Annotated in this window: 57 protein-coding genes and 2 riboswitches (2 of these 59 running past the window's edge); of the genes, 36 read left to right on the top strand and 21 right to left on the bottom strand. The window is 65.2% G+C overall.

The window, feature by feature from the left end; translation table 11 throughout:
• The 7 genes from rfaE2 to J5251_RS00540 all read left to right on the top strand — a co-directional run.
• A protein-coding gene (rfaE2, locus tag J5251_RS00570; RefSeq protein ID WP_244250743.1) for a D-glycero-beta-D-manno-heptose 1-phosphate adenylyltransferase crosses the window boundary here: on the top strand, positions 1-1251 show its 3' portion. Its footprint begins 366 nt before the window's first position; only the last 1251 of its 1617 coding nucleotides appear in the window; its start codon lies beyond the left edge, outside the window; the stop codon is at positions 1249-1251.
• Positions 1248-2108, top strand: coding sequence for a glycosyltransferase family 2 protein (locus tag J5251_RS00565; RefSeq protein WP_208574940.1), 861 nt, complete (start codon positions 1248-1250; stop codon positions 2106-2108). The genes rfaE2 and J5251_RS00565 overlap by 4 nt, the downstream gene beginning before the upstream one ends.
• A 169-nt stretch (positions 2109-2277) precedes the next feature.
• Complete coding sequence (locus J5251_RS00560) at positions 2278-2484, top strand: hypothetical protein (protein ID WP_208574939.1); 207 nt, start codon at positions 2278-2280, stop codon at positions 2482-2484.
• A 343-nt stretch (positions 2485-2827) separates the two neighbouring features.
• Positions 2828-4012 (top strand): TerC family protein, encoded by a 1185-nt coding sequence (locus J5251_RS00555; RefSeq protein ID WP_139004438.1) that lies wholly within the window; start codon positions 2828-2830, stop codon positions 4010-4012.
• A 62-nt stretch (positions 4013-4074) separates the two neighbouring features.
• Positions 4075-5097 (top strand): LLM class flavin-dependent oxidoreductase, encoded by a 1023-nt coding sequence (locus tag J5251_RS00550; protein ID WP_208574938.1) that lies wholly within the window; start codon positions 4075-4077, stop codon positions 5095-5097.
• Between the two features lie 280 nt (positions 5098-5377).
• On the top strand, positions 5378-5617 hold the full coding sequence (locus J5251_RS00545) for a hypothetical protein (protein WP_139004440.1): 240 nt from the start codon (positions 5378-5380) through the stop codon (positions 5615-5617).
• Entirely contained in the window at positions 5617-6747 is a 1131-nt protein-coding gene (locus J5251_RS00540) for a Vms1/Ankzf1 family peptidyl-tRNA hydrolase (protein ID WP_208574937.1), read from the top strand. Before J5251_RS00545 ends, J5251_RS00540 begins: the two co-directional genes overlap by 1 nt.
• Positions 6748-6846: 99 nt before the next feature.
• Here the strand turns inward: J5251_RS00540 and J5251_RS00535 are convergent, their stop codons facing one another.
• Positions 6847-8733, bottom strand: coding sequence for a glycogen debranching N-terminal domain-containing protein (locus tag J5251_RS00535; RefSeq protein ID WP_208574936.1), 1887 nt, complete (start codon positions 8731-8733; stop codon positions 6847-6849).
• 246 nt (positions 8734-8979) lie between these two features.
• On the opposite strand from J5251_RS00535, the gene J5251_RS00530 reads away from it, so the two are divergent.
• Positions 8980-10044, top strand: a complete 1065-nt coding sequence (locus J5251_RS00530) for a LacI family DNA-binding transcriptional regulator (RefSeq protein WP_208574935.1) — start codon at positions 8980-8982, stop codon at positions 10042-10044.
• Here the strand turns inward: J5251_RS00530 and J5251_RS00525 are convergent.
• On the bottom strand, positions 10041-10292 hold the full coding sequence (locus J5251_RS00525; protein ID WP_139004444.1) for a hypothetical protein: 252 nt from the start codon (positions 10290-10292) through the stop codon (positions 10041-10043). The two genes, J5251_RS00530 and J5251_RS00525, sit on opposite strands and share 4 nt — an antisense overlap.
• 209 nt (positions 10293-10501) lie before the next feature.
• Between J5251_RS00525 and J5251_RS00520 the strand changes: the two genes are divergently transcribed.
• Complete coding sequence (locus J5251_RS00520) at positions 10502-11146, top strand: GntR family transcriptional regulator (RefSeq protein ID WP_208574934.1); 645 nt, start codon at positions 10502-10504, stop codon at positions 11144-11146.
• Between the two features lie 30 nt (positions 11147-11176).
• Here J5251_RS00520 and J5251_RS00515 read toward each other — a convergent pair whose 3' ends face one another.
• Positions 11177-13165: an MFS transporter gene (locus tag J5251_RS00515; RefSeq protein ID WP_208574933.1), complete on the bottom strand. Its 1989-nt coding sequence runs from the start codon at positions 13163-13165 to the stop codon at positions 11177-11179.
• A gap of 121 nt (positions 13166-13286) precedes the next feature.
• Between J5251_RS00515 and J5251_RS00510 the strand changes: the two genes are divergently transcribed.
• From J5251_RS00510 to J5251_RS00475, 8 genes are all read left to right on the top strand, one after another.
• On the top strand, positions 13287-14351 hold the full coding sequence (locus J5251_RS00510; RefSeq protein ID WP_139004446.1) for a M4 family metallopeptidase: 1065 nt from the start codon (positions 13287-13289) through the stop codon (positions 14349-14351).
• A complete protein-coding gene (locus tag J5251_RS00505) occupies positions 14348-14689 on the top strand; it encodes a protealysin inhibitor emfourin (RefSeq protein ID WP_208574932.1) in 342 nt (113 codons plus the stop codon). The genes J5251_RS00510 and J5251_RS00505 overlap by 4 nt, the downstream gene beginning before the upstream one ends.
• A gap of 98 nt (positions 14690-14787) precedes the next feature.
• Positions 14788-16053, top strand: coding sequence for an MFS transporter (locus J5251_RS00500; protein ID WP_208574931.1), 1266 nt, complete (start codon positions 14788-14790; stop codon positions 16051-16053).
• 45 nt (positions 16054-16098) lie between these two features.
• Positions 16099-16620, top strand: coding sequence for a mycothiol transferase (locus tag J5251_RS00495; RefSeq protein ID WP_139004448.1), 522 nt, complete (start codon positions 16099-16101; stop codon positions 16618-16620).
• Between the two features lie 91 nt (positions 16621-16711).
• Positions 16712-16811, top strand: a riboswitch (glycine riboswitch).
• Positions 16812-16918: riboswitch (glycine riboswitch) on the top strand. It begins immediately after the preceding riboswitch.
• A 50-nt stretch (positions 16919-16968) separates the two neighbouring features.
• Positions 16969-19836, top strand: coding sequence for an aminomethyl-transferring glycine dehydrogenase (gene gcvP / locus J5251_RS00490; RefSeq protein WP_208574930.1), 2868 nt, complete (start codon positions 16969-16971; stop codon positions 19834-19836).
• A gap of 16 nt (positions 19837-19852) precedes the next feature.
• Positions 19853-20989 (top strand): glycine cleavage system aminomethyltransferase GcvT, encoded by a 1137-nt coding sequence (gene gcvT / locus J5251_RS00485; protein ID WP_208574929.1) that lies wholly within the window; start codon positions 19853-19855, stop codon positions 20987-20989.
• A gap of 137 nt (positions 20990-21126) precedes the next feature.
• Positions 21127-21507, top strand: a complete 381-nt coding sequence (gene gcvH, locus J5251_RS00480; protein WP_139004451.1) for a glycine cleavage system protein GcvH — start codon at positions 21127-21129, stop codon at positions 21505-21507.
• Between the two features lie 82 nt (positions 21508-21589).
• On the top strand, positions 21590-23005 hold the full coding sequence (locus J5251_RS00475; RefSeq protein WP_208574928.1) for an L-serine ammonia-lyase: 1416 nt from the start codon (positions 21590-21592) through the stop codon (positions 23003-23005).
• A 55-nt stretch (positions 23006-23060) separates the two neighbouring features.
• Here the strand turns inward: J5251_RS00475 and J5251_RS00470 are convergent, their stop codons facing one another.
• The gene (locus tag J5251_RS00470) at positions 23061-23744 is read right to left on the bottom strand and encodes an NADPH-dependent F420 reductase (protein WP_208574927.1); all 684 of its coding nucleotides are present in this window, start codon (positions 23742-23744) and stop codon (positions 23061-23063) included.
• A 181-nt stretch (positions 23745-23925) separates the two neighbouring features.
• Between J5251_RS00470 and J5251_RS00465 the strand changes: the two genes are divergently transcribed.
• Positions 23926-24822, top strand: coding sequence for a glucose 1-dehydrogenase (locus J5251_RS00465; protein WP_139004454.1), 897 nt, complete (start codon positions 23926-23928; stop codon positions 24820-24822).
• A gap of 15 nt (positions 24823-24837) precedes the next feature.
• On the opposite strand, the gene J5251_RS00460 is transcribed toward J5251_RS00465, so the two are convergent.
• Complete coding sequence (locus J5251_RS00460; RefSeq protein WP_139004455.1) at positions 24838-25170, bottom strand: hypothetical protein; 333 nt, start codon at positions 25168-25170, stop codon at positions 24838-24840.
• 243 nt (positions 25171-25413) lie between these two features.
• Positions 25414-26163, bottom strand: a complete 750-nt coding sequence (locus J5251_RS00455; RefSeq protein ID WP_208574926.1) for a hypothetical protein — start codon at positions 26161-26163, stop codon at positions 25414-25416.
• Positions 26164-26401: 238 nt separating this feature from the next.
• Here J5251_RS00455 and J5251_RS00450 point away from each other — a divergent pair, with 238 nt between their 5' ends.
• The 5 genes from J5251_RS00450 (at position 26402) to J5251_RS00430 (ending at position 29904) form a co-directional block, all read left to right on the top strand.
• Positions 26402-27049 (top strand): dTMP kinase, encoded by a 648-nt coding sequence (locus J5251_RS00450; protein ID WP_208574925.1) that lies wholly within the window; start codon positions 26402-26404, stop codon positions 27047-27049.
• Positions 27050-27148: 99 nt separating this feature from the next.
• Positions 27149-28357, top strand: coding sequence for an MFS transporter (locus J5251_RS00445; RefSeq protein ID WP_208574924.1), 1209 nt, complete (start codon positions 27149-27151; stop codon positions 28355-28357).
• A gap of 133 nt (positions 28358-28490) precedes the next feature.
• Positions 28491-28805 (top strand): PRC-barrel domain containing protein, encoded by a 315-nt coding sequence (locus J5251_RS00440; protein ID WP_139004459.1) that lies wholly within the window; start codon positions 28491-28493, stop codon positions 28803-28805.
• 29 nt (positions 28806-28834) lie between these two features.
• Positions 28835-28960: a hypothetical protein gene (locus J5251_RS20435; protein ID WP_279633605.1), complete on the top strand. Its 126-nt coding sequence runs from the start codon at positions 28835-28837 to the stop codon at positions 28958-28960.
• 80 nt (positions 28961-29040) lie between these two features.
• Positions 29041-29904: an aldo/keto reductase gene (locus J5251_RS00430; protein ID WP_208574923.1), complete on the top strand. Its 864-nt coding sequence runs from the start codon at positions 29041-29043 to the stop codon at positions 29902-29904.
• A gap of 39 nt (positions 29905-29943) precedes the next feature.
• On the opposite strand, the gene J5251_RS00425 is transcribed toward J5251_RS00430, so the two are convergent.
• The 7 genes from J5251_RS00425 to J5251_RS00395 form a co-directional block, all read right to left on the bottom strand.
• Entirely contained in the window at positions 29944-30795 is an 852-nt protein-coding gene (locus J5251_RS00425; RefSeq protein ID WP_244250742.1) for a DNA-3-methyladenine glycosylase family protein, read from the bottom strand.
• Complete coding sequence (locus J5251_RS00420; protein WP_074701012.1) at positions 30796-31188, bottom strand: universal stress protein; 393 nt, start codon at positions 31186-31188, stop codon at positions 30796-30798. It abuts the gene before it with no gap.
• A 211-nt stretch (positions 31189-31399) separates the two neighbouring features.
• Positions 31400-32002: a DNA-3-methyladenine glycosylase I gene (locus J5251_RS00415; protein WP_139004462.1), complete on the bottom strand. Its 603-nt coding sequence runs from the start codon at positions 32000-32002 to the stop codon at positions 31400-31402.
• 34 nt (positions 32003-32036) lie between these two features.
• Positions 32037-32711, bottom strand: a complete 675-nt coding sequence (locus J5251_RS00410; RefSeq protein ID WP_208574922.1) for an alpha-ketoglutarate-dependent dioxygenase AlkB family protein — start codon at positions 32709-32711, stop codon at positions 32037-32039.
• Entirely contained in the window at positions 32708-33325 is a 618-nt protein-coding gene (locus tag J5251_RS00405; RefSeq protein WP_139004464.1) for a methylated-DNA--[protein]-cysteine S-methyltransferase, read from the bottom strand. Before J5251_RS00405 ends, J5251_RS00410 begins: the two co-directional genes overlap by 4 nt.
• Complete coding sequence (locus J5251_RS00400; protein WP_208574921.1) at positions 33322-33870, bottom strand: RNA polymerase sigma factor; 549 nt, start codon at positions 33868-33870, stop codon at positions 33322-33324. Before J5251_RS00400 ends, J5251_RS00405 begins: the two co-directional genes overlap by 4 nt.
• Before the next feature lie 42 nt (positions 33871-33912).
• Entirely contained in the window at positions 33913-34413 is a 501-nt protein-coding gene (locus J5251_RS00395; protein ID WP_139004466.1) for a methylated-DNA--[protein]-cysteine S-methyltransferase, read from the bottom strand.
• Between the two features lie 197 nt (positions 34414-34610).
• Between J5251_RS00395 and J5251_RS00390 the strand changes: the two genes are divergently transcribed.
• Together J5251_RS00390 and J5251_RS00385 are read left to right on the top strand one after the other, a co-directional pair.
• Positions 34611-35651 carry an iron-siderophore ABC transporter substrate-binding protein gene (locus J5251_RS00390; protein WP_139004635.1) on the top strand — a complete coding sequence of 347 codons (1041 nt, stop codon included), beginning with the start codon at positions 34611-34613 and terminating at the stop codon, positions 35649-35651.
• A 134-nt stretch (positions 35652-35785) separates the two neighbouring features.
• Positions 35786-37009 (top strand): CynX/NimT family MFS transporter, encoded by a 1224-nt coding sequence (locus J5251_RS00385; RefSeq protein WP_208574920.1) that lies wholly within the window; start codon positions 35786-35788, stop codon positions 37007-37009.
• Positions 37010-37076: 67 nt separating this feature from the next.
• Here the strand turns inward: J5251_RS00385 and J5251_RS00380 are convergent, their stop codons facing one another.
• A complete protein-coding gene (locus J5251_RS00380; RefSeq protein WP_244250741.1) occupies positions 37077-38444 on the bottom strand; it encodes a short-chain fatty acid transporter in 1368 nt (455 codons plus the stop codon).
• Between the two features lie 192 nt (positions 38445-38636).
• Here J5251_RS00380 and J5251_RS00375 point away from each other — a divergent pair, with 192 nt between their 5' ends.
• Positions 38637-39722 (top strand): glutathione S-transferase family protein, encoded by a 1086-nt coding sequence (locus tag J5251_RS00375; RefSeq protein ID WP_208574919.1) that lies wholly within the window; start codon positions 38637-38639, stop codon positions 39720-39722.
• Entirely contained in the window at positions 39719-40495 is a 777-nt protein-coding gene (locus tag J5251_RS00370; RefSeq protein WP_208574918.1) for a gamma-glutamyl-gamma-aminobutyrate hydrolase family protein, read from the top strand. The genes J5251_RS00375 and J5251_RS00370 overlap by 4 nt, the downstream gene beginning before the upstream one ends.
• A gap of 23 nt (positions 40496-40518) precedes the next feature.
• Here the strand turns inward: J5251_RS00370 and J5251_RS00365 are convergent, their stop codons facing one another.
• Positions 40519-41268: a MerR family transcriptional regulator gene (locus tag J5251_RS00365; protein WP_208574917.1), complete on the bottom strand. Its 750-nt coding sequence runs from the start codon at positions 41266-41268 to the stop codon at positions 40519-40521.
• A gap of 157 nt (positions 41269-41425) precedes the next feature.
• On the opposite strand from J5251_RS00365, the gene J5251_RS00360 reads away from it, so the two are divergent.
• Positions 41426-42442 carry a DMT family transporter gene (locus J5251_RS00360; RefSeq protein WP_171059298.1) on the top strand — a complete coding sequence of 339 codons (1017 nt, stop codon included), beginning with the start codon at positions 41426-41428 and terminating at the stop codon, positions 42440-42442.
• A 45-nt stretch (positions 42443-42487) separates the two neighbouring features.
• Here J5251_RS00360 and J5251_RS00355 read toward each other — a convergent pair whose 3' ends face one another.
• Together J5251_RS00355 and J5251_RS00350 are read right to left on the bottom strand one after the other, a co-directional pair.
• Positions 42488-43579, bottom strand: coding sequence for a GTP pyrophosphokinase (locus J5251_RS00355; protein ID WP_208574916.1), 1092 nt, complete (start codon positions 43577-43579; stop codon positions 42488-42490).
• 70 nt (positions 43580-43649) lie between these two features.
• Entirely contained in the window at positions 43650-45602 is a 1953-nt protein-coding gene (locus J5251_RS00350; RefSeq protein WP_208574915.1) for an acyl-CoA dehydrogenase family protein, read from the bottom strand.
• A gap of 215 nt (positions 45603-45817) precedes the next feature.
• Here J5251_RS00350 and J5251_RS00345 point away from each other — a divergent pair, with 215 nt between their 5' ends.
• Positions 45818-46858 carry an LLM class flavin-dependent oxidoreductase gene (locus J5251_RS00345; protein ID WP_208574914.1) on the top strand — a complete coding sequence of 347 codons (1041 nt, stop codon included), beginning with the start codon at positions 45818-45820 and terminating at the stop codon, positions 46856-46858.
• Between the two features lie 38 nt (positions 46859-46896).
• Here J5251_RS00345 and J5251_RS00340 read toward each other — a convergent pair whose 3' ends face one another.
• Positions 46897-47628, bottom strand: coding sequence for an alpha/beta fold hydrolase (locus tag J5251_RS00340; protein ID WP_139004475.1), 732 nt, complete (start codon positions 47626-47628; stop codon positions 46897-46899).
• Positions 47629-47958: 330 nt separating this feature from the next.
• Here J5251_RS00340 and J5251_RS00335 point away from each other — a divergent pair, with 330 nt between their 5' ends.
• The 5 genes from J5251_RS00335 to J5251_RS00315 all read left to right on the top strand — a co-directional run bounded on the left by J5251_RS00335 (position 47959) and on the right by J5251_RS00315 (position 52385).
• Positions 47959-48930, top strand: coding sequence for a FecCD family ABC transporter permease (locus tag J5251_RS00335; RefSeq protein WP_432264416.1), 972 nt, complete (start codon positions 47959-47961; stop codon positions 48928-48930).
• Between the two features lie 221 nt (positions 48931-49151).
• Positions 49152-50144, top strand: coding sequence for a FecCD family ABC transporter permease (locus J5251_RS00330; RefSeq protein ID WP_208575999.1), 993 nt, complete (start codon positions 49152-49154; stop codon positions 50142-50144).
• A 1-nt stretch (position 50145) separates the two neighbouring features.
• Positions 50146-50961, top strand: a complete 816-nt coding sequence (locus tag J5251_RS00325) for an ABC transporter ATP-binding protein (RefSeq protein ID WP_139004476.1) — start codon at positions 50146-50148, stop codon at positions 50959-50961.
• A 37-nt stretch (positions 50962-50998) separates the two neighbouring features.
• Positions 50999-51997, top strand: coding sequence for a siderophore-interacting protein (locus J5251_RS00320; protein ID WP_139004477.1), 999 nt, complete (start codon positions 50999-51001; stop codon positions 51995-51997).
• A gap of 49 nt (positions 51998-52046) precedes the next feature.
• A complete protein-coding gene (locus J5251_RS00315; RefSeq protein ID WP_139004478.1) occupies positions 52047-52385 on the top strand; it encodes a YnfA family protein in 339 nt (112 codons plus the stop codon).
• 21 nt (positions 52386-52406) lie between these two features.
• Here the strand turns inward: J5251_RS00315 and J5251_RS00310 are convergent, their stop codons facing one another.
• From J5251_RS00310 to J5251_RS00300, 3 genes are all read right to left on the bottom strand, one after another.
• A complete protein-coding gene (locus J5251_RS00310) occupies positions 52407-52571 on the bottom strand; it encodes a hypothetical protein (protein WP_208574913.1) in 165 nt (54 codons plus the stop codon).
• Complete coding sequence (locus tag J5251_RS00305; protein WP_208574912.1) at positions 52571-53533, bottom strand: FG-GAP repeat domain-containing protein; 963 nt, start codon at positions 53531-53533, stop codon at positions 52571-52573. The genes J5251_RS00310 and J5251_RS00305 overlap by 1 nt, the downstream gene beginning before the upstream one ends.
• 197 nt (positions 53534-53730) lie before the next feature.
• Positions 53731-55017 carry an MFS transporter gene (locus tag J5251_RS00300; protein WP_208574911.1) on the bottom strand — a complete coding sequence of 429 codons (1287 nt, stop codon included), beginning with the start codon at positions 55015-55017 and terminating at the stop codon, positions 53731-53733.
• Between the two features lie 18 nt (positions 55018-55035).
• On the opposite strand from J5251_RS00300, the gene J5251_RS20220 reads away from it, so the two are divergent.
• Positions 55036-56076, top strand: coding sequence for a LysR family transcriptional regulator (locus tag J5251_RS20220; protein WP_208574910.1), 1041 nt, complete (start codon positions 55036-55038; stop codon positions 56074-56076).
• Positions 56073-56548, top strand: partial view of an SGNH/GDSL hydrolase family protein gene (locus J5251_RS00290; RefSeq protein WP_208574909.1) — the 5' portion only. The gene runs 298 nt beyond the window's last position; 476 of the gene's 774 nt are visible here — the first part of the coding sequence; the start codon lies at positions 56073-56075; its stop codon lies beyond the right edge, outside the window. The genes J5251_RS20220 and J5251_RS00290 overlap by 4 nt, the downstream gene beginning before the upstream one ends.

Here is a 56548-nt window from a genome sequence, read left to right as displayed (position 1 = left end):
ATCGGCGGGGACCAGATCATGCTGCGGATGGACGAACAGACCCCGCGGATGCCGGCGGACGCGGTGGAGCAGTTGGCCGCCGCGGTGCCGCAGGCGCTGCTGGCAAGCGCCGCCGTGGTGGTCTGCGACTACGGCTCCGGCGCCCTTGGCGGCGCCGTGCGTGAAACCCTGGCGGCTCACCGCGGCGACCGGCTGACGGTGGTGGACGCGCACGATCCGCGGCCCTGGGCGCAGGTTCAACCGGACCTGGTCACGCCCAACGCGGGCGAGGCCGCCGGGCTCCTGGGCATCGCCTTCGCACCGGACTCGGACCGGGCGGGACTGGTCGCCGCGAGCGGCGCGCAGCTGCTGGAAGCGGCAGGCGCCCGCTCCGCCGTCGTTACCCTGGACCGGGACGGCACGATTTTGCTCAACAACGACGGCGGCACGCACCGCACGTGGGCCCGTCCGGTTACCGAGAAGCAGGCTTCCGGTGCGGGGGACACTTTCGTCGCTTGCCTGACGCTCGCGCGGGCTGCCGGGCTGCAGCTGACCACCTGCCTGGATCTTGCGCAGGCCGCTGCCGACGTCGTCGTCCACCGTCCGGGCACGTCGGTCTGCAGCACGGCGGACCTGGCCGGACACCTGGGCAGCTTCAGCGACACCGCGCTGGATGCGGCGGAGCTTGCCCGGCGGCTCGGCGACGAACGGGCTGCCGGACGGCGGATCGTGCTGACCAACGGCTGTTTCGACGTACTGCACCGCGGGCACACGCGCTACCTGAACCAGGCCAAACAGTTGGGCGACGTGCTCGTGGTCGCGCTGAACAGCGATGAATCCGCCCGCCGGCTCAAGGGCCCGGACCGGCCGATCAATCCGGTGGGGGACCGCGCCGGCATCATCGCCGCGCTGAGCTGCGTGGACTATGTGACCGTGTTCGACACAGACACCCCCATCCCGCTGATCGAGGCCGTCAAACCGGACATCTATGCCAAGGGCGGGGACTATTCGCCGCAGATGCTCGAGGAAACGGCCAGCGTGGAAGCGTACGGGGGACAGGTGAGCATCCTGGACTACGTCTCCGAACATTCGACGACGGCGGTAGTGCGCCGCATCCGCGGCACCGGCACCGGCACCGGCACGGTCGAACCTGCTTCGGGTGCAGGAGCTGTCCCGGCAAGCGATGCGGCCACGGCAGGCGGCGCGGCAACAGGCGCCGCTACTGGCACAGCCGCGGCCGGACCCGTAGCCGAAGAAGCGGAACGGGCATGACGCGCAGGCACTCGGGGCAGTGGGCGCTCCCGGTGCCCGAGGAGCCGCCGGCCGAGGTCGACGTACTGATCCCTACCTACGGGCGCGAGGCGGAACTGGCCGTGACACTGTCCGGACTTGCCGCCCAGGACGGGCCCGCGTTCTCGGTGACCATCAGCGACCAGACCAACGGCGATCCACCTTCGGACCACCCGGCGGTCGCCGCCATGGTCCGGGTGCTCCGGGCCCAGGGCCGCAAGGTCCGGCTGGAGCGGCATCTGCCCCGGCAGGGCATGGCGGAGCAGCGCGATTTCCTGCTTGGCCTCGCCAACGCCCCGCTGGTTTTGTTCCTGGACAATGACATCTGGCTGGAGCCGGGAATGCTGGCGCGGATGTTCGCCGCCATCCGGGAGACGGGCTGCGGGTTCATCGGCGCCGCCGTCCAGGGGCTGTCCTACCTCGACGATGAGCGGCCTCAGGAGCAGGAGCCCTTTGAACTATGGGAGGGACCCATTCAGCCGGAGCGGGTGCGCCGGACGGATGAACGGTTCGCCCGCTGGACATTGCACAATGCGGCGAACCTGACGCATATCGCCCGGTCCTTGGAGATTCCCGACGGCGAGTGGCGGTTGTACAAGGTGGCCTGGGTAGGCGGTTGCGTGCTTTACGACCGCGCCAAGCTGGTTGAGTGCGGCGGCTTCGAGTTCTGGAAGGATCTGCCGGCCGCCCATGCCGGTGAGGACGTGGTTGCACAGTTGCGCATCATGGAGCGCTACGGCGGAGCGGGGATCCTGCCCTCCGGCGCGGTGCATTTGGAAGCGCCGACAACCGTGACAGACCGGTCCACCGAAGCATCCGAAGTCATCCTCGACGAGTAGCTTTAGTCCAGCTTGCTACCGGGTTTGCTCCTGCCAACCGCTGCCCTGCGCATAGTTGGCGATCAGGGTTCCGGCGCCCTGCTGCCTGGATTCGGCCGGCCAGTTCTGCGCTCCCGCCCGCAAGGCCGGATCTGCTGACAGCAATCTGCGGCACTGATACCTTGGGACAATGGCTGAGGGATCCAGAGGCCGCAAACCCGGAACCGACCCGCTGATTATGGGGCTGATCTTCGGGATTTTGCTCGGTGTTGTGCTGTCGACGATAGCTGGCCAGTGGTGGTGGATCGTCGTCGGAGTTGCTGTAGGTGCTGCCGTCGGCGCCGGTAGAATCAGCGCGGATAAGAAGAAGCGCGGCCCCAATAGCGACGGCACCTGACTCCGCAGCACAGACTCGCAGGCCCCTGTACCCGCCGCAAAACCGCGCCCTCGGCCGATCAATCCGCAGCCCATCGCCTGGTCCTAAGACGCCCCAAGCACTTTCCGTCGCTCCAACTACTTTCCCTGTGGATCAACAAGAATCGCCCCAGCGGCGCCGGCCAAGGATTCGTCTCCTGTAGAAACCGACGCTAGAATGAAAAATGCGTAAGGGAGTATTCCAAGCGCTGCACACGTCAACACGTCAGGCACCGATGCCTCGCCGGGTGCAGCGGCCAGCCGATAGGTGAGGCGGAGAGACTTACTCGGCTCACTGCTACCCACCTTACGAAAGCAGGAATACCTTGACTGTTTCTCCCCTGATCTGGGGCATCACCATAGTGGTCATCCTGGCCTTGCTGGCTTTTGACTACTTCTTCCACATCCGCAAAGCACACGTTCCCCAGCTGAAGGAAGCGGCCATCTGGTCCGCCATCTACGTGGGCATCGCCATCATCTTCGGCATTCTCGTCCTGGTCTACGGCGGCACCGCTATGGGCTCGGAGTATTTCGCCGGATACATCACGGAGAAGGCGCTCTCGGTGGACAACCTGTTTGTCTTCCTGATCATCATCGCCAGCTTCCGCGTCCCGCGCGAGGACCAGCAGAAGGTGCTGCTGTTCGGCATCGTGTTCTCGCTCATTGCCCGCACCGGCTTCATCTTCCTCGGGGCAGCGCTGATCAACTCCTTTGCCTGGGTGTTCTACGCCTTCGGCCTGATCCTGCTGATCACCGCGGGCAACCTGATCAAGCCCGACCACGGCGGCGGCGAAGCCGATAACTTCATGATCCGGCTGGCCCGCAAGTTCTTCCACACTTCCGAGGATTACGACGGCGACAAGCTGTTCACCATGGAGAACGGCAAGAAGGTCCTGACCCCGATGCTGCTGGTCATGGTGGCCATCGGCGGTACGGACATCCTGTTTGCGCTGGACTCGATTCCGGCAATCTTCGGCCTGACGCAGAACGTGTACATCGTCTTCACCGCCACGGCGTTCTCGCTGATGGGCCTGCGCCAGCTGTACTTCCTGATCGACGGCCTGCTGGACCGGCTGATCTACCTGTCCTACGGCCTGGCCGCGATCCTCGCCTTCATCGGGGTCAAACTCATCCTGCACGCCCTGCACGAAAACAACCTGCCGTTCGTCAACGGCGGCCAGCCGGTTCCGGTCGTAGAGATTTCCACTGGCCTGTCCCTGACGGTCATTATCGGTGTGCTGGTCGTGACCATCGTGGCGTCGCTGCTGAGCAAGGCCGGCAAGGCCCAGACCGCGATCAACAATGCACGCCGGCATGCAGTCAACTACTTGGATCTCAGCTACACCGCAGACCCTGCGGAGCGCGAGCGCATCTACAACGCGCTGCGGGAGGAAGAGCGGCAGATCGAACACATGGAGCCGAAGTACCGGAACAAGGCCAAGGACGTGGACCGGATCCGTGCCCAGGTGGCCGAGGCGCACCGGCAGCACAAGGAGTACCTGGCCCGGTAATTCGCTGTAACAGCAGCGGCGGGCAGCACCCGGCCGATTGGTTCCGCCGGTAAGATCGCCGGGTGACTGACGCCTTTGCCCTCCGTTCCGATGTCCCTCTCTCCGTGCTGGATCTGGCCCCGGTTTCCCAAGGCCAGAGCGTGGCGGGGGCCATCGACACCAGCGCCCGGCTGGCCGAGGTTGCCGACGCCGCTGGGTACCGGCGTTACTGGTTTGCCGAACACCACAACAACGAAGGCGTAGTCAGCAACGCAACCGCCCTGCTGATCAGTCTCGCTGCCTCGCGCACGTCCCGAATCCGGGTCGGTTCCGGCGGTGTCATGCTGCCCAACCATGTGCCCCTTGTAGTCGCCGAGCAGTTCGGCACCTTGGCCCGGATGTATCCGGGCCGGATCGACCTCGGACTGGGCCGGGCGCCGGGGACCGATCCGCGCACCGCCGCCATGCTCCGCCGCGGCGACTCCTCCGGTCAGGCCTTTGCCGGCGAAATCGTGGAGCTGCAGGCCTTCTTCGGCTCACAGGAGGGCCTGGCCGTGCGTGCCCTCACCGCCCGGGATGCCCAGGTGCCCATGTGCGTGCTGGGCTCCTCAACCTCCGGGGCGGCCGTCGCCGGCCAGCTGGGCCTGCCCTTTGCCGTGGCTTCGCACTTCGCGCCGGAATCGCTGCATGAGGCTATCGCCGTCTACAAGCAGTACTTCGATCCCGACGCCGAAACTGCCCAGCTTGACCAGCCGTACGTGATCGCCGGAGTGAACGTGCTGGTGGGGGAGTCCGCCGAGGAAGCCGCGTTCCAGTTCTCCTCTCACCAGCAGGTGGTCCGGGACATCATCACCGGCGGACGCCGTCCGGTCCGGCCGCCGCGGGCGGACGCCATGGTGGACTGGGATCCGCGTGAGGCCGCAATGGTGCAGGCACGGCTTTCCGCAGGGGCGGTCGGAACCGCTGATTCGGTCAGAGCCGGGCTCCGCGAACTGGTCGAGGCCACCGGCGTCAATGAGCTGATGGTCGTCACCTACGCCTATGACCGGCAGGTACGCGAAGACTCCTACCGGCTGCTGGCCGAGGCCTGGGGCAGTGGCGTCTAACACCGCATGCCAAACAATGACGGCGCAACGTGCCGCCGTCGTTGTCCTGGCTGCAGGTGGCCAGGGCGCCGGGCGCATGCTCCCGGTTTCGACCCCGACATTGTCCCTCCACAGGCGCGCATTTCCGCCCGGAACATGGCATGCCGCGGGCGTTTTCTGCCGATTCTGTCTACGGTCCTGTGGTTGTGGGACGGGCCCTTCCACGGGGTTGGAGCCGGTGCTACGGTGAGGATTACCGATCGATACAGCGCGCGGTATGCCGCGTGGGAAGGAGATCACCATGGTAGAGCGGGGCAGTAATAAGCACGGTTCCGAACTGGACGACCAGATGAAACATGAAGACCAAGGTCTGATCCAGGGCAGCAAACCAGGACACGCAGAAGAATTCCGCGAGACAGAACCCTTCCCGGACGAGACGGACAGTCCCGAAGTGCTCGATGCGATACGGAACGATTCCGCCATCAGAAATGCCCAGCAGGGCAAAGCTGACAGGGCAGAAAAGGATGGTGGAGACCGCTAATGGCCGAGCAGCTCAATACCTACGCGGAACTGTTCAAAAAGAGCGGACCGTGGACCACCGTTTATGTTGACGCCAGTACCGGCACTGTGGACACCTTGCGGGCCGGGGACGTCCTGCCGGACCGGGTCCGCGAAGTTCTCTCGGGCCAAGGCATTTCCAAGCAGGACCTGAAGGCCGTCGAGGAAGCGATTTCCCCGGCAACGGGCGTGCCCTCCCCCGTCAGCCGCTTTGTGCTGGTCCGCGACGGCAATATTGAAGTCAATGAGATCCTGCCCGGCCCGCTGGCGGGACCGGAGAAGATCTCCGTGGACAGCGTGCCGGATTTGGTTCCGCTGATGAAGCAGCGCGGGGATGACTTTCCCTACGTAGTAGCCGAAGTGGGACGCGACGGCGGCGAGATCCGGCTGCAGTATGCCCGCCGCAACGGGGTGGCCGAGGAGCATGCCGTTGAAGGTTCGAAGGAAAACCTGAAGAAGGTTCCCACCGGCGGTTGGGAGCAAGGCAGGCGCCAGCACCGAACGGAAGAGATCTGGCGCAAGAACGCGGACGAGATCGCCGGTGCCATTGACCGCGTTGTCAGTACCTGCCGGCCCCGGCTGCTTGTCGTCGCCGGCGACATCCGGGCACGCGAACTAGTGGTCAACCAGCTCTCCGAAGCGAGCCGGTCCATCGAAGCAACGGTGGATTCGCATACCCGCACCGGCGGCGCGGACCAGAAAGTTTTCCAGGAGGAAGTCTCCCGGCTGGTGGCAGAGGTCTGGGCGCAGCAGCAGCAGGAAATTCTGAGCCGGCTGGAAATGCAGCAGGGCCAGCACAACCCGGAGTCCACAACCGGCTACGGCAATGTGGTAACGGCACTGCAACAGGCCCAGGTGGAACGGCTGATCCTCGAAGACGCCGCGCTCGGCGACCATGAAGCGTTGGCGCTGGACAAGGAACCGTGGATCGCCACGGAGAAGGCCAACGCGCTGGACGGCCGGGTGCTCGGAACCATTCCGGCGCCGGCAGCCATGGTGCGGGCCGCAGCCCTGACGGACGCGAAGGTTTCCCTCGTGCCCTCGGGTGTGTTGTCGGAAGGGACCAAGGTGGCCGCGCTGCTGCGCTGGCCTACCGGTCCCAGTGCATCCTGAATAACCTATCCATAAACTGATGTGCCGGCGGCAAAGCCCGCCGGCACATCAGCGTGGACTGCGCGGCAGACCAGAATCGTGGCATGCGACATCAGCCAGCTAGCCAAGGACGTTGAAGCCGCGCAGTGCCTGTGCGATCGGCACCGCTGATGCCGCGGCCCACGCCTGCGGACGGCACGCCGCCGGGTACGGCACGGGCGGCCACCTCCGGTCGGCCGGATCGCCGGAAAACAGCTCCGGCAGCCGCCAGTCAAAACCTTCGGCCGCGTCCAGCATGCCGCTGGCAACTTTTGCCGCCTCGTCTTCGAAACCGTCTTTGAGCATGCCCAGCAGAATCCAGGCGCTGTCGTGGGTCCACACGGAGCCGGCGTGGTACCGGGTGGGCCAGTAGCCGCCATTGGTGGTGGACAGGGTCCGGATGCCGTAGCCGGAGAACATCGAAGGATCCATCAACCGGGTCACAACGGCGGCCTTTTCGTCTGCGTTCAGCAAGCCGGTGCCGAGCAAGTGCCCCATGTTGGAAGCGATGGAGTCCACCGGTTTCTTGTCCGCGTCCAGGGCGATCGCAGGATAGGGGCCGGCGTCGTCGGTGCACCAGAACTTCTCCCGGAAGCGGTCAGCGAGATCGGAGGCAAAGGCCCGCCATTCGCCCGAGCCCGGCCGGCCGAAGTGGTCCAGCATCTCGGCCCCGACGGTAGCGGCTTCATGTGCATATCCCTGCACCTCAGCCAGCGCGACCGGTCCTGCCGCCGGTGTGCCGTCGTGCCAGCGGATCGAGCCAGCGGTATCTTTCCAGCCATGATCAGCCAGCTCGCTGCCGGGAGTGCCGGCGTACTCAAGGAAACCATCGCCGTCGGAATCGCCGTAGTGCTGCATCCAGCCGAGGGCGTCCTCGAGGTGCGGCAGCAGTGCCTTGACGTCGGCCTCCGGCATCCCCGAGTGCCAGGCGTCATGGAGCAGGATGATCCACAGCGGGGTGGCATCGATGTTGCCGTAGTGGAGAGGCGGCACCGCGATGACCGTGCCGCCTGGACCCATGATGAAGGTGCTGCGGCGGACTTCGCGCAGGATCTTGCCGGGTTCCTCACCCGTTTCCGGCACCACGTCCGTACCCTGCCGTCCCGCCAAAGCCCGCAGGGTTCCCGCGGCGGTGGCGGCATCGATCGGCAACAGCATACGCGCAGCCATCAGGGCGTCCCGGCCGAACATGGTCAGGTGCCACGGCGCGCCCGCGGCAAGGAATGCGTGGGCCGGACGCTCCCGGTCCGCGATCCGCAGGCTGTTCAGGTCGCTGATCGAGCGCGTCATCAGTCGCATGAGGCGCGGGTCGCCTGCCACGGACGGAGTCCGCAGCGGCTGACCGCCGGCGGCAATCATCGGCGCGCCCTTGTCTGACACGGCCAGCGACCAGCCAAGCTCGACGGCGTCTCCCGGCTGGAGCGTGATACGCCAGCCGAGCACTACCTGGCTACCCATGAAGGCCAGTTCGGCCCCCTCCGCCGTCAGCTCCGCGCTGGTGTCCTGGCCCCGCCAGCGCCAGCGGCGGTCTTCCGGCGCCACGGATCCTGCAGCCAGGGCCAGGCCTGCTTTGATCTGGTCCATCGGGAGGGCGTCTGCGACCAGTTCCATCTTCACGTCCAGCGTCACCGGTTCGTCCAGTACGGACTTGAACGTCAGGGCCTCGGCGAGCCGTCCGGTATCAACCGAGCGGCTTCGGATGATGGACACTAAGGGATCGGCGACGTTGGCGGGAACGCGGATGAAATGGATGAAGTCCACATGCTCGGTGGACTTCAGTTGGGTGGATACCCATTCCGGTTCGTGGCCATTGACAGTGAGGACGGCCCGCGCCAGAACCCTGTCATCCCCGCAATAGGCACCCTGGGCACCCTCGCCGCGGATCTGGCCGTGCTGGTCACTCCAGACCTGGATAGGCGCGGTGAAAACGCCGGTGAGATCGTGCAGGTAGGGCTGCTGGAAAGCCATGGCTGCTCCTTGTTTAGCGTGTACTTGCCGGCCTCGTGCCGGTGCTGCTGCGGTGGCGGGAGGCTCCTCAAGGGAGCTGCTGGGCATTCCCCGTTGGTCATTGACACCTCATTTGAACGTTCATACTGTGGTGTTTACATCTTGGCAGATACCCCCTCCGATGCAACACCCGTCCTCGGCGGTTAGGTAGCGGCCAGCACGGACGCCGGCGTTAGCCAGCGCGGAAGTCCGCAGAAAAGGGACCCGATGACACAGAAGAAGCCCACTCTGGTCAGTCTTGCCGAGTCCATCGGGGTCTCCCGCCAGACAGTGTCCAACGTGCTCAACGCACCGCAGCGGGTGAAGCCTGCCACCCGCGAACGGGTTCTCCAGGCAGTCCGGGAGAGCGGGTACCGTCCCAGTGCGGCTGCCCGCCAGCTGCGCACGCGCCGGTCGATGGACCTGGGCCTGCGGTTGACGCCCGTTACTGATGGCATCAACGGCGCGGTGCAGGACCGCTTTCTCCACGCACTCACGGAAGCCGCCCAGGACGCGGGCTACCGTCTGACGCTATACAGTGCGCGTGATGACGAGGAAGAAATCCGCCACATCGACGAGCTGCTGCACGTGGCGGATCTGGATGGCTTTGTGCTGACTGGCACCCATGCCGGGGACCCGCGGACAGCCTGGTTGCAGGAGCATGCTGTTCCCTTCGCCGCCTTCGGCCGGCCTTGGAGCCGAACGGCGGATCCCTTTGCCTCGGCCCATCCGTGGGTGGATATCGATGGCGCTGCCGGCACCGAGAGTGCCACCGCGTTCCTGCTTGAGCAGGGCCACCGGCGGATTGGCTTCCTGGGCTGGCGGCCGGACGAAGGCCTGGGGGACGACCGGCGGGCCGGCTGGCACCGTGCCATGGAAGCGGCCGGCGTCGGCGAAAGCCTGAACGAGCTGAGCACGGCAACGGACGACGACGTAGCGGCGGGCGCCTCGGCGGTTGACGGCCTGCTGGCGAGGGGGGTCACCGCGCTGGTCTGTGCCAGCGATTCGCTGGCTTTGGGTGCTTTCGCCCAGCTGCGGGCGGTGTTGCCGCCGGAGCAGGAACCCGCCGTCGTCGGTTTTGATGACACTCCGGTTGCCGCTGCCGTGGGCCTGAGCAGTGTGGCCCCGCCCGTAGCCGACGCCGCGCGGCGCATCATCGCGGTGCTCTCCCACGTGCTGGCCGGCAGGCCGGCGCACGAGGGGCCGCAGCAGCACCAGGTGCTCAATCCCTCCCTGGTAGTGCGGACGCCGTATGCGCTCGGCAGGATCGTGCGGCGTCCGCAGGGCGGCTAGCCGTTGCGGCGGTAGCTGTCGTCCTCCGGCTCGCCTTCGGGCTGCCAAGTAAGCGTGATTTCGACGCCGTCGCGGACGGCCCCGATGACCAAGTGCAGGTCTTCGCCGTACAGGTCTTCGTGGTCCACCCGCCCGCCGTCTTCGCGGCGTTGTTCCACCAGGTCCGTCATGGCCGCAGCCATCGCGCGGCCCCAGTCCTGGGGGTGTCGGCTGTTGGCTTCTGCCGACGCCGAGTATTTTTTGTTCATGCTGGTCCCGTCCGGAGCGTCAGGGGCAAAGTCCATCCAACCCCGCCCCGGGCCGAACACCCATCTGAAATGAAGTTTGACCCTGCCCCACGACGCTGTGATGCAGGTCTCATAAGGTTAGGATGAAGAATGCATTGATGCCAACAAATGCGCCATATTACCCATATGTGACGTTTCCATTGGCAGCCGACGATGACGAGGAGGCCTTCATGGGCAGTGACGTTCCCGCGACGCGACGGGCGGCAATCTCACGGCAACTGCGAGACGAAATCCTGGCCGGTGAGCTTCCGCCGGGGGCGCCGGTCAAGGATGCCGAGCTGGCCGAGCGGCTGGGAGTGAGTATTACGCCGGTCCGGGAAGCGGTGACGGAGCTGATCACCGAGGGCCTGATCGAAAGCCTGCCGAACAAGCGGCGCCGGGTGGCCGTGCTCAACGAGCTTCATGCGGTCCAGCTGCTGGATGTGCTGGGAGTTGTCCTGGTGGCGGTCTTCGAACGCGCAGCCGCGCGGCTGGGCGAGGACGATGTCGAGGTCATGACGGCAGCCGCCGATCGGCTGGAAAGCGAGCTCCAAGCCGGGGACATGCTGGCCGCCCACACCACGTTGCGGGAGCTGATCGACATTATCCTTGATGCGGCGGACCACGATGAGCTGCGTGCTGTGAATGAGCATGTGCTGGCCCGTTCCCTGGGCCGCCTTTTCCTCTACCAGCGGGAGGAACTCTATTTCATCTGGACCGACGGGTGGAAGGAGGCAGTTGCGCTGCTGCGCCGGCAGGAACCGGACGCGGCCGTCCAGCGGTTGCGGCAGGTCTTCTGGATTCTGACCGAGGAGCTGCGGACCGGGGACATGTAGGCCGGCAAGCCCGGGCGAAGCAACTTCCGGCTAAAGCGTGGTTTCCCTGGCCTTGCCGACCAGGTCGAAATTAACTACGGAGGATTCGGCCGTCATGACCAGCTTCCGGGACTGGGTGTACTGCGTGTCGGGTTCGACAACGGTGACCACATAGCGGCCGGTGGGTGGAAGGCGCAACTCATAGCGGCCGGCGTCGTTGGTTTTGGTGGAGGCGATGTACTCGCCCGTGTGTGCGCTGAGCGCGACCAGTGCGCCAGGCAGCGCGGCCCCGCCCCGAAGCACCCAGCCCGTGACGGTCAGCCGCTGCGTCAGCCGGATCTGCGCATCGCGTTCGGTACCGGTGAACCTGACCACCTTGGAGGTGGGAACCCAGCCGTCCGCATTGGCCACGACCAGATACTCGCCGGGTCCTGGCAGCGCCAGGGAGAACCCGCCGTCGTTATCCGCCCTGCTCCAGTCCACGGGCTCGCCGGAGGTCTTCATGACGGTAACAACCGCGTGCGGAATGGGCTGGTCGTCAGTGTGCAGCACACGCCCGTGCACCACGGTTTCCGCGCTGTTGCCGGCCTGGGTAACGGCGAGGGCGGCGGTCTCGACCGGAACGCCTTCGGCCGCAGGCACCGCCTCGTACCGGGGCACGAACCACACCACGGCACAGGCGACGAGCGAGGCCACGGCAGCAATCCAGAACACGTCCTGGAAAGCCTCCATGGCCGGCAGTTCACCCCCGTTGACGCTAACCGTGACCGACGCCAGGACGGCTGCAACGGCGGCGCTGGATGTCGAGGTGCCGATAGCGCGCAGCAGCGCGTTGAGGCCGTTGGCGGAGGCCGTCTCGGTGATCGGCACATTGGCCATGATCAGGCTCGGCATCGCAGCGTAGGCCACCGCGGAGCCGACGCTGACAACGGTGGAGCCGATAATGATTGCGGCCACCGAGTCGCTGACGAAGACGCGGCCTACGTACCCCACGGCCATGATCGCGGAACCGGCAATCAGCGTAGTCTTGCCGCCGAAACGGTTGATCATGGCGCCGGATACGGGGGAGAAGGCGACCATGGCCAGCCCGGACGGAACCATTGCCAGGCCGGCGGTGACCGGGTCGAGCCCGAACCCGTGCGGCACGGAAGCGGGCAGCTGCAGCTGCTGGGTGCTCAGCAGCATGTTGGCGAACAGGGCAAAGCCCACCAGGACGGAGGCAATGTTGGTCAGCAGCACCGGCCGGCGGGACGAAGTGCGCAGGTCGACCAGCGGCTGGCTGACCTTCAGCGAATACGGAATCCAGACCGCCAGGACCACAATCGTCAGGATGAACAGCGCTATGGTCAGCTCGTCGCCCCAGCCCCAGGTGCCACCCTTGGAAATGGCCAGCAGGAGCGAAGTCAGCGCGATGGAGAGCATGATGGCGCCGAGGAAATCGAACCGGCCGCGGGTCCGCACCTCGGATTCCGAGACCACCAGGTAGACCGCGGCGAGAATGGCCACCCCAACGACGGCGGAAAGCCAGAACACCGATTCCCAGCCGGCCTGCTGGTAAAGGGTTCCGCCCAGGGGCAGGCCGAGGGCGCCGCCGATGCCCAGCGTGGCGCTCATCAGGGCAATCGCGCTGCCAACCTTCTCCCGCGGGAGCTCGTCGCGCATGATGCTGATGCCTACCGGGATCAACGCAGAGGAGAACCCCTGCAGGGCACGGCCAACAACTATGGTGGCGAAGTCCCCGCCGAGCGCGGCCACCACGGAACCGGCTGTCATCAGGATGATGCAGACCAGCATCATCAGCCGCTTGCCGAACATATCCGCCAGCCTGGCCACGATCGGTGTCGCGACGGCAGAGGTCAGCAAAGTGGCGGTGACCAGCCAGGACACATCGTCGATGGATACAGTGAGCAGTTGCGCGAACTCCGGCAGCAGCGGGATGACCATTGTCTGTTGGAGCGAGACCGTTGTTCCTGACAGGCACAAGACGGCGATTATCGCCCAAGTTGGCATTCTTTTGCGCGCGGAGGCAGACTCAGGCATTTCCTTAGCGTATCCGCCGACAGGGCAGCGGGCAGGCATGGAGCACGAATATCCGTATGCCGTGGCTGCCACACGTTGTCACACCCGGACCATAGGCTTGGAGGAACGCAAGGAGGTCCACATGTTCTGCTCTATTGTTCCGCCGTACCTGCTCCGACGGCTCGCCCGGTTGGATGACCAGTCCCTGCTGCCCGTGGCTGAAGCTGCCCAGCGTGCCCTGACCCGGGATGCAGCCATGCGCCGGAACCGTAACGTCAAACGTGCGCAGATGCCGGCCCTGCCCACTCTCCTGCCGTCGCAGCGGATCCGGGCCACAGGGCTGAATCCCACCCGGCAGATCAATGACGCCCAGAACATGGAACGGCTGCCCGGCGTCCGCGTGCGCGGCGAGGGAGACGGCCCCGTTGAAGACGTCGCGGTCAACGAAGCCTACGACGGGCTGGGGTCCACCTTCGAGCTTTTCGCTGACGCCTACCAACGAAATGCGCTGGATGGCCGGGGTGGAATCCTTCGCGCCACAGTCCACTATGGCGAGGACTATGACAACGCGTTCTGGAACGGCACGCGGATGGTTTTCGGCGACGGCGACGGGCGGGTCTTCCAGCGCTTCACCAAATCGCTGTCCGTCATCGGGCATGAGCTGACCCACGGCATCACGCAACACACCACCAACCTGGTCTACCAGGGCCAGCCCGGCGCGCTGAACGAGTCAATCTCTGACGTCTTCGCTGCCCTCGTGGAGCAGTACAAGCTCGGGCACAGTGCGGACCAGGCGAGCTGGCTGATCGGCGAAGGCTTGTTCACGGACCAAGTCAGTGGCGACGGCTTGCGCTCGCTGAAGGCTCCAGGTACTGCGTACGACGACGACGTGCTGGGCAAGGATCCGCAGCCTGCCACCATGGCGGACTATATCGACACCACAGACGACAACGGGGGAGTGCACTTGAATTCAGGCATTCCCAACCATGCCTTCTACCGGCTGGCTTCGATTTTGGGCGGAAACGCCTGGGAACGAGCAGGCCTGATTTGGTACGACACGATCACTGGTACCGAAGTGGGGGTGGATACTGACTTTGCAGGTTTCGCGGCAGCTACTGAAAGTGCGGCCGAAAGCCGCTACGGTAAGGATTCAGAGGAACTCAAGGCCGTAACGGCGGCCTGGACTGAGGTGGGCGTCTTGGAATGAGGATCAGCGTCAAGCGCACCGGCGGATTCGCGGGTCTGACGAGGCGCTGGGCAGTTGAAGTGGGCCAGCCCGAACTGCGTGACGAGTGGCTGCCCATCATTGAATCCTGCCCTTGGGACGATGTCCCGCAGACGCAGAACCAGCCGGACCGCTATATGTACTGGATCAGCGCCGGCGAACGGGAGGCTTCCCTTCCGGAGCAAGACGTAACCGGCCCCTGGCGGCAACTGGTGGATCGCACCTTGGAAAGTGCCCGGCAGGAAGAGGGCCGTCGCGCGGAACGCGGACCCCAAGGCCCGGAGGGCTTTTTCCGGGACACGGATCCCGGAGAGCGTTAACCGACTTCAGGTGGGGAAGGCGGCAGCCGTCGAGACGGCTATGGTGAAGAAGCCGGCACCATCTGCCGGCCACAGCCTGCCTGCAAACGGAAATCAGAGTGCCTCGAACAAACCAACCCCAGATCACGGATCAGCCTGTACCGAAGGACACCGCGTCCGTTCCTGGACTGCTCCGGCGCCGACTGATCGTCCTCGCCGGCATCCTGATCATGGCTCTGAGCCTACGTCTCGCGGTCTCGGGTGTATCACCCGTGCTGGCGGAGATCTCCAACGATCTGCCCTTTGGCCCTGCATCCATCGGCGTTCTCGGCATGCTCCCGACCGCTGCCTTCGCCGTGGCAGGCTTCACGACTCCGGCACTGATCAGAAAACTGGACATACCCGCGGTCCTGCTCGGTTCGCTGGTGCTGGCCGCGTCAGGCCAGATCGGACGGGCGCTGGCCTCCGATGTGCCGCTGTTCCTGGGCTTTTCCGCCCTGACCATGGTGGGCTACGGGCTGGGCAACATCGTCATGCCGCCGCTGGTCAAGCGGTACTTCCCTGACCGTATCGGCTTGGTGACTTCCCTGTACGTGACCCTGCTGGCGGTGAGTACCGCTTTCAGCCCGCTGGTGGCGGTGCCGCTGGCAAACACGTCCGGGTGGCGCTGGTCGATCGGCATCTGGGCCGGTGTGAGTCTGGCGGCGCTGGTGCCTTGGGTGGCCACCTTGCTGGGAGAGCGGGCAACGCGGCGGACCGAAGCCGTTCAAAGCCCATCGGCCGCAGCGCCCCACATGAAGGTCCGTGTCTGGTCCTCTCCTGTGGCGTGGGGGCTGGCCATGGTGTTTGCCGGGACCTCCACCAACACCTTCTCGATGTTCACCTGGCTGCCTCCACTGCTGCTCGACGCGGGCATGGACGCGGCCCAAGGGGGCACCTTGCTGTCCTATTACGCGATTCTCGGCCTGCCGACCAGCTTGCTGGTTCCATATCTGGCGGCCAGAATGCGCAATCCCTTCCCGCTCGCAGCCCTGTTCGTGCTTTGCTACGCCGGAGGCTATGCGGGCCTGCTGCTGGCACCTTCATCGGGCACGATCCTCTGGATCACCTTGGCCGGGCTGGGCCAAGGTACATTCGCCATGGCACTGCTGCTGGTCAACCTGCGGACCAGGACCACCGCCGGATCGGGTGCGCTTTCCGGCTTTGCCCAAGGCATCGGTTATTCGGTTGCCTGCCTTGGGCCGCTGACTTTCGGGCTGCTGAAAGACATCACCGGAACGTGGGCAACATCGTTCGGACTGCTCGCCGTATCGCTCATCGTCCTCGCCGTGGGTGCTTTCATTGTCAGCAAACCGTGCTATCTGGAGGACCATCAGCGGGCGTAGGCATAGGCTGGCATCGTTGCCGCCAATCCCGAACGAGGAGCGAAGATGAAGTTCAACGATCTGCTGGCAGACGCTTTTGGCCGGATCCAGGAGCGGGTCCACGAGGTGCTTGATGGACTGGACCCGGACCAGCTGGCCGAACGGCCAGGAGGAAACGGCAACTCGATCGCCTGGCTGATCTGGCATTTGACCCGGATCCAGGACGATCACATCGCCGATGTCGCGGATGTGGAGCAGCGCTGGACCTCAGGCGGTTGGGCAGAACTGTTCGATCTTCCGCTGGACACACACGAAACCGGATACGGCCACACCTCGGACCAGGTCAGCGCCGTCAGAGTGGAATCCGGAAGCCTGCTGGCCGAGTATTTCGACGCGGTGCACCGCCAAAGCCTCGAGTTCATCGGGTCGCTGACCGAAAACGAGCTGGACCGGATTGTGGATACGCGCTGGGACCCGCACGTTACCCTCGGAGTCCGGCTGGTCAGTGTCATTGATGACTGTTTGGAGCACGCCGGGCAGGCCGCCTACGTTAAAGGACTGGTCCAGCACCGCGAACCGCGCGGCTAATGCCGGCCGCCTTGTTTGTGTTCGCCCTCACCAGCTACCATTCAAGAAGATAGAACGCACTTCAAAAGTGTCATAACTGCATATTTGCCTTCGAATTGCGGCGGGAGAGTCCTGCTGGATGAATGTCAGCGGGCGCCGTAGGAGCAATACCTCCCCAGGAATCTCTCAGGCCCCTGTACCGCCGCAGACAGGCAACTCTGGAAAGTAGTCGACCATTACGGCGCGGCTCACCGACGGTGCAAGCGGAACTTGGAAAAGTTTCCGCGGAATCTCTCAGGTCCAATACAGAGCGGGGAGGAACCCGATCCACCTGGTACAACCGTGCCGGCCAATAACTGGAGTTCCTTCATGACGGTTCAACCCACCATTGCGACATTTGCCGAGCGCCACATCGGCCCGCGCAACAGCGACGCCGAGACCATGCTCAAGCAGCTCGGCTACACCAGCCTCGAAGACCTGGTCGATACGGCCGTTCCGGCGGACATCCGCCAGAGCGCGCCGCTTGAGTTGCCGGCTGCCCGCAGCGAAGCCGAGGTCCTCGCGGATCTGCGCGCCCTCGCCGCCAAGAACATCACTGCCGTGCAGATGATTGGGCAGGGTTACTACGACACCATCACGCCGCCGGTGATCCGCCGCAATGTGGTGGAATCCCCGGCCTGGTACACCGCTTACACGCCGTACCAGCCGGAAATCTCCCAGGGCCGGCTTGAGGCGCTGCTGAACTTCCAGACCATGGTTTCCGACCTGACCGGCTTGGACATCGCCAATGCCTCCCTGCTGGACGAAGCTACCGCCGTTGCCGAGGCAGTGCTGCTGATGCGCCGTGCCAACAAGAAGCATGCCGACGGCAAGACTGTACTGGACGCCGATCTGCTGCCGCAGACCATCGCCATCGTCAAGGGCCGCGCCGAAGCGCTGGACTTCGAGATCGAGGTGGCCGACCTCTCCGCCGGGCTTCCCGAGGGCGAGATCTCCGGCATTGTGCTGCAGCAGCCGGGCGTGTCCGGCCATGTGGCCGACCACAGCAAGGTGATCGCGGATGCGAAGGAACGCGGTGCCATGGTCACCGTGGCCGCGGATCTGCTGGCTCTGACCCTGATCACGCCTCCCGGCGAGCAGGGCGCGGATATCGCCGTCGGAAATACCCAGCGCTTCGGCGTTCCGCTGTTCTTCGGCGGACCTCACGCCGCCTACATGGCCGTGCACAAGGGCGTAGAGCGCCAGCTGCCCGGCCGCCTCGTGGGAGTTTCCAAGGACAACGCCGGCATGTCTGCCTACCGTCTGGCACTGCAGACGCGCGAACAGCACATCCGCCGCGAGAAGGCCACGTCCAACATCTGTACCGCGCAGGCGCTGCTGGCCATCGTCGCGGGCATGTACGGCGTTTACCACGGGCCGGAAGGTTTGAAGGCCATCGCGCAGCACGCCAACAACCAGGCACGCGCCCTCGCCTCCGTCCTCACGGGCGCCGGACTCGAACTGGTCAGCGAGCACTTCTTCGACACGCTGACGGTCAAGGTCCCCGGCAAGGCCGCCGACGTCATCAAGGCCGCCGAGGCCAAGGGCATCAACCTGCGCGTCATCGATGCCGATCACGTGGGCATCTCCACGGGCGAATCGACGACGGCGGAGCACCTGTCCGCTGTCGCCGAGGCATTCGGTGTGGCCGGTGCAGCCGAGGACATCGCCGCGGGCCTGTCGGCTGCGCCGGAAGGCTTCGGCCTGGAGCAGGGCATGCAGCGCACCTCTTCCTACATGCAGCATCCGGTCTTCCACAGCCACCGCTCCGAAACGCAGATGCTGCGCTACCTGCGCCGGCTTTCGGACCGCGACCTGGCCCTGGACCGCACCATGATCCCGCTCGGCTCCTGCACCATGAAGCTCAACGCCACGGCCGAGATGGAATCCATGACCTGGCCGGAGTTCGCTTCCATCCACCCCTTCGCACCGGCGCACCAGACGCAGGGCTGGCGCGAACTGATCGAGGATCTGGAAGCACGCCTGTCCACCATTACCGGCTACGCGGGCGTCTCCATCCAGCCGAACGCCGGATCCCAGGGCGAATACGCCGGGCTGCTGGCCATCCGCCGCTACCACCTGTCCCGCGGCGATGAGCAGCGCAACGTCTGCCTGATTCCGGCATCGGCCCACGGCACCAACGCCGCCTCGGCCGTGCTGGCAGGCATGAAGGTTGTCGTTGTCGCGACGGCGCAGGACGGCACGATTGACCACGCCGATCTGAACGCCAAGATCGAGCAGCACAAGGACAGCCTGTCCGCCATCATGATCACGTACCCGTCCACGCACGGGGTGTACGACGCCGATGTCCGCCAGGTCTGCGACGCCGTGCATGCGGCCGGCGGCCAGGTCTACATCGACGGTGCGAACCTCAACGCCCTCGTCGGGCTGGCACAGCCGGGCAAGTTCGGTGGCGACGTATCGCACCTGAACCTGCACAAGACCTTCTGCATCCCGCACGGCGGCGGCGGCCCCGGCGTCGGTCCGGTGGCAGTGGCCGAGCACCTGGTGCCGTTCCTGCCGGGCAACGCCGCACTGGCCGAGCACGAAGGCAAGGGCGTTCCGGTGTCCGCCTCCGAGTACGGTTCCGCCGGCGTGCTGCCGATCTCCTGGGCCTACGTGGCCATGATGGGTGGCGAAGGGCTGACCAACGCGACCAAGACCGCGCTGCTGGCTGGCAACTACATCGCCTCCCGCCTGAACGAGTACTTCCCGGTGCTGTACACGGGCAACGACGGTCTGGTGGCGCACGAATGCATCCTGGATCTGCGCGAACTGACCGCCAAGTCCGGCGTCACTGCCGAGGATGTTGCCAAGCGCCTGATCGACTTCGGTTTCCACGCCCCCACGCTGTCCTTCCCGGTGGCAGGTACGTTGATGGTGGAGCCGACCGAGTCCGAAGACCTCGCCGAGATCGAGCGCTTCATCGAAGCCATGATCACCATCCGCGGCGAGATCGACCAGGTCATCAAGGGCGATTTCAGCGTCGAGGAGAGCCCGCTGCGGATGGCACCCCACACCGCAGCTGCTGCCATCAGCAGTGACTGGGACCGCAAGTACTCCCGCGAACAGGGCGTCTTCCCGGTGCCGAGCCTGAAGCAGGACAAGTACTTTGCGCCGGTGGGACGCATCGACGGCGCCGCCGGCGACCGTAACCTGGTCTGCTCCTGCCCGCCCATCGAAGAGTTCGAAAACTAGAGGAAGGTTCCAGACCATGAGCGCTGAAACCGCTACGAAGCAGTACACCGCCCTGTATGAAGAGCACCAGAAGCTTGGCGCCTCCTTCACGGACTTCGGGGGCTGGCAGATGCCGCTGAAATACCACAGCGAACTGGCCGAGCACCACGCCGTGCGTAAGGCTGCGGGCCTGTTCGACCTCTCCCACATGGGCGAGGTCTGGGTCACCGGTCCCGACGCCGGGAAGTTCCTCGACTATGCGCTGGTGAGCCGGCTTTCCGCCGTCGCCGTGGGCAAGGCCAAGTATTCGCTGATCTGCAACGAAGACGGCGGGATCATCGATGACCTGATCAGCTACCGCCGCGCGGAGGAGAAGTTCCTGGTGGTGCCGAACGCCGGCAACGCCAAGGCCGTAGCCGAGGCCCTTGCCGAGCGCGCCCAGGACTTCGATGTGACGGTGGAGGACGCCACCGCGTCCATCTCGCTGGTGGCTGTCCAGGGGCCCAACTCCGTGGACATCCTGAAGCAACTGGTGGCCGCGGCCGACCACGCCACGGTGACCGAGATGAAGTACTACGCTGCGGACGAGGTCCACTTCACCGTGAGCGGTGCTCCGCTCAAGCTGCTGCTGGCCCGCACCGGCTACACCGGCGAAGACGGGTTCGAGATCTACGTCCCGAACGAGAATGCTGCTTCGCTGTGGTCCGCCCTGCTGTCCGCAGGTAAGGACTTCGAGCTGGTGCCCGCAGGCCTCGCCGCACGCGATTCGCTGCGGCTGGAAGCCGGTATGCCGCTCTATGGCAATGAGCTGTCCCTGGAAGTCAGCCCGTACGATGCCGGACTCGGCCCGATCGTCGCCCTGAAGAAGGAAGGCGAATTCGTCGGCCGTGCCGCGCTGGAAGCCCAGAAGGAACACGGCTCCAAGCGCAAGCTGGTCGGTCTGAAGGGCCTTGGCCGTCGCGCCGCGCGATCGCACTACCCGGTCTCCAAGGACGGACAGGCTGTCGGCGAAGTGACCTCGGGCCAGCCCAGCCCCACCCTCGGTTACCCGGTAGCGCTGGCTTATGTCGATGTCGAGCACATCGAACCCGGCACCCGGCTCGACGTTGACCTGCGCGGCAAGCCTGAGCCGTTCGAGGTCGTCGCACTGCCCTTCTACAAGCGCGACAAGTAAGCAAACCTGCCGCGAAGCTGCCGGCAATAATCCACTCGTGAGGCACATCCGTAATTCATAGCGGCGGTGCGCTTACGGATTATTGCCGGTGGCCGCTGTTCTTCCTGATTTTTCCCCTCTTTCGAAAGGTTCTACCCATGAGCACAGTTCTTTCCAACCTGCGTTACTCCGAAGAGCACGAGTGGGTGGATGCTTCCAGCCCGGTTAAGGTCGGCCTCTCGCAGGTCGCCACTGACGCCCTCGGCGACGTGGTCTACATTGACCTGCCCGAGGTCGGCACCACGATCACGGCCGGCGAAACCTGCGGCGAGGTGGAGTCCACCAAGTCCGTCTCCGACATCTACGCACCGGTGTCCGGCGAGATCACCGAGGTCAACCAGGCCGCCATCGACGATCCGGCCCTGCTGAACTCGGATCCGTATGGCAAGGGCTGGCTGTTCACCGTCAACGTTTCGGAAGAGGGTCCCCTGCTCTCGGCCGAGGATTACAGCTCCAAGAACGGCGGCGAGCTGTCCTAACAGCCGCAGGTACCGCCATCGTTATTCATCGTCTCTAACCGGAAGCGGCACCAAGCCAACCGAAGGGCATTAAGGAGCCATCATGGCTGTAGGCGTATTCGATCTCTTTACCGTGGGCATCGGCCCCTCCAGTTCGCATACTGTCGGTCCGATGCGTGCGGCTGCCGTCTTTGCCGAGGAGCTGGTTTCAACCGGTGTGCTGGACCGCGTGGCCGGGCTGCGGGTGGACCTGTACGGGTCCCTCGCGGCTACCGGCCGCGGCCACGGCACCTTTACGGCAGTGATGCTGGGGCTGGAGGGTTTCCAGCCCGAACTGATCCTGCCGGCTGAAGTCGAATCCCGTCTGGCAGACATGGCTTCGACCGGCGAGCTGCAGTTGTGCTCGCAGGTTGAGGGCTCGGCCGGTGTGGTTCTGGACTATAAAGTCGAGGACATGGTGCAGCATCCGCTCACGGTGCTGCCGCGGCACACGAACGGGATGAAATTCCAGGTGACCGGCGACGCCGGCGCGGTCCTTCACGAGGCGACGTTCTTTTCCGTGGGCGGCGGCTTCATTGTCCGCGAGGGCGAGGAAGACGAGGCCGCGCGGGAGCTGGATGCTTCCAAGGAGGAGCTGCCGTTCCCCTTCCGTACGGCGGCGGAACTGCTGGAACACTGCCGCAACACCGGCCTGGGCATCAGCGACATCATGATGCTCAACGAGAAGGCCTCGCGCTCCGAGACGGACATCCGTGCCGGCCTGATCCATATATGGCAAGTGATGGAGGAATGCAAGGACTCCGCCATCAAGCGCGAAGGTGTCTTGCCCGGGGGGCTGAATGTCCGCCGTCGTGCGCCTGACTGGCATGACCGGCTGCGCAAGGAAGACAAGGACCGGGACCACAAGTACTGGCAGGAATGGGTGAACCTCGTTGCGCTGGCCGTGAACGAGGAGAACGCTTCCGGCGGGCGGGTTGTCACGGCGCCGACCAACGGCGCGGCGGGCATCATTCCCGCGGTGATGTTCTATGCCACGCACTACGCGCCGGGCATGGAGAAGGCGACGCAGGCCGATAAGGAAGACGTCATTGTGAAGTTCTTGCTGGCGGCCGGGGCCGTTGGCGTGCTTTATAAGGAGCAGGCGTCCATTTCCGGCGCCGAGGTCGGTTGCCAGGGCGAAGTGGGTTCGGCTTCCTCGATGGCCGCCGCGGGGCTGGCCGAGGTTATGGGCGGCAGCCCCGCGCAGGTGGAAAACGCGGCCGAGATCGCGATGGAGCATAACCTGGGGCTGACCTGCGATCCGATCGGCGGCCTCGTGCAGGTGCCGTGCATCGAGCGTAACGCGATCGGTGCCGCCAAGGCCGTGAACGCGGCCAAGATGGCGCTGTGGGGCGATGGCACGCACCGTGTCTCGCTGGACGAAGTCATCATCACCATGCGCGAAACAGGCAAGGACATGAGCTCCAAGTACAAGGAAACCGCGATGGGCGGCCTCGCCGTCAACGTGGTGGAGTGCTGATATTCCATCGGTAAGGCTTTAGATGGAGGGACGGTCGCGGCATTGCCGCGGCCGTTCAGTCTTTCCTGACGATCTTGATGTTGAAGTCAGCGTGACCCAGCGCGCCCAGCAACCGCAGCCACAGCGGCAAGTACATCTCCATGCCGCGCGCGGACTCTAATCCACCCAGATCCAGGATGTCCTCGGCGGGCCAGCCCAGTTGATGCAAAAGCCCCGTGACCAGCGCCTTCGCGTCGGTGTGGTCTCCGGCGACAAACATGGTGTGCGATTCCGGCAGCCGGGCCGGGTCCACCATCAGCATGTTGTTGACCGTGTTCAATGTCTTGACCACCTTGGCTGCGGGAAACCTGCGCTGCAGTTGCTCCGCCAGGCTGTCTGTGTTGCAGATGGAGAGCGACGGCGGAAACCCGGTGGAAGGGTCCAACGGATTGGAGACATCCATGATGGTCTGGCCCTCCCGGGGGCTGGCCGCCTCCAGTGCCGCAAGCGATGCTGCGCCTTGGGTCGCATTCACGATAACCGCCGCGTGGGTAGCGGCTTCCGACAGCGGAACCAACGGGATGCTGGGATAGTCTTCGTGCCAGGCGCCGAGCGGTGGCGCGCCCGTGGCGGATGCTTCCGTCCGGGCAAGGGTCTGCGCCGGGTCGCGGGTGCCAAGCAGCACCTCGTGGCCTGCCCTCTCCAAGGCTGCCGCGAGTCTGCGGCCAACGGCCCCGGTGCCGATGACGGAGATCTTCATGGCCCAAACGGTAGACCTGCCGTCCGTGCGGGGTCAATGGAATAGTGGACCGGCGCCGGCGGTGCCTTCTGCTGGTGGGCCCGGCGGCTTTCTCTCTCAGGGGCGCTTCAGGATTGACACCCGAACTGTGACCAATAGGCTAGTAAGCAAGCTTAGTTTATGCCTGTCGATTGGAGCAGCAATGGGCCAGGATCAGTACACCTTCCAAGATCCCGTCAAGCGTTACCCCAGCATCGAGCCGCCCAAGCAAGACCAGCCGGAGCCCGGGCTGGACAAGGATCTGGTCCCCCAAACCGACCGCGGCGAAGACAGTTATCGCGGAACGGGCAGGCTGAAGGGCCGTAAGGCGCTGATCACGGGCTCGGATTCCGGCATCGGTGCGGCGGTGGCGATTGCCTTCGCGCGTGAAGGGGCCGACGTCGCCTTGTCCTACCTGCCGGAAGAGGAGGAAGACGCCAAGGTCGTGGCCCGGGTGATTGAAGAGGCTGGCCAGAAAGCGGTCCAGCTGCCGGGGGACTTGACCGATTCAAACACCTGCCGCGAACTGGTCAAGAACGCAGTGGAAGGCCTCGGCGGCCTGGACATTTTGGTCAATAACGCCGGGCGGCAGATCGCCGTCGAGAAGCTTGAAGACCTCACTGACGAGCAGTTCGACAAGACCTTCAAGACCAACATCTATGCATTCTTCTGGATCACCAAGGCAGCCCTGCCGCACCTGCAGCCGGGCTCCAGCATTATCAATACGACATCGATACAGGCCTACCAGCCCTCGCCGACGCTGATTGACTACGCGGCGACCAAGGGAGCGATCAATAACTTCACCAAGGGTCTGGCCCAGCAGCTGGCCCCCCGCGGCATCCGGGTGAATGCGGTTGCCCCGGGGCCGTTCTGGACTCCGCTGCAGGTCAGTGACGGGCAGCCGAAAGAAGCCCTGCCGAAGTTCGGTAAGTCCACGCCGATCGGCAGGGCAGGACAGCCCACCGAGCTCGCCCCGGCTTATGTGTTCCTGGCGTCGCCGGAATCCAGCTACGTCATGGGCGAGACCCTGAACGTCAATGGCGGCTCGCCCTCGCCGTGACCGACGGCGGGCGGACTAGTAGGTGCTGAGGTACTGGGCGGCTTCGGTCAGGCCGAGCTGTTCGCCGAACTGCACCATGGCCAGTACGGCGCCGACCATGAGGGCGCCGAGTCCGGCGCATGCCGCGGTCATGATGCCAAGGACCTTGCGGTCTTCCGAGGTCAGGCCCGTCCGATCCGCAGGCAAAGCCAGATCCGCAGCGATGAGATTCGGGGCCCGGTCAACGGTGCCATCATCCAGAACGGCGACCACCGAGTTCGAGTGGCGGTCCAGCCGCATGGACGCAATGCTCTGGCCGTGCCTGGCCAGCAGGATATCATGGCCGACGCGCTGACGAGTGCGAAGCATTTTTTCCTCCGGAAATAGGGGTGCCTGAATGGCGTGAAGTGAAGGTGAAGTAGGCGGGCGTACACGATCTGTGGCCCTGATTCAATTTTAGTTAAGGCCGCCTGACACAACTGACCAAAACGAGGTGAATCCGGCCACCACAGCGGGTGAAGTTGGCCTCAGGGGGCCGTGACCTCGGCCATCAAATAACAGGCGGAACGCATCCCCATCACCAGACACGGCCGCAGGGCCACCGCGGGCTTCTTAGGAGGCGATGTCCCGCCGGTCCTGGAGTGGCTGGGGAACTGCGGCGGAAGCCGGCGGCCTGTTCGGCAACGGTGGCCGCCGTACAGGAATCGAAGCGCGTGCAGGCCCAGGTGCTGCCTCCCTGGCGACGGAAGACTGACTCCGGGCAGCGTCTGCACGGGGGAGCGGGCCGGCGCCTGCCAGAGCGTCCCTGCGTTGGCGGCCCGGCATCCTGCGTGCGGCGAAACTCCGGCACATGCCGGTCGCCTGTCGCATCAACCCGGCAGCCGACCGGACGGCCCATCTGGCTATCCGTCCAACCTCAGTAAGAAGCCGGGCACGAAGACCTGGCAGCCGCTCCGAAAGATAGGCGCGGACGGCGTGCAACGATAATCCACTCGGCCGTGGTGAGCCGCCGGAACGAAGCATGCCGGTCTTGCTGCGGACCTGGCGCAGCAAGAAGGCGACGGCCTCGCTCGTGCACTCTTGGGCGGTGCTGTATGCGGCCTCGCGCTGGGACTTGTCTGGCCAGTTGGCCAGGAGGACCATGATGGCGGTCAGGGCAACGAGCAGGGACACCAGGACGAGCACGGCGCCGCCGTAGAATACGACGACCATTGCTTTGGGCGATTGGAAGATAGAGGCGATGAACCCGGCACTACCGAGCAGGAGCCAGAGCCAGAATGCCCCGACGGCAACTAGCGCTATGCCGGCACGTTTGAACTGCCGCAGCGCCTCGCGGGCGCGCCACGATTCGTCAGCCTCCACGCAATCTTCCCCCAACTCAGGCCCCGTATCGGGGCCGCCCAGGTTGATCATAGTTGGGCCAGCGTGATAACTGCGGCAGAATCGCACGGACGCGGCAGTGTGTCGTACATCCCCGTCCGGAGTGTTTCTGCTAGGCGGCGCTTGAAGGAATCATCAGTAGTCACCCAGGAACCACACAGAATCTGCCTATGCGAACCGGCTAAAGTAGATGCTCCGCCCAGGAAAGGAGTCACCGCCGATGCCCGCATGCCATCGCCAAACCGCGCCGTTGAGAATCGCACTGATTGGTATTGATGGCGCCGGAAAAACGACGGCGGCGCGTTACCTGGCGGACCAGCTCACCTTGGACGGAGCGCAGGTGCGGCTGTGCCGGAACCCCGGCGGGCGCAGGACGCTGGACACTTTTGCCCGCCGGCTCGGTAGCAGCGCGGAAAAGATGCTCGGGGCCCGGTTGCTCAGCCGCTATGAAACGGTGGTCCGGGCCTTCGCCCTGCTCCGCAGCCTTGCCTCCATGGCTCCCGCCGACGTCGAAATCCACGACCGGTACTTGTATTGCCAACTGGCAGCGAACGCGAAGCGTGGGGTCGAACCCGGACTCTTGCTGCGCCTGCTCCGGAAGTTCGTGCCCCGGCCCGACTTTGTGCTCTATTTCGAGATTTCTCCCGCCCGCGCACTGGAGCGCATCCAGGTCCGCGGCACCGATACCGAAACGCTGGAGGACCTGCGGGACCTGGACGCGGCCTACCGCGGCTTGACGGACTTTGACCGCTTCCGCCTGGTGCAGGCCGACAAGCCGGTGCAGGACATCCACCGCCAGATCGAGGCAATCTGCAGGCCGGCACTCATGGCCGGGCAGGAGGTCACGGCACCTGCCTGCCGGACCTAAGGGGCAAAGTCATGCCGCTGCCGGACGGCGTGCGGCCGCGGGCGCGATAACCTGCAAAGGGAGCGGCAAGGCTCCAGTCGAGCAGGAGACCCATTACCTATGACCAAGCAGCCCACCGGCGCCTTACTGTTTGTCCTCAGCTGTGCCATGGGCGTAGGCCCGTTGCTGAACTACGGGTTGAGCGCCACGAGCCCGCTGATCATCACTGATCTGGGCATCAGCGAGTCGCAATTCGGTCTGTTGGCAACGGCAATCTTCGCCAGCGCCGCTGTCTGCAGCATGTGGCTGGGCCGGCTCAGCGATCGCATTTCCAACCGCGCGCAGTTGATCCTGATCTTCGCCGGTACCGCGGCAGCCCTGGTGATAGCCTCGCTGGCGCACCACTACGTCGTCCTGCTTGTCGCCGCACTGCTCGCCGGCCCTGCCCAGGCCATCTCGAATCCCACCACCAACCGCATCATCATCCACCACGTGGCGCCGCCCAAACGTCCCGGCTGGATCGGCGTGAAACAGTCGGGCGTGCAGGGCAGCCAGCTTTTCGCCGGCCTGTTCTTCCCTCCGGTCGCGCTCTGGCTGGGCTGGCAAGGAGCCACCGCACTTGCCGCAGTCGTCGCCGTCGGGCTGTTGCTGTACGGCCTGCGGCACCTGCCGGAGGAAAAACCAATAACGACGGCGACTCCCGGCCGCGCAGCTGCTCCGCCGGCCGCGGCCGAAGCCAAGGGATATCCGCTGGCCGTATGGCTGTTTGCGGGCTACGCGCTGCTGACCGGGCTCGGCATGCAGGCCACCAACGTGTACCTGCCGCTGTTCACCGTCCGCGAGCTCGACTTCTCGCTGCTCCTGGGCGGCGTGGCCGCAGGCCTCTCCGGCGTGGTCGGCGTGACATCGCGCATTCTGTGGGGTCGCGAGATGGCCAAGGGCAGGCGGGCATCCACCCTTCTGATCCTGCTGGGGCTCGGCGCGCTGCTCGGCGCGGCGGCGCTGCTGGGCGCCGGCGAATTGGGCAATCCACTGTTGCTCTGGCTAGGCGTCGCGCTGCACGGGGCCACGGTGCTGGGGACCAACGTGGTGGTGATGGCCGGCGTCATGAAGGTGGTGCCTGCGGCGCGCGTAGGTTCTGCTTCGGGCGTGGTTTCGATGGGAATGTATGCCGGGTTTGCCGCGGGCCCGCTGCTGATGGGCCTGCTGCTGGAAGGCAGCGGCACCTTCCGCTCGGGCTGGATTCTGGTCGGAGCCGGTTACCTGCTCTGCGTCCTGCTGGCCCTGGTGCTGCGGCGCCACGGCAATCGGCACGGCGTCCCGAAATGACGGGGCGGTAACTCCTGCGGTACGCCCGGCCGCCGCGCGGCAGGTAATTGACAAGTCAAACGCCACTGCTAAGTTCTTGATAAGTTTACTTTCCGAATTGGAAAGCATGCTGTCCATCATGAAGGAGCATCCGATGACGCAACGGCAGGATATCCATGAGCTGCAGGACGCTACGGCGTGGGACAGTAAGGACCACAAGCTGGGTTTGGTGGGACAGGTGCACCGAGACAAGGACACGGGGCGGCTGGCATGGATCACGGTGTCGCTGGGACTGCTGGAGACTCGCGAACACTTCATCCCGCTCGCCGGGGCAAGAGTTGAAGGCACCAACGTACATGTCGCGTACGACCATGACACCATCAAGGACTCGCCGGAAATCGACATCGAACCGGAAATGGGTCTCTCTCCCGATGACGAGGCGAAGCTGAACCGCTACTACGGCCTCTAACACCGCAGTGCTGCTGGATCAGTTGGGATTTGGCGGCAACTGGCACAATCGTGGTGACCGCCAGCGTGATCACCACCGTGCCAATGATTATGCTGTTCTTCCCGGGCCAGAAGCACTTTGCCAAAGGCTTCGCCACCACCGGTAACAAGGGCTGATGCTGCCACGCCGGCGCAAATGAAGGCGTAAATGAAGAGGAGCAATGAAAAAACGGGGGCTTGGGAAATCCGGACTGTCGGTGTCAGAAATCAGCTTTGGTGCCGGCGGCTACTGGGGCATGAATGCTTTCGACGAACGGCAGGCAGCACGTTTGGTGGAGCAAGCCCTCGACGGCGGCGTCAACCTGTTCGATACCGGCCCCAACTACAGCCGCGGCAACGCCGAAGAGCGCCTGGGCCGCATTCTCAAGGGCCGGGGACGGGACCTCATCATTTCCACCAAGGTCGGCTCCTTGTGGTCCGGCGGGAGGAACGTGAAGGACTTTTCGCCGCGATCCATTGAGCAGAGCCTGCAGGAGAGTCTCAAGCGGCTGCAACTGGAGCACCTGCCGTTACTGCACTTCCATGGCTATCCCCACCCTGCCGATCCCGCTATCGACACGGTCCTTAAGCTCAAGGACAAGGGCATGATCGGTGCGCTGGGCCTGTCGACCGGAGCGGGTGGCGCGAAACGGGCGCTGAAGCTTGGCATCTTTGACGCATTGATGCTCGAGTACAGCCTGCTTGACCGTTCTCTGGAGCAGTTCATCGAAAGGGCGGGGGCAGCCGGCACGGGGATCTTAGTCAAGTCCCCGCTGGCCCAGACCTTGTACTCGCGGAACATCTTTAAGCTCACGACGCCCAGTCAAGCGTGGTATTTGGCCCGTGCACTGAAGAACCACCGGATGAAGTTCATCCATGGTCGGAAGTTCCGGTTTATCAACGACGTCGAAGGGCTCAAAGCCAGCGAGATAGCCCTGGCCTTCGTGCTCAACAACAAGAACGTCACCAGCGCCGTCGTGGGCACAGTCAGGCCCGAGCACCTGAGAATCAATCTCGGCGCGGCGGAACTCGAACTCCCGGAAGCACTGCTGCGGCGGATCGAGGAGGCCGGATCCCGTTGAGTTCGTGCTGGCTCCACCGGCGCCTAACAGCGGACGCCGTCAGGCCATATAGGCGGCGGCCGTCCAGAGCTGGAAGACAGCATAGGCACGCAGGGGACGCCAGGCTTCGCCGTGGGCGCGGACCTCGCGGACCGAACGGACGCCGAGGGCGCGCTTGAGCACCAGGTCGCCCTCCGGATAGGCATCGCGGTCCCCGAGCGCACGCATGGCCAGATAGTCCACCGTCCAGGGGCCGATGCCGGGCAGCGCGAGCAGGCGTCGGCGGATCCCGGCATGGTCGCCTTCCGGATCAATGGCCAGATCATCGGCACAGGCTACTGCCAGGGCATGGACTGTGAGTGAGCGGGCTCCGGTGAGCCCGACTTCCTGCTGGATCCGTTCGGCTCCGGCACCTGCGAGGGTGGATGGGGCCGGGAAGAGGTGCAGGCCGGCGGGGCCGGGACTGCCGAAAGCGCTGACGAGCCTGCCGGCAAAGGTCCGTGCGGCCGCAAGCGAGACCTGCTGGCCGAGGACCGTGCAGACGGCTCCTTCAAAACCGTCCAGGTAACCGGGAATCCGAAGACCCGGACGTGCCGCGAGGAGCGGACCGACCAGCGGATCCTGCCCCAGTACGGCGCGGACCGTTTCCGGGTCCGTGTCCAGATCAAGCCAGCGCCGCACCGCCGTCGTTATTACGGCAGCGGTGGCGGGATCCGTTTCCACCGCCAGCGACGGAGCGCCGGGGCCGAAGCGCACAGTCCCGGCGGCCGGGCCCGACGATGTGGCGAAGAGCCGCGTGTGGGTGCCGGCGTCGAGGTCCGTTGTTTCGAGGCCCGGCACGGCATGGGCGGCCAAGGCCGCCAGCGCGGCGCAGGCGTCGTACGGAGACCGGACCTCCAGCGCAACCTCCACTTAGCGGGCTTTGACCGCCAGTACAGGGCAGTCGACGGTGAGCAGGATTTCCTGGGCGGTACTGCCCATGATGAGTTTGCCGACCGGAGTGCGTTTGCGCAGGCCGATGACCAGCAGCGATGCCGGCAGGCTCTCGGCCAGTTCCTGGATCTCCTCCACGGCGTCCTTGCCGCGGACAAACTGCTTGAATTCTGCGTCCAGACCGGAATTGTTCAGCTCGCGGGTGACCCATTCGGCGTCGTGTGTATCTGCCAGGGAGGAATCCTTGTGCGGGCCCCCGGGGCTGGCGTTGACAACGACCAGCTTCTCGTTCTGGGCGGTGGCCATCTGGATACCTTTGGACAGAGCGGCACGGCCTTCCGGACGCGGCGCGTAGGCGACAAGTATGGTCACGACTTCTCCTTCGAACAGCACGTGTCAACGTCTTGCCCGGGCGGCATCGTTGCCGGCCGGCAGATGCGGGCGCGGGCACCGGCATCTGCAATCATTGTGGCACGCGACTGTCAGGTCCGTGATTCGGCCGGAAATTGTGACAGTTCCGCAATCCTGAGCTGCTGGTGCGAAAGCCCGGTTCGGTACTTCCGGCTGCGTGGATGGCGGCTTTTCAGCCCCAGATTCCGGAGCTGCCGCGCCTGTGGCTGTCCACCAGATGCGTGTCGATCATGCCGATGGCTTCCATCAGGGCGAACATGGTGGTGGGTCCGACAAAAACGAACCCGCGCTTGCGCAGGGCCTTCGACAGGGCGATGGAATCCGCGGATGTGGTCGGGACCTGCTCTATGCTTTTGGGCGCCGGGGTGGCGTCCGGTTTGAAGGACCAGACGAACTCATCCAGCCCGCCGTTCTCGCGTAGAGCGATGGTCGCCTTTGCATTGGTAATCGCGGCGGTGATCTTCGCGCGGTTGCGCACAATCCCGGCGTTCTGCATCAGGCGCTCGACATCGGTATCGGTGAAAGCAGCAACCGAGTCCGGAAGGAAGTCATTGAAGGCCTTGCGGAAGGCCGGACGCTTGCGCAGGATGGTGGCCCAGGACAACCCGGCCTGGAATCCTTCAAGACTGATCCGTTCGTAGATGGCCTGCTCGCCGTGTACCGGCATGCCCCATTCGGTGTCGTAATACTCGCGCAGCATCGGGTCCACGGCGGCCCACGCTGGCCGGGCCAGCCCGTCCTCGCAGAGCACGACGCCGGAAGCTAGTTTTTCCATGGGTTCGATTATCTCCTGCCGGTCCGGGTTGTGGTCAGGCCAAGCCGGTGACGCGCATGGTGAGGTTCAGCCGGCCCGATGCCAGTCCGCAGGCCGGATCGGCGGTGCCGGGGTATATCTTGGGGACACCGTGGTACGCGAAGCGGCTGGGACCGCCAAAGACAAACAGGTCCCCGGAGCGGAGCCTTAAATCTTTGTACGGTTTGGTTCGGGTCCGCGTGTTGCCGAAGCGGAAGAGGCAGTCGTCTCCGACGCTCAGGGAAACCACGGGCAGGTCCGTTTTCTCATCTTTGTCCTGGTGCATGCCCATTTTGGCGGTATCAGCGTAGAAGTTGATAAGGGCAGTGTCGGGGTTATAGGCAGCGCCCGCGGACTCCGCCGCCTCGGGACCATAGGCGTCGATCAGTGCCTTGCGTCCCCACTCGGCCAGCCACTCGGGGAACTCAAGCACCCGGCCGCCGCCGGCATCCTCCGCCACGCGGGAATACTTGTAGGGCTGCCAGTGCCACCCCAGGCACACGGTTTGAACGCTCATCTCATGCCCGCCGGGCAGCTTGGCCGCGCGGAAGGGCACGGGCCCGCGTCCCCACGTGCGGCAGGCATCCACCAGCTCCGCTTGTTGTTCCAGGCTCAGCCAGCCGGGCACATGGACGGCGCCGGGAGCGACCTCCACCGGTTCCGCCGGGACAGGATCGAAGAGTGCGTTCAAGCAGCTGCCTCCAAGGTGAGCAGGATCTGCTTGGCTTCGGTGCCGCCCAGATAGCCGCCGAAGCTGCCGTCGGAGCGGACCACCCGATGGCAGGGAACCACGACAGGTAAGGGATTGGTGCCGCAGGCGGTGCCGACCGCGCGGACGGCCTTGGGATTGCCGGCGGCTGCGGCGACCTGGGCGTAGCTTTCGGTCTGGCCATAGGCGATCTCCGGCAGGTGGGCGAGCACCTCGCGGCGGAACCCTTTGGCCAACCGCCAGTCCAGCGGGAGTTCGAACACCCGGCGGCGTCCGGCGAAATACTCGTCCAGTTGGCGCACCGCGGCCTCCAGCCGCACGGCGGAGTGCAGGATGCGGGGGCTGATTTTGTCCGCCAGCTGCTCCAGCACGGCGTCGTGGTTTTCCCGGTCGAAGGCGACACGGACCAGGCCCTGGTCAGTGGCGGCCAGCAGAAGTCTGCCAATAGGTGTGTCCAGAGTTGTGTAGGACAAGTCCAGCAAACCGGCTTCGGCGGCAGCGGCCGCCAGCCGTGTCTGCAGTGCGAGGAGGGCAGCAGGATCAACGTCCCGCAACGGGGCCAGCAGGGCGGAGGACTCCGGTTCAACGGTGCTCATCGTGCCTCTCCTTTCGGAACGGAAATACTGGTGGATGCCGGCACAGAGCCGACCGGAACGGGAACTGGAGCCACGGACGGTGTGGCCGGGACCAGATAGGCCCGCCGCAGGTTCTTGATGCCGTCCGAGGCGGCACGCCGGACTGCTTCCGGTGTTGAACCGGTGATGGCGGCAACCTCTCGGTGGGGCAGGCCGGCCAGATAGTGGAACGCGATGGCCTCACGCTGCCGGTCCGGAAGGGCCTTCACCGCATTCCACAGATCCTGGTCCGTCTCCTGGGGATCTGCGGAGGGACGTTCTGGAAGCTCTTCCATCGGCAGCGGATTGCGCGCCCGTTTCCGGGTGACGTCAATGGCTTTGCGGTGTGCGATGGTCACCAACCATGCCTCCGTATTGGCCGCTTCGGACAGCTCGGGGTAGGCCTTGAGGGCGGCCAGGAACGTTTCGGACCAGGCATCCTCGGCCTCGTCCGGTCCCAGGACGGCGCGGCAGACCCGCAGGACCATCGCGCCGTGCTCGGTGACGAGCTGCTCGAAGGGTTTCATGGTGTGTAGACGCTGCCGGAGTTCATAATGTGAGGTTACGTCCTAGAAAAGTTTGGCGGCCTTGGTTTCCACAGGCTCCTCCAGCTCAAGCAGGAACCTTTTGCGCTCAAGTCCGCCGGCATAGCCCACCAACCGGCCGTCCGCTCCCACAACCCGATGGCACGGCACGATAATGGAGATCGGGTTACGGCCATTGGCGTTGCCGACGGCCTGGGCAAGATGGAGGTCACCGAGCTCGCGGGCGAGCTGGCCGTACGAGCGGGTCTGGCCGTATGGAATTCGCCGCAGCAAATTCCACACTTTCTGTTGGAACACGTCACCCTTGGGGCTCAGCGGCAGGTCGAACTCGGTGCGCTCGCCGGCAAAATACTCGGACAGCTGGCGTTTTGCTTCGATGAACCCCGTGTCCACGCGGGGACCGAAGGCTTCGGCATCGGGCATCCGTTTATGGGCGGGAAAATATGCGCCGGTCAGGGCGCCGTCGACCGCTACGATGGTGAGCTCGCCGATGGGTGTGTCGATTACGGAATGCACTGCAGGCATGGGGGCGCTCCTTCCACAACGTCATTATCTCCGATACGCAAACGTGCTGGCCGAGAGTTGTGTGAGGCCCAGGAGCAGCCTGCAATAAATACGTAACGAGATTGTTCCTTATTCATTCGGAGCATAGGCTACCCTTACTTTTGTTCTTTACCTCTGAGCCGAGGAGTCCCATCGTGGCCCTTTCCCGTGTCCGCGGCATGCTTGCCGCAGCCGCCGTCGTTCTTCTGTCCGTATCCGCCTGTTCTACCGGTTCAGCCGGCGGTTCCACAGGTGGTGAAACCGCCGCAGGGTCCTCGGACGCCTTCCCGGTGACCATTGAGCATGCCTTTGGCGAGACCGTCATCGAAGAGCAGCCCGAACGCGTGGCCACAGTTTCCTGGGTGAACGACGACGTAGCGTTGTCGCTCGGCGTCGTGCCGGTCGGAATGCCTGCGGTTGAATGGGGCGGAAACGAGAACAAGTCCACGCCGTGGAAGGACGCCAAGCTTGAGGAGCTCGGAGCTCCCATTGGTTCCGAGAAGGCCCCTGAGCAGTACTCCGAAGCCGATGGCATCGCGTTTGACGAGATTGCCGCGCTGACCCCGGATGTCATTCTGGCCGCCTATTCCGGCCTGACCCAGGAAGACTATGACACCCTGAGCAAGATCGCTCCGGTGGTGGCCTATCCGGAACTGGCCTACGGCACGGACTGGCAGGACTCGACGATGATGATCGGCGAGGCGCTGGGCAAGACCGAGGAAGCCAAGAAGCTGGTCGCCGAGACCGAGCAGACGATCGATGCCAAGGCCTCCGAGTTCCCGCAGTTGGCCGGCAAATCATTTATCTACGGCAACCTGGAGCCCGCCAAGGGCGACGGCGTCAACGTCTACACCATGAACGACAACCGTCCGAAGTTCCTCACCAGCATCGGCATGAAGCAAGCTGACGTCGTCACCGAAGGTACCAGCGACTCCGGCGAGTTCTTTATCCCGTGGTCCGCCGAAAAGGCCAACGAGCTCGAATCCGACATTTTCGTCACCTGGGTACCCGATGCCAAGACCAAGCAGCAGGTCATCGAGGATCCGCTGCTGAGCCAGATTCCCGCCGTCGAAAATGATGCTCTGGTTGCCGATTCGGACAACACCCTGACGTTGTCCATCTCCGCCGCATCCCCGCTGAGCCTGCCGTGGGCACTGGACCAGTTCCTGCCGATGCTCGGCGAAGCTGCCGACGCAGCGGAAGCTACGAACGCCAAATAACCCCGTTACACCCAGCAGCATAAGGGCGCCCGGTCTGACCGGGCGCCCTTATGCTTCCCATCACATAGTCTTGTTGTGCCCGCAAGCGGGCGGAGGTATCTGTAAGGCATAAGCGCGACCAACGGGGTGGGGCAGTGGTGGATACGGTCAGCGGAGCGCGTCGGGCGCTGTCGAGCGGCATGCTCATCACCGGTGTGCTGCTGGTCGCTGCCAACCTGCGGCCGGTCCTCACCAGCGTCGGACCACTGCTGGACCAAATCGGGGCCGACACCGGCCTGGGCGCTGCAGCGCTGGGGCTGCTGGCTGCCGTCCCGCTGCTGGCCTTCGGCGTCATCTCCCCGCTGGCCCACGGGATAAGCGAAAAATTCGGGGTGGAGCGTACCGTCTTCGCCGCGCTCCTGCTGCTCATCGCAGGCACCTTCCTGCGGCCGGCGCCCGGCAGTATCGTCAATCTCTGGCTGGGAACGTTCATTATCGGCGCGGCCATCGCCGTCGGCAATGTGCTGCTGCCTGCGATCCTTAAGCGGGACTTCCCGGACAAGATGGCCACGCTCACCGGCTCCTACTCAGCAGTGCTTGGTGGCATCGCCTCGCTCGGCGCAGGGCTCTCGGTGCCGCTGTCGCTGCTTCCAATTAACGACGGCGAACCGGCCGGCTGGCGCTTTGCCCTCGCCATCTACGTGGTGCTGTCTGTTCCTGCCGTGCTGGCCTGGCTGCCACGGCTTCGGGTCCGTGCCAGCTCGGCCCAGGCCCAGCTCAATGCGGCCGTGCCGGCGCCCGTCCGCGGATCCGTGTGGAAATCCGGCGTCGCCTGGCAGGTCACCCTGTATATGGGGCTGCAATCCATGGCGTTCTACATACTGATCACCTGGCTGCCCACGCTGGAACGCTCGCACGGACGCGGGGACGTGGCCTCCGGCTGGGACCTGATGATGTTCCAGCTGATAGGGATCGTCTCCAGCCTGCTGACCCCGCTGATCCTGAAGGGGAAAAACCAGCGGTTCCCGGCGGCATTGCCCCCGCTGCTGATTGTTGCCGGCGTGCTGGGAATCCTGCTCCTGCCCGGCGCCATGCTGCTCTGGGTGCTGGTTGCCGGGTTCGGCTGCGGCAGCTCGCTGGTGACGGCCTTGGCGCTGTTCGGACTGCGTACCCGCACGCACCGGGAAGCCAGCGCACTCTCCGGGATGGCGCAGTCGATCGGCTACCTGCTGGCAGCCGCCGGGCCACCGCTCTTCGGCGGACTGTTCGCGGCCACCGGCCGGTGGGAGGCTTCCCTGATCCTGCTGTGCGTGGTTTCCGTCGCGCAGGCCGTGACCGGCCTGTTCGCCGGCAGGGACAGGTTCGCCTTCGCCGGCTGAATCCGGCTCCGGGACCGGGCGGAGGGCCCCGGGGCCGATCAGGCTACCGGGGCCCGGCGCAGACTGCTCAGCCGGTCCCGACGATCAGCAGGGTTGCGGAGAACACCAGACCGGAAGCGATCAGTGTTATGACGGTGTAGCCGAGGATGTCCCGCATTTTCAGCCCAGCGATGGCCAGGAGCGGCAGGGCCCAGAACGGCTGGATCATGTTGGTCCATTGGTCGCCGTAGGACACGGCCATGATGGCTACCGCCGGATCAACGTCGAGCCGGGCAGCGGCGTCGAGCATGATGGGTCCCTGGACCGCGAACTGGCCGCCGCCGGACGGGACGAAGAAGTTCACCAGCCCGGCGGAGAGCAGGGCGAGGAAGCCGAAGGTCTGCGGGGTGGAAACGTTCACGAAGAAATCGGATATCACAGTGATCAGCCCGGTGGCGGTCATAATGCCCATGATGCCGGCGTAGAGCGGGAACTGGAGCAGGATGTCACCGACATTGGACGCGGCATTCTTGATCAGCGCGATCAGCTCGAAGGGATTGCGCACGAGCAGGAAGATCAGCGTCAGGAAGGACCAGTTCACAATGTCCAGGGTCAGCGTGCCGCCTTGGCTGAAGTGGATCACCAGGTAGGCCGCCAGTGCCAGTCCGACGACCAGGGTCAGGATGCGGCTGGCGTCCACGCGGTCGGCCGGCGTGACCACCTCGTCGTCCAGGTCCGCTTCGCCTTCGCGGGCGTCAACGTCCAGTTCGACGATTTTGTCATTGCCGCGCGGGGCTACCAGGGCCAGTGCCCCGCCGACCACGATGACGGTGGCCACAGCGGCGAGGATGTTCCAGAGCGAGAACGTTGTCTCGCTGACGGGGATGGTGCGCCCGATCTGCTCGGCTAGGAAGGACCCTTCGGTGGCGGCAGTCAACGGCCCGGAGCCGGAGTAGCCCATGTGCCAGACCACGAAGCCGGAGAACGCCGCGGCCACCAGCATCGGGAAGTGCAGCCGGACGCCCTTGGCCCGCAGTTGGGCGGCCACCTCTTTGGCCAGCAGGGCACCGACCACCAGTCCCAGTCCCCAAGTGATCAGGGAGGCAACCGCGGCGATGACGAAAACGAAAACGTAGGCCTGGATGGGTCCCCGCGGCAGACCGCCGAGGAACGAGAGCAGTTTCCTGACCGGCCGCGTATTGGCCAAGGTGTGGCCCAGCAGCAGGATCAGTGCCATCTGCGTCATGAAGGCCAGCAGGCCGGACAGCCCGTCACCCCAGCCCTTGATGACCTCGACCGGTCCGGCGTCGGTGAGGATCAGGGCCATGATTGCCACGACCACGCTCAGCACGATCGCGAAAACCAGCGCACTGGGGATGTACCGCTCCACCAGCGAATTGACCGGGCGCATGAATGCGGAGACCGGATTTCTGCCCTTGCTGCTTACTGATGACATGGAAACCTCCTGCGTAGCGACGTCGGTGTCGGCGCGTAGGGCGCCAATTAGTTGCCTTAGACCCTTACCCTAGCGATGAGTGTCACATATGTAGGGGATCTCGGGGCCTGCCCGGATGCGATAGGTCCGCCCGGCCGCCGCAAATTCCGGCTGCCATGGAAGCTCCTGGCGGTTGCGGGATAGGGTGAAACCATGAGCCAGACGAGCGCGCGCACCGAAAACTCAGCCCCCGCCAGCGAGTACAGCACCAAGGGTGCCTACGTCCACACCGGCGAAGAGTTCACCCGGGACACCCATTACATCGAGGACAGGATTGTCCGCGGCGGGGACAACCCCAACGAAGGTCGCTGGCCGGTGGAGCCCGGCCGCTACCGCCTGGTCGCCGCCCGCGCCTGCCCCTGGGCCAACCGGACCATCATTGTCCGCCGGCTGCTCGGGCTCGAGGACGCGCTTTCCTTAGGCCTGCCCGGTCCCACCCATGATGCGCGCAGCTGGACCTTCGACCTGGACGAGGGCGGCAAAGACCCGGTCCTTGGCATCGACCGCTTGCAGCGGGCCTACTTCAAGCGGTTCCCGGACTACCCGCGCGGCATCACGGTTCCCGCCGTCGTCGATGTTGCCTCCGGCGCCGTGGTGACCAACAACTACCCGCAGATCACGCTGGACTTCTCCACCGAATGGACCGAGTTCCACCGCGAAGGTGCACCGGAGCTATACCCGGAGCACTTGCGCGAGGAGATGGCCGAGGTGAACAAGCGGGTGTTCACCGAAGTCAACAACGGCGTCTACCGCTGCGGTTTCGCCGGTTCCCAGGAGACCTACAACAAGGCCTATGAGCGGCTGTGGACGGCGATGGACTGGCTCGAGGAGCGCCTCAGCACCCGCCGTTACCTGATGGGGGAGACCATCACCGAAGCGGACGTGCGCCTCTTTACCACGCTGGTGCGCTTCGATCCGGTCTACCACGGCCACTTCAAGTGCAACCGGAACAAGCTCACGGAGATGCCTGCACTGTGGGGGTACGCCCGCGACTTGTTCCAGACCCCCGGCTTCGGCGACACGATCGATTTCGAGCAGATCAAGCAGCACTACTACATCGTGCACGAGGACATTAACCCCACGCAGATTGTCCCGCAGGGCCCGGACCTGTCCAACTGGCTGAGTGACCACGGCCGCGACGCCCTCGGCGGCAGCCCCTTCGGCAACGGCACGGCACCCGGACCGGTCCGCGACTCGGAGCGGGTGAGCGCCGGCCACAACCCCCTCTACCCGGCATGAACAACGACGGCGGCACCTCCGCACAGACGCAGCTGCGGCCGAGGATTGCGGTCAGCTATGCGCAGGACGCGGTCTCCCATCCGGCGTGGTTCTCCGAGGTGCTGGCGGATCTGGCCCGCCGTGCGGTGGCAGGCCTGGACGCGGCCGGGGCCAACGCCGTCGTTATCAACGCCTCCTCCGGACACGTGTTCACCGCCAAGGATTACGACGGTGTGCTCATCCTCGGTGGGGGTGACGTGGACCCGGCGTGGTACGGCGGCAATACCACTGAGCCCACAGTGCATTGCGTCGACACGGTCGCGGACGAGACCGAGATCGACCTGGTCATCGGCGCCGTCGAGAACGGCCGGCCGGTCCTTGGAATCTGCCGCGGACTGCAGCTCATCAATGTGGCCTTCGCCGGTTCCCTGACCGAGGACCTGGGACCGGAGTCGCTCCACAGAATCCATCAGGAACGGCCGCCGATGGCCACCCACCCGGTGGCGATCGGCCGCGGAACCTTGCTGGCCGGAGCGCTCGGCCCGGGCGAAACAATGGTCCGGTCCGGACACCACCAGGCCGTCCGCAGGCTCGGCGACCGGCTCCGGGTAGTGGCGGCCGCCCCTGACGGCGTGGTGGAGGCGGTGGAGCTGGCACGCCGAGACGAGGGCTGGCTGCTCGCTGTGCAATGGCATCCCGAGGCCGAGGGCACCCCTGACGGGCAGCTTGAGGCTCTGCTGGAGGCCTTCGTCACCGCTTGCCGGGAGCGGATCGAACCACCCGGACTCGCCTGAACTGAGCGCTGGAGGTGTCCGGCCTACGTGGTCAGATGGCGGTCCGCATAGATTTTCATCGCGTCCCGGACGAAGCGGGCGCCCGCGTCGCCGCCGTAGTTCGCGCCGAAACGCGGGTCCGCCGCATACGTGTCGCCCAGTCCGGTGAAGTACCCGTACGAGATTTCCTGACCGCCGTTCGCACTGGCGAGCCAGTCGAACTGCCGTTGGGCCAGGTTCTGGGCTTCCGCGCTGTCGGCCGGGATGCCTGATGCTGCCGCGGCGGTCCAGGCCGCCATGAGGTCCTTCGTCCGGTCCACCCAGGCCGTGCGTTCGTCCGAACTCAGATTGCGCCACCACTGGTCGCCCTTGGCATAGGCATCCTGGCCCCAGCGTTCTTCAACCTCCTCTTTGTACTTTGTATGGTCGAAACCATCGAACATTTCGTCAGCCATCAGCTGCACGCCTCTTTCCGTCTTGTTGATTGTTGACTGGACTGATGCGATCTGGCGTTCGATCCGGTCCCGTTCCTGGAGAAGGATTTCCAGGTGCCCGCGCAGCGCGGCAGTCGTTTCGGTGCGGCCGTGCACCACCTTGGCAATCTCCGGCAGACCCAGACCCAGTTGCCGCAGCAGCAGGATGCGCTGCAGCGTCAGCAAAGAGCCGTCGTCGTAATAGCGGTACCCGTTGTGGCCGATACGGCTGGGAGGCAGCAGGCCGATGTCCTGGTAGTGGCGCAGCGTCCTGCTGGTAGCGCCGGCGGCCCTGGCGACCTCTTGAATGGACCACTCCATGCGGCGGCCTCCCTTCTGCCTTGTTCATATCCTTCACTATCCGTGTTGACGCAACGTCAAGGTCAAGCCCTCCGGTAGCTCAACCACCCACCGGAAGTTCAGGCGGAATTCCCACACACTGCCTCCGGCGGAGCGGCATGAGGTTACGATCGACAGCGTGACCAGACCCCGTGATAGCAATGCCGCACCTGATGCCGTGGCACCTGACGGTCACGGCCCGTCCCACGGCGATATCCGGGTGCCGGCAGTGCTGGCTTTGCTCCTGGCTGTGTTCGGCGGCATTGGGCTGGCGGTCCAGGGACGGCTCAACAGCGAGCTGGGCGTGCAGCTGCAGGACCGAATCGGTGCCGCATTGATCAGCTTCGGCACCGGCTTCATCGCGGTGCTGGTGTTCGCTACGGTTCTTCCGTCCGCGCGCGCCCGCCTGCGTCGGGTGCCCAGCCTGTTCCGGCAACGCAGGTACCCGCCGTGGTATTTGCTGGCCGGACTGATCGGTGCGTTTTACGTTTTTACGCAGACCGTGGCCGTTGGTCCCATCGGCCTGTCGCTGTTCACGATCGCCGTGGTCAGCGGCCAGCTGGCCTCCGGCCTGGTTGTCGACCGGTTGGGCCTTGGTTCGGGCAAGAAGATTCCGGTCAACGGTGTACGGATCGCCGGTGCCGTGCTGGCCTTGGCGGCCGCGGTGACAGCGGCGCTGCCGCATTTCGGGAACTCCCTTAACACCGGTTTGTTGGTCCTGCTCATGCTGCTGCCGTTGGCGGCGGGGCTGATGCAAAGCGTGCAGCAGGGCATGCTGGGACAGATCGCAATGGCGCATGGCAGCCCGGTCATTTCCACCCTGTTCAACTTCGGCACCGGCACCATGGCACTGCTGGCAGTATGGACAATCCAGGCTGGGCTCAGCGGGCAGGCCGGACTCCTAACCCCGCAGTGGTGGCTGTATACCGGTGGGCCGCTGGGGACGCTGGTGCTTGGCGCGGCCACCCTCAGCGTGGCGAACACCGGCGTTCTGCTCACCAGCCTGGGCATGATCGGCGGCCAACTGGTGGGCTCGCTGGTCCTGGACATCCTCTGGCCCACGGCCGGAAGCCTCGTTGGCGGAGCAACCATTGCCGGCATCTTACTGACCTCGTTGGCGCTGGTCATCGCCTCCCGGCCGTGGCGCGGAAAATAGCGTGCAACCCGTTAGTGGAGCGGAACCGGCCTGCTGTGCCGACGGTTAGCTCGCAGTGCGGAACGTTTCCATCTGCCGGTGGCGGCGCTGCAGGCTTTCTCGCCGGTGGTTGTCGTCACCGGCGGTCAGTTCAATGTGGCGTTTACCGAACCGCCATAGCAGCACGTCGTCGAGCAGTCGGTCCGGGCCGGGGGAGTAGCGGTGTTCCAACGCCTCGCGAACCTTGGTAATCACCTCCGCCTGGAGCAGGTCGACGAGGTTTGTGGTGGTCTTCAATCCGTGTGCGGCCAGGAGTTCGGCGGCCCAGCCCCAGTCGTCGTCGGACTTGCGGTCCACGTGGGGCAGCAGCGTCTGCCACACTTCGCGGATCCGCCGCGGTGTCAGCGGCGCCGCGCCTTCACCTTCTTCGTCCCAATAACCGGTAACCGTCTCGTAGCGCTCATGCAGTTCGGAGAACGTGGATTCCACTGCCTCGAGCATTGCGGCCGTGGCGGTGAACTGCCGGTCGAAATAGGGACTCCATGCCCTCGGGTTGGAGGCTTTGAAACGGATGTCGTGCTCGATCTCGGACCAGGCATGGGCCAGGATGGTGCGGATCTGGACCTCGAAAACATGGCTGCCGTTGGGCCTGGCCGGTTCGCCGAGTGCCTCCTGGAAGCGCTTGACCGCTGGGTTCTGGATGGTGCGGATGAGCAGATGCCTGCTGGAGTAGCCGTACGTGCCGGACTCGATGGAACCGATGTCCTTCTCCCGGTCGGCACGGATGTCGAATTCGCTGCGCTGGCGTTTGATCAGGCCGGCCGCTTCGCGGATCTCGTGCGGCAGGCTGACAATCACCCGGACACCGACCATGTCGTGCATATCGCGCAGCGGATCCGGGTATTCGAGGGTTGGCGTATCACCGGCGACGGCAGGCGGCAGGGTGCGGGAAGCCTTTTCCCGGAACGAGGCGACGGTTTTGGTCCGGGCCGTGACGAACAGCGGCTTTAGCTCGGTCTCTTGGAAGATGTCCCGGATGGTCGTCTGCATGTCGCGGGTGACTGCTTCGAGCTCAGGGCGTATACGTCCGAACTCATCGGTGCTGGCTTCAACGGACGGTCGCAGATCTTCATCCAGCCGGTCCCAATGCGTTCCCATGATCGGCTCCCTCGGGCGTGCGTCAGTGCAGGGTGCTGCACCACGAACAACCTACCAAGTCTTCCGGTGTCTACCGGTACTTGCGGTGCTGGTCTTCCTTCGTGGAGGGCCCTTCGGACGGCTGGGAGATCCACGGTCCGGTTCCTTCGGAAGGATCGATGACGCCGCGCTCGAGCCAGGTGTAGTCTCCGTCCAGCACTTTGCCGGCCAGCCGCCGGTCCGGGGTGTCCGAGTTCCGCCAGAGCTCGGTGAACAGCTGCCGGACGCGCTCGCGGGACTGCAGGCAGAAGGCATCTGCCAATTCGTAGGCGCTTTTGCCTTCGGCAGGATTCTGGCTGCGCAACAGTTCGGCCCTGCTGCAGACTGCGGCCATGGCGAAGAGCTCGGCTCCGATATCCACAATCCGGCCCAAGAAAACCTGCCGGTGTTCCAGCTTGGCCTGCCAGCGGCCCATGCCGGCGAAGGTGTGCCGGGCGAGCTTCCGCGAGGACCGCTCGACGAACCGCAGGTGCCCGGCCAACCGTCCGAATCCGCCGTACGACTTGGGGTTCATGCCCTGCCCGGCCAGCAGTTGCGGCAGCCAGCGGGCGTAGAAGCCACTGGCACCTATGGCAGCCCGGGCCTTGGCGGCCAGATCCGCGTCCGCCGAAGCAAGGTCTCCGGCGGCGGCCAGGTGGGCGTCCACGGCCTCCCGGGCGATCAGCAGGTGCATGATTTCGGTGGAGCCCTCGAAGATGCGATTGATCCGCATATCCCGCAGTTGCTGCTCGGCCGGCACAGCCCGCTCCCCGCGGGCTGCTAGGGACGCCGCAGTTTCGAAGCCGCGTCCGCCGCGGATCTGTACCAGCTCGTCCGCAACCTTGTAGGCCATTTCGCTGGACCAAAGCTTGGCCAGGGCCGCCTCGATCCGCACGTCTTTCATGCCGGCGTCGGCCATCGCCGCCGACAGCTCGAAGACCGACTCGAGGGCAAACGCGGTGGCGGCGATGAAAGCAATCTTCTTTCCCACGGCCTCGTGGCGGCCGACCGGGCGGCCCCACTGGACCCTCGCGTTGGACCACTCGCGGGCGATTTTCAGCGACCACTTCCCGGAGGCCGCGCAGAGGGCCGGCAGGGCCAGGCGCCCGGTGTTCAGTGTGGTCAGCGCGATCTTCAGGCCCTTTCCCTCACCGCCCAGCCGGTTGGCCGCCGGCACTGTGACATTGTCGAAGCGCGTCAGCCCGTTTTCGATACCTCTCAATCCCATGAAGGCATTGCGGTTTTCCACCGTGATGCCGGCCGCGTCAGCTTCGACAACGAATGCGGAGATGCCGCCAGGTCCGCCGTCGTGCGCCGGAACCTTGGCCATGACCACCACGAGTTCGGCGATGACCCCGTTGGTGGTCCAGAGCTTGCTGCCGTTGATCACGTACGATTCGCCGTCGTCGGTCGGGGTTGCGGTGGTGCCGAGCCGGGCCGGGTCCGAGCCGACGTCGGGCTCGGTGAGCAGGAACGCCGAGACCGCCCCCGCGGCGCACCGGGGCAGGAACCGCTGTTTCTGGTCCTCGCTGCCGAAGACCTTGACGGGCTCCGGGACGCCGATGGACAGGTGCGCCGAGAACAGGGCGCCGAGGCTCGGATGCACGGATCCCAGCAGCATCAGTGCGCGGCCATAGTAGGTCAGGGACAGGCCCAGACCGCCGTACTGCACCGGAATTTTCATGCCGAACGCGCCCAGTTCCGCTAGCTCCGCCAGATATTCGTCCGGTATCTTCGCGTCGCGCTCGATCCGGGCGCCGTCCATGGTCCGCGCGTACTTTTCCAGCCTTGCCAGGAACGCGTCGCCGGCTGCCGCATCCTTGGGTGCGGGAACAGGGTGCGGGTGGATGAGGTCCATGTCGAAGCGGCCCAGATAGAGGCCCTTGGCAAAACTCGGCCGCGTCCATTCCGTCTCGCGGGCGGCCTCCGCCACAGCGCGGGCGTCACGTTCCGTGACGTTGGCGCTCTGGCCGGTGGGCAGGTGCTGTTCAGTTCCGGTACTCATGGCAGTCCCCTTTGACCAGGGTCTGCCGCAGGCCGGAGACCCTTTAGCTGTCCTTCAATGTTACTCCCGGGTAGCCGGTTTTGTTACTGCTTGGTACGGGGCTGGCGGCAAGATTGCCGAAGGGGTCGAAGAGGCGGCGGTCCGGACGCGGGGAATAATACGTATTAGCTGAAGCTTCAAGTAATCAGATAATTGGAACCTGACCCGGGAGCAACATGGATTTCGGCATTTTTACCTTCGGCGAACTCACCCGCAATATCGACAGCGGCAAATCCTTCTCGCCCCACCAGCGGCTGACCGAGCTGATCGAGCTGGCCAAGATCGCGGACCAAGCCGGCATTGGGTTCCTGGGCCTTGGCGAGCACCACCGCCATGATTTCGCCATTTCGGCGCCGGAAATCGTGCTGGCCGCCATTGCGCGGGAAACCAAGAACCTGCGGTTGGCCACCGCCGTCACTGTCTTGTCCACGCAGGATCCGGTCCGGCTGTTCGAGCAGTTTGCAACGCTGGACTTGATCTCGGACGGCCGCGCGGAAATCATCGCCGGCCGCGGCGCCTTCACGGAGTCCTATCCGCTGTTCGGCTACGACATGGCGGACTACGATGCCTTGTTCGAGGAGAAGCTGCAGCTGCTGCTGGCCGCGCGCGATCAGGAGAACCTGACGTGGCGGGGCAACGTCCATCACAGCATCCACGGGATGGAGGTTGCTCCGCGCCCGCTGCAGGAGAAGCTGCCGGTCTGGGTTGGCGTCGGCGGAACGCCCGCGTCTTTTGAGCGTGCCGGCCGGCTGGGGCTGCCGCTGTATGTGGCACTGCTGTCCGGGCCGCAGCACTTCGCGCGGCTGGTGGAGTACTACCGCGAATCCGCCGTCGCCCACGGCCACGACGCGGCGCAGCTGCCCATCGGGACCGGCGGCCACTTCTTCGTGGCGCCAACCTCACAGCAGGCGCGCGACACGTTCTATCCGTACTACCGCGCGTACTTCGAGCAGAATATGCCGCGGAAGATGGGGCACTTTCCGCGCGAAACTTTCGAGGCGTGGGCCGGACCCGGCGGCGGCCTGCTCGCCGGCGGCCCGCAGGAGGTCATCGACAAGATCATGGAACAGTACGAGATCTTCGGCCACGACCGCTATATGGCGCAGGTGGGCCTGGGCGGCCTGCCGTTCGAGGACACGGCCCGGTCTATTGAGCTGCTCGCCACCGAAGTTATGCCGGTGGTGCAAAAGGAAACGCACCCCGCGAAACAGCCGTAACGGGGGGGGCCGGGCCGGCGTTTCAGTCCCTCCGCCGCTCAGTCCTCGGCCGCTGCCAGTAGGTCCAGGATGGCCGCGGCGCAGGCTTCGGGTTGTTCCCAATGCACAAGATGGCCGGCTTCCGGAATCAGTGCATGGCGCCACATGGGGTGGGCGGCAAGGAAATCCTGCACGATGTCCGGCGGGCGTGTGGCATCCCGGACTCCGGTGACAACCAGGGTAGGGGCCGTGATTTTGTCGGGTACTTCCTCCGCCGCGCCGGTCAGGCCGGCCAGCATGCTCGAACGTACGACGGCGGCCGGCAGCCGGAAGGGGGCCAGAAACCTTTCGAGGTCGGCACCTTGCGGCACGTTTCCGCCACGGAACCAGGCTGCGATCATTTCTTCGGCGGCTTCCTCGCCCGGCTGCTCCGGTCCGCCAAACAGACGGGTGAGGCGCTCCACGGTTGCCTGCGACGGTTTGACCGGGACCATCCCTGCCAACGTGAGCGACGCCGTCGTACGCGGAAAGCGGGCCGCGATGGTGGCCGCGATGCTGCCGCCGAGCGAGTGGCCCACCCAATGTACCGGTCCGCCGGCGGCGAATCTGAACGCGAAGTCCGCGGCGACGTTTTCCACCGTCCACTCAAAATCCGGCTCCAGCGGCCCGCTGTAGCCCGGCAAGTCCAGGATCAGCACCTCGTGCCCGGCCTCGCGCAGATAGCCGGCGAGCGGATTCCAGTAGCTGGCGGGGCAGGCCCAGCCGTGCAGCAGGACGAACGGTGCGGACATGTTTCGAGTATGCCCGAGTCGGGTGTCCGGCGGCCGATTTGCGGGGGAGTGGCGGAAGACCGGGGGCGCGGGAAGCCAAGCCCATGCAAATATCTGCCGCCAATTAGAGCAGTAAATCGTTTCTTAATCTGGGCCACAGTAGGCTAGCCTTACTTAAGTCTTTTTCGGTAGGTCAGGAGGTGGACTGTGGGAGCAGGGGTGTCGGTGCCGGCCCGTATCAATCAGCGCCCCCGCGGTCCAGTGCCCGAAGGCGCTTCCGTTGGCTCCGAACGTCTCGCCGCCGCACCCCAGAAGCCGGCGAAGTCCGGAAATCGCCGCGCGCTTGCGGGCATCCCGGTGGTGCTGGTGGTCCTCGCTCTGGTGTGCTTCGCCTCGCTGGCCTTCGGCGCCCGGCCGATAAGCTTCGAAACGCTCATCGCGGCGCTGACGGATTTCGATCCGGCCAACGGCGACCATGCAGTGGTGCACTCGCGCATTCCGCGGACCGTAACGGCCCTGCTGGTCGGTGCGGCCCTCGGCGTGGCCGGCGCCGCAATGCAGGGCGTGGCCCGGAACCCGCTCGCCGACCCGGGCATTCTCGGGGTAAATGCCGGCGCGGCGCTGGCAGTGGTTACGGGCATCTACGTCTTCGGCATCAGCAGCCTGAGCGGCTACATCTGGTTCGCCTTCGTCGGCGCGGCGGTTGCCGCCGTCGTTGTTTATGGCATTGCCAGCCTGGGCCGCGAAGGCGCGACGCCGATCAAGCTGGCGCTCGCCGGCGCAGCGCTCACCGCCGGCCTCAGTTCGCTCATGAACGCCATTCTGGTCAGCAGCCAGGACACGCTGGAGGCCTTCCGGTTCTGGCAGGTCGGCAACGTCAGCGGACGCGGCTGGGACGTCATCCTGCCCGTCATTCCGTTTGTAGCGGTCGGACTGCTGATCACGCTGCTCACCGGCCGGATCCTGAACAACCTTTCGCTGGGCGACGATGTGGCGCGCGGGCTCGGGCAGAAGGTTGGCCTCTCCCGCGCCATCACTGCCCTCGGGGTGGTCATCCTGTGCGGTGCGGCGACGGCACTGGCCGGGCCGATTGCCTTCGTGGGGCTGGTCATTCCGCACGTAGTTCGCGCGTTCACCGGGCCGGACTACCGCTGGATCCTGCCGTTCTCGCTGGTGCTGGCGCCGGTACTGCTGCTTGGTGCGGACATCGTGGGCCGGCTGATCGCGCTGCCCGGCGAGGTCCAGGCCGGCATCATGACCGCCATCATCGGTGCGCCCGTCTTCATCTGGCTGGTCCGGCGGCGGAAGGCGGCAGGACTGTGAGCAAGGTTCTGCACGATGTGGATGCGGCCGATGCTGTGAAGGCGGGAACGCGAGATCGTTCCTTGGCTAAGGCACCGTCCCTCGCGCAAGGAACGCCGTACCGCGAGGGACGATCTGGCGCAGGGGAGGCCGGCGCGGGGTCCACGGACAAGCGTGCCTCCGGGCTAAAGCGCCCCACCGGCCGCCAGCACCATTCCGGCCGCCAGCGCCGGCGCCGTGTTGTGGTCGCCGCCTTGGTCGCCGCCGTCGTCGTTCTCTTCTTTGTCAATGTCCTGCTGGGCAGCTACACCGTGACCATTCCCGACTTTTTCCGCCTGCTCGGCGGTGCGGACATTCCGGGCGCGAGTTTCATCGTGATGGAGAACAAGCTGCCGCGGGCGGTGACCGGAACGCTGATCGGTGTGGCGTTCGGCCTGGCGGGTGCGATTTTCCAGACCATGCTGCGCAACCCGCTGGCCAGCCCGGACATCATCGGAATCAGCTACGGTGCCAGTGCTTCGGCCGTGGCGGCCATGGTGATCTTCGGGCTGACCGGCGTGACCGTCTCTGTCGCCGCGATGATTGGCGCTCTGGCGATCGCCCTGCTGATCTATCTGGTGTCGCACCGTTCCGGGGCCTCCGGTGGGGCCAGCGCGCGGCTGATCCTGATCGGTATCGGGTTCGCCGCCATCATGCAGGCCGTGGTCGGCTACCTGATGACACGCACCGATACCCGCACGGCGCAGGGCGCGCTGGTCTGGCTCAACGGCTCGCTGAACTCCAGCAACTGGGACCGTGTGGCCGTGCTCGCCGCCAGCCTGGTGCTGCTGCTTCCGGCCGTGGCGATGCTCTCGCGCAGCCTCCGCGGGCTGGAAATGGGCGACGATGCCGCCGCCGGCCTGGGCGTTCGCGTGGGCCCTGCGCGGCTGGGGCTGGTGGTCACGGCCGTGCTGTTGGCCGCCGTCGCTACTGCTGCAGCCGGTCCCGTAGCTTTCGTGGCGTTCCTGGCCGGGCCGATTGCCCGCCGGCTGCTGGGCGGCGCCGGTTCGCTGGTGGCCGCGGGCGGTGTCGGCGCGGTGATAGTGCTCGCCGCGGATTTCGCCGCCGCCAACCTGATTCCCATGTTCCTGACCAACGGCACGGCTTTGCCGGTGGGAGTGGTGACCGGTGCACTCGGCGCGCCGTTCCTGCTCTGGCTGCTGGTCACTACCAACCGCGTCGGCCGAGGAGGCTAAAATGCGCACGCTCCAGTCCCGGAACCTCACCCTTGGCTATGACCAGCGCACGGTGGTGCAGGATCTCACGGTGGAACTGCCGGCGGGGCAGGTGTCCATCATCGTGGGCGCCAACGCCTGCGGGAAGTCCACCTTGCTTCGCGGGCTCGCCCGGCTGCTCAAGCCCACCGCCGGCACGGTGATGCTGGACGGCAAGGACATCCACGCCCGCTCCACGCGCGAGGTGGCCCGGGTCCTCGGCCTGCTCCCGCAGACGCCCACGGCGCCGGACGGGATCAGCGTCGCCGAACTGGTGGGCCGCGGCCGCTATCCGCATCAGGGCTGGTTCCGGCAATGGACTGCCAAGGACGACGACGCCGTGAACGCGGCCATGGCGGCAACGGACACGGATGAGCTGGCCGGGCGGGACGTGGACGAGCTCTCCGGCGGCCAGCGCCAGCGGGTCTGGATTGCGATGGCCCTGGCCCAGGAAACGGACATCCTGCTGCTGGATGAGCCCACCACCTTCCTGGACGTCACGCACCAGATCGAAGTGCTGGATCTGGTCACGGACCTGAACCGGCGCAAGGGCACCACCGTGGCCATTGTGCTGCACGACCTGAACCTGGCCGCGCGCTACGCCGACCATCTGATCGCCATGAAGGCCGGCGAAGTGGTGGCCGAGGGGCCGCCGTCGGACGTCGTGACCGAGCAACTGGTGTCCGACGTTTTCGGGCTCGAATCCCGGGTGATTCCCGATCCGGTGTCCGGCACGCCGATGGTCGTCCCGGTAGGACGCCACCACAGCAACGGCGGCAGCATGCCGTCCGCAGCATGACCGCCGCCAAGCACGCCCCTTCGAACGGAGAATCACGATGACGGCACTCGCCACCGAAACAGCAGTCACCCCCGTCCTGGCTTTCGACGTCGACGTCGCAGCCGTGCGGGAACTGTCGCCGAACTTCCGCCGGATCACCTTTACCGGAGAAGGTCTCAGGCTTTTCGGCGTCGACGGCCCCACGCTGGACCTGCGCATCAAGGTGGTCGTGCCCGCCCTGGACGCGGCCGGTCGCGAGATCCCGCTGCCGACGTTCGGCGACCCCCAAGCGCCGGAATCCGGCCCGGGCGCCACCGCGCTGACCGGAGGCTGGTACCAGCACTGGCTGTCCCTGGACGAGCGCACGCGCGGCTCCATGCGCACCTACACGGTCCGGGACTTCCGCTCCGGCCAGACCCCGGAGCTCGACGTCGACTTCGTGATGCATTTCGATGCCGATGGCAAGGGCGGGCCGGCTTCGATGTGGGCGGACCGCGCGGTGGCCGGGGACCGGGTGACGATCATCGGGCCCAACGCAGGGGCCGTCAATTGCACCACGGCCAAGAACTATGGCGGCATCGAGTGGCGTCCCGGACTGGCATCGCACGTGCTGCTGGCAGGCGATGAAACCGCTGTCCCGGCGATCGCCGCCATCCTGGCCGCGCTGCCGGCGGACATGACCGGGAACGCCATCCTCGAAGTGCCCGATGCCGCGGACTTCCAGGAGCTGGTGACAGCGGCAAACATCGAATTCAGCTGGCTGGCGCGCGGTGACCGCCCGCATGGCGAGCTGCTCGATGCTGCGGTGCGGGACGCCGTCGTTGTTCCCGGGGCCGGCCTGCGGCAAGGCGAGGGCGACGAGCCCGAGGACGTCGACATCGACAACGTGATCCTGTGGGAAACCACGGTGGAATCTACCCGCCCGTTCTACGCCTGGATCGCCGGCGAGGCGGCGGTCATCCGGGAACTGCGGCGTTACCTGGTGCGCGACGTCGGCATCGACCGCAAGCAGGTGGCCTTCATGGGTTACTGGCGGCAGGGCAAGGCCGAAGCCTGAGGTTCATGCGGTTGGACTCCCGCTGCCTGGCGTGGGCGAGAATTGAAGCATGACCATCGCCAAGTCCGTCCTGCTCTTCGCCCTGGCCGCCCTCGCCGAGATCGGCGGCGCATGGCTGATCTGGCAGGCGGTGCGTGAAGACCGGGCCTGGTGGTTTGCCGGGCTGGGAGTCATGGCCTTGGGTGCCTACGGCTTCATCGCCGCGTTCCAGCCCGATGCCAACTTCGGCCGAGTGCTGGCCGGCTACGGCGGGATTTTTATTGCCGGCTCGCTGGCCTGGGGCATGGTGATGGACGGTTTCCGGCCGGACCGCTGGGACTATATCGGCGCCGCGATTGCTCTGGCCGGCGTGGCGGTACTCATGTATGCCCCGCGCGACGGCGCCTGACCCGGGTCGAACTCGGCCTGCTCAGAACAGCTCCACCACACGCCGCCCGGCAAGGCCCAGCGGCACCGGCAAACCTATTGTGCCGTCGCCCGTGCCCGGCAGCAGCAGCAGCCTCCCGGCCGGGTCGAGAACAATCAGGTCGGGCGTTCCGTCCGCATTGAAGTCGCCGGGCGTGGCAACGGACATCACCCTGAACCGCACTCTTCCCGCGGGCACGGGGTCCTCGACCTGCCCGCTCCCGGTCCCGGCCAGCAGCCAGAATCTGCCGGCAGCGTCCGAGACATGATGTCGGCCGTTCCATCGCCGTCGAAGTCCCCGGGGGAGAACAAATGGGCCGGCGGGCGTCTGCCGTGCAGGATCAGTGTCCGCGGCCGCAGGCCAGTCGCGCCTCCCCGATGCAGCCACAGCGCCCCGCTGTCGTCGCCGGTAATGACGTCGGCTCGGGAATCGCCGTCGAAATCGCCGGGCAGGAAGAAATCGCGCACACCGGACCAGCCCGAGCCTAATACCCGGAGCCGCTTGGTCCCGCCGTAACCGTCGCCGGGATGCAGCAACAGCACGCCGTTCCGGTGCAGGGTGAGGATGTCATGACGCCCGTCGCCGTCGAAATCGCCTGCCGAGTCCATCGCCCTGGCCTTGGGCCACTTCCCGGTGCCGGTACTCGCTGTTCCCAGCCGGCCACCCGAGGTTGACGGAACAAACCAGAGCGATCCGTCACGGGTGCGGGCAAAGAACTCGCTCCGGTTCTGCGCGGAGAAGGTCCGCGAGTAGACCCGGACCGGCCGGGCCGGTGCGGGCGTCGTTTCATAGTCGTCCGCTGAAGCTTCGACATTCCCGGTGAGGGTCACACCGCGCCAGTCCGGCGTCAGGGACAAGACCCGGTGGTGGCCGTCGGGGTTCCCGTCCCATGTGTCCCGCCAGCTGTAGTCGTAGGTGAGGACGGAGCCCGGCGCGGAGAATTCGAAGCCTTCCAAAGACAGCTCCCCGCCGACCACAGGCTCGCCTGCAATTACCGGCGGCGAGACAATTTCGATGTCCCGCGGCACCAGTCCGACGGCGGGCACGACGGAAACGGCGGCGGTGGCGGCACGTGCAGAGGATGAGGGCGGATTCCCTGCTCCAAAGCCGGCTGCGGCACAAACAGGCACAGGACGCAGACAATTCCGGCCAGTCGGCGCTGGCCGCCCCGGGCGTGTACATGCGCCATGTCCGTTCCCCGCAGGAAGCTGTCCGGATCCGCCTGCCCCGGAGCTATCAGAAGTACTTCCTCCAGCGTACGCCGCGCCTCCTTGGCCGGGAACGGGCACGGAAGGTGGATGTGAAGCACAGCCTCAAATGGCGCCAACTACTCCGCTAGGCGCGCGTGATTGTCCCCAACTATCGGGCGGGGCCGCGACTCCATATCCAGCAGCCGGAATCGAAACAGCGCAGCAACACCAGCAAGCGGACCAACGACGAGGACGAGGAAAGCGTACTGCCACCCCACCAGCATGGCGATGATTGGAACGATCTGAATGGACGCGATCGTGACGAGGAATCCGAGGGCAGTTTGGATCGTCAGGGCGGTACCGACATGCTCAGGTTCAGTCACTTCGCTCAAGAGCGCGGAGAACACTCCAGAGTCAGCGATCACTGCAGCGCCCCAAAGGGAAAAGAATACGATCAGGACAGGCCGGGAGACATCAAAGAAAGCCACAGAGAGGATGCAACAACCACCGCTGAGAGCAAGAGAAAGTCCTGCCGTCACTGCGCGACCGTGGCGGTCAGCGGCCCAACCTCCAAGCACGCAGCCGACCACGCCGGCGACGCCCAGGCAGAAAAATACCGTGGCACTGACCGATGAGCCCGGGTGGGAAGTCTGACTCTGCGATGCCAGCATGAAAGAAGGCAGCCACGTCCACAACGCGTAGAGTTCCCACATGTGCCCGTAATAACTGATGTTGACCAGCCGCTGGGCACGATTGCGAAGCATGCGCAGCACGAACCCAGGGTCGAGGCTAACTGAACGGCTTTCAAACAGAGGCCCAGGCCGAACAGCCGCCGCGCACAGCATGCCCCCGGCCAGGGTTACGCCAGCAACTACGAGAAGAACTGCTTCCCAGGGAAGCTGAAAAGCACCGATCAAGTGCGGCAACGTAGACCCCAGCGTGAGTGCGCCGATCAACAGCCCGAAGGCCCGTCCCCGTTGAACCGGACTTGACCAGGACGCCATTAGCTTCATCCCCACCGGGTAGACCCCAGCCAGAAAAATCCCTGTGGCAAACCGCAAGAGGACCGCGCTGACAAACCCCTCGGTCCACAGCGCAAAGACAACTGTGGCAGCGGCGGCACCGCAGGCTGACCATGCGAGTAACCAGTCCGACCGCACACGGTCGGCAAGGTTGGTCAGTGCAGAAACCGTTGCACCCAGCACAAAGCCGACCTGGGTTGATGCAGTAACCCATACGGCGGCTGCAGGGCTGATTTGCCACTCGAGCTGAAGTGAGGGAACAACTGCCGAAGCCGAAAACCATACAGTCAGGGCCATGACCTGGACCCCGGCAATCAGCGCCCGTTGTTTGGGTGCCCCTTTGCCGAGCTGGCCCGTCAGTTTGCCTGGGTCACTTCGATCCGCGGTAGCTTCGCCACTCATAGCGGCAATGCTTCCGCCATGTACGCGGAACGGCTACGAAGTTCTGGTTACCAGGTGACAATGCAGGCTTGTGGCCGCTTGGTACGGTTGCCAGATGGAGGGAGGGCGTTCATGGATCTTGACTTGGAAACCTTGAGGCTCTTGGAGAATATCAACCGGACGGGAAGCCTCCGCCGCGCAGCAGAAAGTGCCGGGGTTACCCAGCAAGCGGTCTCGGCACGTATCCAGCTTGCAGAACGCCGCCTTGGGCGGGCACTTGTTCATCGTTCACGCAGCGGTTCAGAACTGACGGACGACGGTAAGCTCGTGATCGAGTGGGCCAGGCCCCTCCTGGAAGCCGCTGACATCTTTGCAGCGTCTGTACGGACACTCCGCAGCAAAGCCGATATTTGCGTGGCCGCCAGCCAGTCAATTTCAGAGCAACTGCTGCCTGGGTGGATGGATGCACTCAGACAGGCCCCGGATGCTCCCACGGTCCGTCTCATTTCCGGCAGCAGCGCAGACGTCATCAAGCGAGTACGTGGACACGTGGCGACCCTAGGATTTATCGAGGCGCCCGAAGTGCCGACTGACCTTGCCTCGCAGCGGATCCGGAGCGATCCGCTCGCCGTCGTAGTCTCCCCGGACCACCCATGGGCCGGACAAGGCCGCGTTATTCCACCAGCAGAACTGGCCCGCACGCCTTTGATCTGTGACGACAAGGGGTCCGGTCGCTGCACTCTCGAACTGGCACTGCATGCCGCTGAAGTCGACGGTAGCTTGGCGCCACCGGCCGCTATCATGACAGGAACTGGCGCGATTGCCGGTGCTGCCGCTAGTGGTATTGCGCCCGTCGTCGTGAGCCGCTCATTGGTCCGCCCCCATCTCGACAGCGGCGCTCTGGTTGAAGTTGAAATCGAGGGCATACAGCTCTACCGCCCGTTCACCATGGTCTGGACCGGACAACCCGCGCGGACTTCGGCCGCCCACAAGTTCCTCTCCATCATCACGAGCCGGACGGATGCTGGTACCACTCGAACCAACAGGCACACCGGCGGGTTTGTTAATCTGTCAGGGTGACTTTTACTCAACGGTTTGTGGCCCTCGGAGACTCGTTCACGGAAGGCGTCGGGGACAATGACCCACAGTTGCCCAACGGGGTGCGCGGCTGGGCGGACAGGGTGGCCGAGCAGCTGATGCTGGCGGACCAGGGCTGGGGCTATGCGAATCTGGCGATCCGCGGAAAGAAGATCCGGCAGGTTCTCGCCGAACAGATTGAACCTGCCCTGGCACTGAACCCCACTCTCGTGACCATCTACGCCGGCGGCAATGACATCCTGCGTCCCAGTGTGGACATCGACGAACTCATGAAAGAGTATGACCGCGGCATCGCCAGACTCGCGCAGTCCGGCGCCGACGTCGTGATGTTTACCGGTTTTGATTCCGCCGGGTCGGCCGTTTTCGGCAAGACCCGGGGCCGCACGGCGATCTACAACGAGTGGGTACGTGAAATCGCGGAGAAGCACGGCGCGCGGATTGTGGACTACTGGCG

It is taken from the genome of Arthrobacter crystallopoietes, assembly GCF_017603825.1.
In the GTDB taxonomy this organism is placed as follows: Bacteria; Actinomycetota; Actinomycetes; order Actinomycetales; family Micrococcaceae; genus Crystallibacter; species Crystallibacter crystallopoietes_B.
Note: the sequence above shows the minus strand (reverse complement) of the source record. Positions and strands in the feature narration are given on the sequence as shown.

Coding starts and splice junctions, on each gene's coding strand:
- J5251_RS00565 (WP_208574940.1), top strand. CDS start 1,248: ATGACGCGCAGGCACTCGGGGCAGTGGGCGCTCCCGGTGCCCGAGGAG.
- J5251_RS00560 (WP_208574939.1), top strand. CDS start 2,278: ATGGCTGAGGGATCCAGAGGCCGCAAACCCGGAACCGACCCGCTGATT.
- J5251_RS00545 (WP_139004440.1), top strand. CDS start 5,378: ATGGTAGAGCGGGGCAGTAATAAGCACGGTTCCGAACTGGACGACCAG.
- J5251_RS00540 (WP_208574937.1), top strand. CDS start 5,617: ATGGCCGAGCAGCTCAATACCTACGCGGAACTGTTCAAAAAGAGCGGA.
- J5251_RS00535 (WP_208574936.1), bottom strand. CDS start 8,733: ATGGCTTTCCAGCAGCCCTACCTGCACGATCTCACCGGCGTTTTCACC.
- J5251_RS00530 (WP_208574935.1), top strand. CDS start 8,980: ATGACACAGAAGAAGCCCACTCTGGTCAGTCTTGCCGAGTCCATCGGG.
- J5251_RS00525 (WP_139004444.1), bottom strand. CDS start 10,292: ATGAACAAAAAATACTCGGCGTCGGCAGAAGCCAACAGCCGACACCCC.
- J5251_RS00520 (WP_208574934.1), top strand. CDS start 10,502: ATGGGCAGTGACGTTCCCGCGACGCGACGGGCGGCAATCTCACGGCAA.
- J5251_RS00515 (WP_208574933.1), bottom strand. CDS start 13,165: ATGCCTGAGTCTGCCTCCGCGCGCAAAAGAATGCCAACTTGGGCGATA.
- J5251_RS00510 (WP_139004446.1), top strand. CDS start 13,287: ATGTTCTGCTCTATTGTTCCGCCGTACCTGCTCCGACGGCTCGCCCGG.
- J5251_RS00505 (WP_208574932.1), top strand. CDS start 14,348: ATGAGGATCAGCGTCAAGCGCACCGGCGGATTCGCGGGTCTGACGAGG.
- J5251_RS00495 (WP_139004448.1), top strand. CDS start 16,099: ATGAAGTTCAACGATCTGCTGGCAGACGCTTTTGGCCGGATCCAGGAG.
- gcvP (WP_208574930.1), top strand. CDS start 16,969: ATGACGGTTCAACCCACCATTGCGACATTTGCCGAGCGCCACATCGGC.
- gcvT (WP_208574929.1), top strand. CDS start 19,853: ATGAGCGCTGAAACCGCTACGAAGCAGTACACCGCCCTGTATGAAGAG.
- gcvH (WP_139004451.1), top strand. CDS start 21,127: ATGAGCACAGTTCTTTCCAACCTGCGTTACTCCGAAGAGCACGAGTGG.
- J5251_RS00475 (WP_208574928.1), top strand. CDS start 21,590: ATGGCTGTAGGCGTATTCGATCTCTTTACCGTGGGCATCGGCCCCTCC.
- J5251_RS00470 (WP_208574927.1), bottom strand. CDS start 23,744: ATGAAGATCTCCGTCATCGGCACCGGGGCCGTTGGCCGCAGACTCGCG.
- J5251_RS00465 (WP_139004454.1), top strand. CDS start 23,926: ATGGGCCAGGATCAGTACACCTTCCAAGATCCCGTCAAGCGTTACCCC.
- J5251_RS00460 (WP_139004455.1), bottom strand. CDS start 25,170: ATGCTTCGCACTCGTCAGCGCGTCGGCCATGATATCCTGCTGGCCAGG.
- J5251_RS00450 (WP_208574925.1), top strand. CDS start 26,402: ATGCCCGCATGCCATCGCCAAACCGCGCCGTTGAGAATCGCACTGATT.
- J5251_RS00445 (WP_208574924.1), top strand. CDS start 27,149: ATGACCAAGCAGCCCACCGGCGCCTTACTGTTTGTCCTCAGCTGTGCC.
- J5251_RS00440 (WP_139004459.1), top strand. CDS start 28,491: ATGACGCAACGGCAGGATATCCATGAGCTGCAGGACGCTACGGCGTGG.
- J5251_RS00415 (WP_139004462.1), bottom strand. CDS start 32,002: ATGGAAAAACTAGCTTCCGGCGTCGTGCTCTGCGAGGACGGGCTGGCC.
- J5251_RS00405 (WP_139004464.1), bottom strand. CDS start 33,325: ATGAGCACCGTTGAACCGGAGTCCTCCGCCCTGCTGGCCCCGTTGCGG.
- J5251_RS00400 (WP_208574921.1), bottom strand. CDS start 33,870: ATGAAACCCTTCGAGCAGCTCGTCACCGAGCACGGCGCGATGGTCCTG.
- J5251_RS00395 (WP_139004466.1), bottom strand. CDS start 34,413: ATGCCTGCAGTGCATTCCGTAATCGACACACCCATCGGCGAGCTCACC.
- J5251_RS00390 (WP_139004635.1), top strand. CDS start 34,611: ATGCTTGCCGCAGCCGCCGTCGTTCTTCTGTCCGTATCCGCCTGTTCT.
- J5251_RS00380 (WP_244250741.1), bottom strand. CDS start 38,444: ATGTCATCAGTAAGCAGCAAGGGCAGAAATCCGGTCTCCGCATTCATG.
- J5251_RS00375 (WP_208574919.1), top strand. CDS start 38,637: ATGAGCCAGACGAGCGCGCGCACCGAAAACTCAGCCCCCGCCAGCGAG.
- J5251_RS00370 (WP_208574918.1), top strand. CDS start 39,719: ATGAACAACGACGGCGGCACCTCCGCACAGACGCAGCTGCGGCCGAGG.
- J5251_RS00365 (WP_208574917.1), bottom strand. CDS start 41,268: ATGGAGTGGTCCATTCAAGAGGTCGCCAGGGCCGCCGGCGCTACCAGC.
- J5251_RS00355 (WP_208574916.1), bottom strand. CDS start 43,579: ATGGGAACGCATTGGGACCGGCTGGATGAAGATCTGCGACCGTCCGTT.
- J5251_RS00350 (WP_208574915.1), bottom strand. CDS start 45,602: ATGAGTACCGGAACTGAACAGCACCTGCCCACCGGCCAGAGCGCCAAC.
- J5251_RS00345 (WP_208574914.1), top strand. CDS start 45,818: ATGGATTTCGGCATTTTTACCTTCGGCGAACTCACCCGCAATATCGAC.
- J5251_RS00340 (WP_139004475.1), bottom strand. CDS start 47,628: ATGTCCGCACCGTTCGTCCTGCTGCACGGCTGGGCCTGCCCCGCCAGC.
- J5251_RS00325 (WP_139004476.1), top strand. CDS start 50,146: ATGCGCACGCTCCAGTCCCGGAACCTCACCCTTGGCTATGACCAGCGC.
- J5251_RS00320 (WP_139004477.1), top strand. CDS start 50,999: ATGACGGCACTCGCCACCGAAACAGCAGTCACCCCCGTCCTGGCTTTC.
- J5251_RS00315 (WP_139004478.1), top strand. CDS start 52,047: ATGACCATCGCCAAGTCCGTCCTGCTCTTCGCCCTGGCCGCCCTCGCC.
- J5251_RS00310 (WP_208574913.1), bottom strand. CDS start 52,571: ATGTCCGTTGCCACGCCCGGCGACTTCAATGCGGACGGAACGCCCGAC.
- J5251_RS00300 (WP_208574911.1), bottom strand. CDS start 55,017: ATGAGTGGCGAAGCTACCGCGGATCGAAGTGACCCAGGCAAACTGACG.
- J5251_RS20220 (WP_208574910.1), top strand. CDS start 55,036: ATGTACGCGGAACGGCTACGAAGTTCTGGTTACCAGGTGACAATGCAG.